General features: G+C 36.8%; 65 protein-coding genes, 1 tRNA gene, 1 other RNA gene and 1 pseudogene (2 of these 68 cut by a window edge). 34 read left to right on the forward strand and 34 right to left on the reverse strand.

Annotated features, from left to right (window positions below):
* The 3 genes in view from H7U01_RS04570 to H7U01_RS04580 are tightly spaced (at most 10 nt apart) and all read left to right on the forward strand, a layout consistent with a single transcriptional unit that may run on beyond the window.
* A protein-coding gene (locus H7U01_RS04570; protein WP_201041207.1) for a replication initiation protein crosses the window boundary here: on the forward strand, positions 1-427 show its end. 551 nt of this gene lie to the left of the window's left edge; only the last 427 of its 978 coding nucleotides appear in the window; the start codon falls outside the window, past its left edge; its stop codon occupies positions 425-427.
* 10 nt (positions 428-437) lie between these two features.
* A complete protein-coding gene (locus H7U01_RS04575) occupies positions 438-626 on the forward strand; it encodes a DUF3173 domain-containing protein (RefSeq protein ID WP_057491696.1) in 189 nt (62 codons plus the stop codon).
* A 1-nt stretch (position 627) separates the two neighbouring features.
* Positions 628-1,767: a site-specific integrase gene (locus H7U01_RS04580; protein ID WP_201041182.1), complete on the forward strand. Its 1,140-nt coding sequence runs from the start codon at positions 628-630 to the stop codon at positions 1,765-1,767.
* A gap of 73 nt (positions 1,768-1,840) precedes the next feature.
* Here the strand turns inward: H7U01_RS04580 and H7U01_RS04585 are convergent.
* The 3 genes from H7U01_RS04585 to H7U01_RS04595 form a co-directional block, all read right to left on the reverse strand.
* Positions 1,841-1,913: transfer RNA gene (locus H7U01_RS04585), tRNA-Lys, on the reverse strand.
* Positions 1,914-2,109: non-coding RNA, 6S RNA (ssrS, locus tag H7U01_RS04590), on the reverse strand.
* 86 nt (positions 2,110-2,195) lie between these two features.
* The gene (locus tag H7U01_RS04595) at positions 2,196-3,464 is read right to left on the reverse strand and encodes a replication-associated recombination protein A (RefSeq protein WP_201041183.1); all 1,269 of its coding nucleotides are present in this window, start codon (positions 3,462-3,464) and stop codon (positions 2,196-2,198) included.
* Positions 3,465-3,633: 169 nt separating this feature from the next.
* On the opposite strand from H7U01_RS04595, the gene rpmB reads away from it, so the two are divergent.
* The 9 genes from rpmB (at position 3,634) to nrdG (ending at position 10,540) form a co-directional block, all read left to right on the forward strand.
* Positions 3,634-3,822, forward strand: coding sequence for a 50S ribosomal protein L28 (gene rpmB, locus H7U01_RS04600; RefSeq protein ID WP_002885786.1), 189 nt, complete (start codon positions 3,634-3,636; stop codon positions 3,820-3,822).
* A 126-nt stretch (positions 3,823-3,948) separates the two neighbouring features.
* A complete protein-coding gene (locus H7U01_RS04605; RefSeq protein WP_002885737.1) occupies positions 3,949-4,215 on the forward strand; it encodes an IreB family regulatory phosphoprotein in 267 nt (88 codons plus the stop codon).
* A complete protein-coding gene (gene ruvX / locus H7U01_RS04610) occupies positions 4,215-4,634 on the forward strand; it encodes a Holliday junction resolvase RuvX (RefSeq protein WP_002887078.1) in 420 nt (139 codons plus the stop codon). Before H7U01_RS04605 ends, ruvX begins: the two co-directional genes overlap by 1 nt.
* 107 nt (positions 4,635-4,741) lie before the next feature.
* Positions 4,742-5,047, forward strand: a complete 306-nt coding sequence (locus tag H7U01_RS04615) for a DUF1292 domain-containing protein (protein ID WP_002887079.1) — start codon at positions 4,742-4,744, stop codon at positions 5,045-5,047.
* Between the two features lie 210 nt (positions 5,048-5,257).
* On the forward strand, positions 5,258-6,904 hold the full coding sequence (locus H7U01_RS04620) for a hypothetical protein (RefSeq protein WP_201041184.1): 1,647 nt from the start codon (positions 5,258-5,260) through the stop codon (positions 6,902-6,904).
* Between the two features lie 98 nt (positions 6,905-7,002).
* Positions 7,003-9,207 (forward strand): anaerobic ribonucleoside-triphosphate reductase, encoded by a 2,205-nt coding sequence (gene nrdD, locus H7U01_RS04625; protein ID WP_201041185.1) that lies wholly within the window; start codon positions 7,003-7,005, stop codon positions 9,205-9,207.
* An 89-nt stretch (positions 9,208-9,296) separates the two neighbouring features.
* Entirely contained in the window at positions 9,297-9,428 is a 132-nt protein-coding gene (locus H7U01_RS09985; RefSeq protein ID WP_002885877.1) for a hypothetical protein, read from the forward strand.
* 1 nt (position 9,429) lies between these two features.
* On the forward strand, positions 9,430-9,930 hold the full coding sequence (locus H7U01_RS04630; protein ID WP_201041186.1) for a GNAT family N-acetyltransferase: 501 nt from the start codon (positions 9,430-9,432) through the stop codon (positions 9,928-9,930).
* Positions 9,931-9,934: 4 nt separating this feature from the next.
* Positions 9,935-10,540: an anaerobic ribonucleoside-triphosphate reductase activating protein gene (gene nrdG, locus H7U01_RS04635; protein WP_201041187.1), complete on the forward strand. Its 606-nt coding sequence runs from the start codon at positions 9,935-9,937 to the stop codon at positions 10,538-10,540.
* Between the two features lie 15 nt (positions 10,541-10,555).
* Here nrdG and yaaA (H7U01_RS04640) read toward each other — a convergent pair whose 3' ends face one another.
* From yaaA (H7U01_RS04640) to H7U01_RS04670, 9 genes are all read right to left on the reverse strand, one after another.
* A complete protein-coding gene (gene yaaA / locus H7U01_RS04640) occupies positions 10,556-11,302 on the reverse strand; it encodes a peroxide stress protein YaaA (protein ID WP_201041188.1) in 747 nt (248 codons plus the stop codon).
* 86 nt (positions 11,303-11,388) lie between these two features.
* Positions 11,389-12,330 (reverse strand): YitT family protein, encoded by a 942-nt coding sequence (locus H7U01_RS04645; RefSeq protein WP_201041189.1) that lies wholly within the window; start codon positions 12,328-12,330, stop codon positions 11,389-11,391.
* Positions 12,323-14,074: an aspartate--tRNA ligase gene (gene aspS / locus H7U01_RS04650; RefSeq protein WP_201041190.1), complete on the reverse strand. Its 1,752-nt coding sequence runs from the start codon at positions 14,072-14,074 to the stop codon at positions 12,323-12,325. The genes H7U01_RS04645 and aspS overlap by 8 nt, the downstream gene beginning before the upstream one ends.
* Positions 14,075-14,183: 109 nt before the next feature.
* On the reverse strand, positions 14,184-14,606 hold the full coding sequence (locus tag H7U01_RS04655; RefSeq protein WP_002885776.1) for a hypothetical protein: 423 nt from the start codon (positions 14,604-14,606) through the stop codon (positions 14,184-14,186).
* Between the two features lie 7 nt (positions 14,607-14,613).
* Entirely contained in the window at positions 14,614-15,894 is a 1,281-nt protein-coding gene (gene hisS, locus H7U01_RS04660) for a histidine--tRNA ligase (RefSeq protein ID WP_139724360.1), read from the reverse strand.
* Positions 15,895-16,046: 152 nt separating this feature from the next.
* Entirely contained in the window at positions 16,047-16,694 is a 648-nt protein-coding gene (locus H7U01_RS09990; protein WP_260318080.1) for a PTS transporter subunit EIIC, read from the reverse strand.
* 24 nt (positions 16,695-16,718) lie between these two features.
* The gene (locus H7U01_RS09995) at positions 16,719-16,961 is read right to left on the reverse strand and encodes a hypothetical protein (protein WP_253183486.1); all 243 of its coding nucleotides are present in this window, start codon (positions 16,959-16,961) and stop codon (positions 16,719-16,721) included.
* 99 nt (positions 16,962-17,060) lie between these two features.
* Complete coding sequence (locus H7U01_RS10000) at positions 17,061-17,192, reverse strand: PTS transporter subunit EIIB (protein WP_064523604.1); 132 nt, start codon at positions 17,190-17,192, stop codon at positions 17,061-17,063.
* A 65-nt stretch (positions 17,193-17,257) separates the two neighbouring features.
* Positions 17,258-18,370, reverse strand: a complete 1,113-nt coding sequence (locus H7U01_RS04670) for a vitamin B12 independent methionine synthase (RefSeq protein ID WP_064523607.1) — start codon at positions 18,368-18,370, stop codon at positions 17,258-17,260.
* A 230-nt stretch (positions 18,371-18,600) separates the two neighbouring features.
* Between H7U01_RS04670 and rpmF the strand changes: the two genes are divergently transcribed.
* Together rpmF and rpmG are read left to right on the forward strand one after the other, a co-directional pair.
* A complete protein-coding gene (gene rpmF / locus H7U01_RS04675; protein ID WP_002892130.1) occupies positions 18,601-18,783 on the forward strand; it encodes a 50S ribosomal protein L32 in 183 nt (60 codons plus the stop codon).
* Between the two features lie 15 nt (positions 18,784-18,798).
* Positions 18,799-18,948, forward strand: a complete 150-nt coding sequence (gene rpmG, locus H7U01_RS04680; protein WP_002262412.1) for a 50S ribosomal protein L33 — start codon at positions 18,799-18,801, stop codon at positions 18,946-18,948.
* 78 nt (positions 18,949-19,026) lie between these two features.
* On the opposite strand, the pseudogene H7U01_RS10005 reads toward rpmG, so the two are convergent.
* Positions 19,027-19,212, reverse strand: a pseudogene (locus H7U01_RS10005) (FanG protein).
* Between the two features lie 28 nt (positions 19,213-19,240).
* On the opposite strand from H7U01_RS10005, the gene H7U01_RS04685 reads away from it, so the two are divergent.
* From H7U01_RS04685 to H7U01_RS04745, 13 genes are all read left to right on the forward strand, one after another.
* Positions 19,241-19,855 (forward strand): CadD family cadmium resistance transporter, encoded by a 615-nt coding sequence (locus H7U01_RS04685; protein ID WP_002911684.1) that lies wholly within the window; start codon positions 19,241-19,243, stop codon positions 19,853-19,855.
* 11 nt (positions 19,856-19,866) lie between these two features.
* Positions 19,867-20,205, forward strand: coding sequence for a Cd(II)/Zn(II)-sensing metalloregulatory transcriptional regulator CadX (gene cadX / locus H7U01_RS04690; protein ID WP_000711078.1), 339 nt, complete (start codon positions 19,867-19,869; stop codon positions 20,203-20,205).
* A gap of 43 nt (positions 20,206-20,248) precedes the next feature.
* The gene (locus tag H7U01_RS04695) at positions 20,249-21,664 is read left to right on the forward strand and encodes a helix-turn-helix domain-containing protein (RefSeq protein ID WP_084871074.1); all 1,416 of its coding nucleotides are present in this window, start codon (positions 20,249-20,251) and stop codon (positions 21,662-21,664) included.
* Between the two features lie 320 nt (positions 21,665-21,984).
* A complete protein-coding gene (locus H7U01_RS04700) occupies positions 21,985-22,434 on the forward strand; it encodes an RNA polymerase sigma factor (protein ID WP_201041191.1) in 450 nt (149 codons plus the stop codon).
* Between the two features lie 199 nt (positions 22,435-22,633).
* Positions 22,634-22,954: a hypothetical protein gene (locus tag H7U01_RS04705; RefSeq protein WP_037608226.1), complete on the forward strand. Its 321-nt coding sequence runs from the start codon at positions 22,634-22,636 to the stop codon at positions 22,952-22,954.
* Positions 22,954-24,054 (forward strand): type IV secretion system DNA-binding domain-containing protein, encoded by a 1,101-nt coding sequence (locus H7U01_RS04710; protein ID WP_084871076.1) that lies wholly within the window; start codon positions 22,954-22,956, stop codon positions 24,052-24,054. The genes H7U01_RS04705 and H7U01_RS04710 overlap by 1 nt, the downstream gene beginning before the upstream one ends.
* Positions 24,051-24,656: a hypothetical protein gene (locus H7U01_RS04715; RefSeq protein WP_201041192.1), complete on the forward strand. Its 606-nt coding sequence runs from the start codon at positions 24,051-24,053 to the stop codon at positions 24,654-24,656. The genes H7U01_RS04710 and H7U01_RS04715 overlap by 4 nt, the downstream gene beginning before the upstream one ends.
* Before the next feature lie 205 nt (positions 24,657-24,861).
* Positions 24,862-25,467: a replication protein gene (locus H7U01_RS04720; RefSeq protein WP_084871078.1), complete on the forward strand. Its 606-nt coding sequence runs from the start codon at positions 24,862-24,864 to the stop codon at positions 25,465-25,467.
* Complete coding sequence (locus tag H7U01_RS04725) at positions 25,460-25,708, forward strand: MerR family transcriptional regulator (protein WP_084871079.1); 249 nt, start codon at positions 25,460-25,462, stop codon at positions 25,706-25,708. Before H7U01_RS04720 ends, H7U01_RS04725 begins: the two co-directional genes overlap by 8 nt.
* Before the next feature lie 89 nt (positions 25,709-25,797).
* The gene (locus tag H7U01_RS04730) at positions 25,798-27,063 is read left to right on the forward strand and encodes a tyrosine-type recombinase/integrase (RefSeq protein ID WP_201041193.1); all 1,266 of its coding nucleotides are present in this window, start codon (positions 25,798-25,800) and stop codon (positions 27,061-27,063) included.
* A gap of 175 nt (positions 27,064-27,238) precedes the next feature.
* Positions 27,239-28,171 (forward strand): hypothetical protein, encoded by a 933-nt coding sequence (locus H7U01_RS04735; protein ID WP_064523610.1) that lies wholly within the window; start codon positions 27,239-27,241, stop codon positions 28,169-28,171.
* A gap of 1 nt (position 28,172) precedes the next feature.
* Positions 28,173-28,964 carry a hypothetical protein gene (locus H7U01_RS04740; protein ID WP_002885870.1) on the forward strand — a complete coding sequence of 264 codons (792 nt, stop codon included), beginning with the start codon at positions 28,173-28,175 and terminating at the stop codon, positions 28,962-28,964.
* On the forward strand, positions 28,939-29,439 hold the full coding sequence (locus H7U01_RS04745) for a hypothetical protein (RefSeq protein ID WP_002885759.1): 501 nt from the start codon (positions 28,939-28,941) through the stop codon (positions 29,437-29,439). The genes H7U01_RS04740 and H7U01_RS04745 overlap by 26 nt, the downstream gene beginning before the upstream one ends.
* A 235-nt stretch (positions 29,440-29,674) precedes the next feature.
* Here H7U01_RS04745 and H7U01_RS04750 read toward each other — a convergent pair whose 3' ends face one another.
* A complete protein-coding gene (locus tag H7U01_RS04750) occupies positions 29,675-30,283 on the reverse strand; it encodes an NUDIX hydrolase (RefSeq protein WP_002885639.1) in 609 nt (202 codons plus the stop codon).
* Positions 30,284-30,445: 162 nt separating this feature from the next.
* Between H7U01_RS04750 and H7U01_RS04755 the strand changes: the two genes are divergently transcribed.
* The 3 genes from H7U01_RS04755 to H7U01_RS04765 are packed head-to-tail and all read left to right on the forward strand — an operon-like array spanning position 30,446 to position 32,185.
* Positions 30,446-30,772, forward strand: a complete 327-nt coding sequence (locus H7U01_RS04755) for a PadR family transcriptional regulator (RefSeq protein ID WP_002885798.1) — start codon at positions 30,446-30,448, stop codon at positions 30,770-30,772.
* Positions 30,759-31,343 (forward strand): DUF1700 domain-containing protein, encoded by a 585-nt coding sequence (locus H7U01_RS04760; RefSeq protein ID WP_064523613.1) that lies wholly within the window; start codon positions 30,759-30,761, stop codon positions 31,341-31,343. Before H7U01_RS04755 ends, H7U01_RS04760 begins: the two co-directional genes overlap by 14 nt.
* Positions 31,340-32,185, forward strand: coding sequence for a DUF4097 family beta strand repeat-containing protein (locus tag H7U01_RS04765; RefSeq protein ID WP_002885726.1), 846 nt, complete (start codon positions 31,340-31,342; stop codon positions 32,183-32,185). The genes H7U01_RS04760 and H7U01_RS04765 overlap by 4 nt, the downstream gene beginning before the upstream one ends.
* A 38-nt stretch (positions 32,186-32,223) precedes the next feature.
* Here H7U01_RS04765 and H7U01_RS04770 read toward each other — a convergent pair whose 3' ends face one another.
* A complete protein-coding gene (locus tag H7U01_RS04770; protein ID WP_064523616.1) occupies positions 32,224-34,593 on the reverse strand; it encodes a YhgE/Pip domain-containing protein in 2,370 nt (789 codons plus the stop codon).
* 128 nt (positions 34,594-34,721) lie between these two features.
* Between H7U01_RS04770 and H7U01_RS04775 the strand changes: the two genes are divergently transcribed.
* A complete protein-coding gene (locus H7U01_RS04775) occupies positions 34,722-35,261 on the forward strand; it encodes a TetR/AcrR family transcriptional regulator (RefSeq protein ID WP_037599355.1) in 540 nt (179 codons plus the stop codon).
* Between the two features lie 74 nt (positions 35,262-35,335).
* Here the strand turns inward: H7U01_RS04775 and H7U01_RS04780 are convergent, their stop codons facing one another.
* Complete coding sequence (locus H7U01_RS04780; RefSeq protein WP_002892150.1) at positions 35,336-35,698, reverse strand: DUF1304 domain-containing protein; 363 nt, start codon at positions 35,696-35,698, stop codon at positions 35,336-35,338.
* Between the two features lie 115 nt (positions 35,699-35,813).
* Between H7U01_RS04780 and H7U01_RS04785 the strand changes: the two genes are divergently transcribed.
* A complete protein-coding gene (locus H7U01_RS04785; RefSeq protein ID WP_003095232.1) occupies positions 35,814-36,002 on the forward strand; it encodes a hypothetical protein in 189 nt (62 codons plus the stop codon).
* Positions 36,003-36,211: 209 nt separating this feature from the next.
* On the opposite strand, the gene rpsD is transcribed toward H7U01_RS04785, so the two are convergent.
* From rpsD to yfmF, 18 genes are all read right to left on the reverse strand, one after another.
* On the reverse strand, positions 36,212-36,823 hold the full coding sequence (gene rpsD / locus H7U01_RS04790) for a 30S ribosomal protein S4 (RefSeq protein WP_002885833.1): 612 nt from the start codon (positions 36,821-36,823) through the stop codon (positions 36,212-36,214).
* A 197-nt stretch (positions 36,824-37,020) separates the two neighbouring features.
* Positions 37,021-37,323: a Veg family protein gene (locus H7U01_RS04795; protein ID WP_002885699.1), complete on the reverse strand. Its 303-nt coding sequence runs from the start codon at positions 37,321-37,323 to the stop codon at positions 37,021-37,023.
* A gap of 25 nt (positions 37,324-37,348) precedes the next feature.
* The gene (gene dnaB / locus H7U01_RS04800; protein ID WP_064523620.1) at positions 37,349-38,710 is read right to left on the reverse strand and encodes a replicative DNA helicase; all 1,362 of its coding nucleotides are present in this window, start codon (positions 38,708-38,710) and stop codon (positions 37,349-37,351) included.
* A gap of 43 nt (positions 38,711-38,753) precedes the next feature.
* Positions 38,754-39,212, reverse strand: coding sequence for a 50S ribosomal protein L9 (gene rplI / locus H7U01_RS04805; RefSeq protein ID WP_201041194.1), 459 nt, complete (start codon positions 39,210-39,212; stop codon positions 38,754-38,756).
* A gap of 1 nt (position 39,213) precedes the next feature.
* Positions 39,214-41,178: a DHH family phosphoesterase gene (locus tag H7U01_RS04810; protein WP_201041195.1), complete on the reverse strand. Its 1,965-nt coding sequence runs from the start codon at positions 41,176-41,178 to the stop codon at positions 39,214-39,216.
* 73 nt (positions 41,179-41,251) lie between these two features.
* A complete protein-coding gene (gene mnmG, locus H7U01_RS04815; RefSeq protein ID WP_070577127.1) occupies positions 41,252-43,153 on the reverse strand; it encodes a tRNA uridine-5-carboxymethylaminomethyl(34) synthesis enzyme MnmG in 1,902 nt (633 codons plus the stop codon).
* Positions 43,154-43,332: 179 nt separating this feature from the next.
* Positions 43,333-43,947 carry a MarC family protein gene (locus H7U01_RS04820; protein WP_201041196.1) on the reverse strand — a complete coding sequence of 205 codons (615 nt, stop codon included), beginning with the start codon at positions 43,945-43,947 and terminating at the stop codon, positions 43,333-43,335.
* Positions 43,948-43,966: 19 nt separating this feature from the next.
* Entirely contained in the window at positions 43,967-45,088 is a 1,122-nt protein-coding gene (mnmA, locus tag H7U01_RS04825; protein WP_201041197.1) for a tRNA 2-thiouridine(34) synthase MnmA, read from the reverse strand.
* Positions 45,089-45,231: 143 nt separating this feature from the next.
* Positions 45,232-46,941 (reverse strand): hypothetical protein, encoded by a 1,710-nt coding sequence (locus H7U01_RS04830; RefSeq protein ID WP_201041208.1) that lies wholly within the window; start codon positions 46,939-46,941, stop codon positions 45,232-45,234.
* A 129-nt stretch (positions 46,942-47,070) separates the two neighbouring features.
* A complete protein-coding gene (locus tag H7U01_RS04835; RefSeq protein WP_201041198.1) occupies positions 47,071-47,769 on the reverse strand; it encodes a transglycosylase SLT domain-containing protein in 699 nt (232 codons plus the stop codon).
* Positions 47,770-47,952: 183 nt separating this feature from the next.
* A complete protein-coding gene (locus H7U01_RS04840; RefSeq protein WP_145517036.1) occupies positions 47,953-48,534 on the reverse strand; it encodes a LysM peptidoglycan-binding domain-containing protein in 582 nt (193 codons plus the stop codon).
* Between the two features lie 300 nt (positions 48,535-48,834).
* Complete coding sequence (locus tag H7U01_RS04845) at positions 48,835-49,629, reverse strand: energy-coupling factor transporter transmembrane component T family protein (RefSeq protein ID WP_037602393.1); 795 nt, start codon at positions 49,627-49,629, stop codon at positions 48,835-48,837.
* Positions 49,622-50,464, reverse strand: coding sequence for an energy-coupling factor transporter ATPase (locus H7U01_RS04850; RefSeq protein WP_201041199.1), 843 nt, complete (start codon positions 50,462-50,464; stop codon positions 49,622-49,624). Before H7U01_RS04850 ends, H7U01_RS04845 begins: the two co-directional genes overlap by 8 nt.
* Positions 50,440-51,270 carry an energy-coupling factor ABC transporter ATP-binding protein gene (locus tag H7U01_RS04855; protein ID WP_201041200.1) on the reverse strand — a complete coding sequence of 277 codons (831 nt, stop codon included), beginning with the start codon at positions 51,268-51,270 and terminating at the stop codon, positions 50,440-50,442. Before H7U01_RS04855 ends, H7U01_RS04850 begins: the two co-directional genes overlap by 25 nt.
* A gap of 12 nt (positions 51,271-51,282) precedes the next feature.
* Positions 51,283-51,825: a CDP-diacylglycerol--glycerol-3-phosphate 3-phosphatidyltransferase gene (gene pgsA / locus H7U01_RS04860; RefSeq protein WP_201041201.1), complete on the reverse strand. Its 543-nt coding sequence runs from the start codon at positions 51,823-51,825 to the stop codon at positions 51,283-51,285.
* A 12-nt stretch (positions 51,826-51,837) separates the two neighbouring features.
* Positions 51,838-52,695, reverse strand: coding sequence for a helix-turn-helix domain-containing protein (locus H7U01_RS04865; RefSeq protein WP_201041202.1), 858 nt, complete (start codon positions 52,693-52,695; stop codon positions 51,838-51,840).
* A 58-nt stretch (positions 52,696-52,753) separates the two neighbouring features.
* A complete protein-coding gene (yfmH, locus tag H7U01_RS04870) occupies positions 52,754-54,031 on the reverse strand; it encodes an EF-P 5-aminopentanol modification-associated protein YfmH (RefSeq protein WP_201041203.1) in 1,278 nt (425 codons plus the stop codon).
* Between the two features lies 1 nt (position 54,032).
* On the reverse strand, positions 54,033-55,283 hold the full coding sequence (yfmF, locus tag H7U01_RS04875) for an EF-P 5-aminopentanol modification-associated protein YfmF (protein WP_201041204.1): 1,251 nt from the start codon (positions 55,281-55,283) through the stop codon (positions 54,033-54,035).
* A 77-nt stretch (positions 55,284-55,360) separates the two neighbouring features.
* On the opposite strand from yfmF, the gene yaaA (H7U01_RS04880) reads away from it, so the two are divergent.
* Together yaaA (H7U01_RS04880) and recF are read left to right on the forward strand one after the other, a co-directional pair.
* A complete protein-coding gene (gene yaaA / locus H7U01_RS04880) occupies positions 55,361-55,738 on the forward strand; it encodes a S4 domain-containing protein YaaA (RefSeq protein WP_002892188.1) in 378 nt (125 codons plus the stop codon).
* A 2-nt stretch (positions 55,739-55,740) separates the two neighbouring features.
* Positions 55,741-56,505, forward strand: the 5' portion of a protein-coding gene (gene recF / locus H7U01_RS04885) for a DNA replication/repair protein RecF (RefSeq protein ID WP_060971642.1). Its footprint extends 336 nt past the window's final position; the window shows 765 of its 1,101 coding nt (coding positions 1-765); the start codon lies at positions 55,741-55,743; its stop codon lies beyond the right edge, outside the window.

Genomic DNA, 56,505 nt, shown 5'->3' on the forward strand with positions numbered 1-56,505 from the left:
TAGGTTATATGATAAGAATAAAGAAATCATTGCTCACAGGCGCCAAGAAAAGCTAGATTTAGATGATAAACCGTTTTGGTGGAGATTAGAGTTTCAACTCAGAACGAAAGCGATTGGTGAGGTGATGGTCCAAGATATTATGAATCGACTTAATAATTTCGGATTTTACCAGTTAGATAATATTCGAGTGGACCAAAGAGCTTTTACAATTATCTTTCTCAACAACCCTGAACTATTATCGTTGGCTTTCCCAAATTTAAAATTAGACAGTATCAAAAAGAAAAAAACTAGAGTCCGTAAACTGTTGAGAAAAGAAACTAACCAATTTGCCGAAGAACTAAAAGAAGTATTAATACAGAATCTTCCTAAATTAAATGCAGAGTTGAAACTGTTGGTAGGTGAGTTTCTGTTTTTAGAAGATAAATAGGAGGATGAGAATGCATAACAATTTGATTAGTAATAAAGAATTAATTGAAATGGGCTATCGCCCTCACACAGCAAATGACATTATTCATCAAGCTAGAGAATTACTTGTATCCCGAGGATATACATTTTATAATCGTAAGCGTCTGATGGTTGTTCCCAAGAGTATTGTAAACGAAATTCTAGGAACAGAGGTAGCATAATATGGCAAATATTCGTTATCGAAAGCGTGGCAATAAGGGGTTATGGGCTTACGAAATCCGCCACGCAAGAAAGACTATAGCTTATAACAGTGGTTTTAAGACCAAAAAGTTAGCTGAAACTGAGGCTGAGCCAATCCTTCAAGAACTCCGTTGTGGAAAACGAATTTCGAAAGATATTTCTCTGGCAGAACTTTACCAAGAATGGGTTGAGCTAAAAATATTACCCAGTAACAAATCAGAAGAAACAAAGAAAAAATACCTTCTTCGAAAAAAGACTATTATTAAATTATTTGGAGACAAAAAGGTCACACAAATTCGTGCTAGCGAGTATCAAAGGATTATGAATAGCTATGGAAAGACGGTTAGTCGAAACTTCCTAGGAAGATTAAATACCAGTATCCACCAAAGCATACAAATGGCTGTCGCAGACAAAATCTTAGTAGATGATTTCACTCAACATGTTGAGTTATTTTCATCCAAAAAACAGCAATCAGTCGAGGACAAGTATTTACATGCAGAAAAAGATTATCTTGATCTCATAAGTGCAGTCAAAGAAAAATTTGATTACCAAAGGTCAATCGTTCCTTATATTATCTATTTTCTTCTAAAGACAGGTATGAGATTTGGAGAATTAATTGCCCTAACGTGGGACGAAGTAGACTTTGAGAAAGGATTTTTAAAAACATATAGAAGGTTTAATACACTTTCTCATAAGTTTGTTCCACCCAAAAATAAAACATCTATTCGGATAGTCCCAATAGACGAGGAATGTATAAAAATCTTACAAGTTCTACATACACAACAGGAAAAAGCTAATAAAGAGCTTGGAATAAGAAATCATTCCAAAATGATTTTTCAGCATTTTGGATATATCCATTCAGTTCCTGATATTGCTAGTGTAAACAAAGCTTTAAACGTAATCTTGAATAAACTGGATATCTATCCGATAATCACGACTAAAGGTGCACGCCATACATATGGTAGCTATCTTTGGCATAAAGGATTTGATTTAGGTGTAATTGCGAAGATATTAGGTCATAAAGATATTTCAATGTTAGTAGAAGTATATGGTCATACCTTAGAAGAAAAAATTTATGAGGAATTTAATAACATAAAATATATCTGGAAAGAAACACCTTAAAAAATGTGGGACAAACTTCATTTAAACAAGCAAAAAAGCCTTGTAAACCAAGGCTTTTACTGTTGAAATTAGATGCCCCCTACAGGGCTCGAACCTGTGACCCATGGATTAAGAGTCCACTGCTCTACCAACTGAGCTAAGGAGGCTGGATGCTGTATTGGTACCGATGATCCACGGTTTGTATTGAACCCGCGACGTAAAAAAGCAGGTGGGCGACTCGCTACTAACTTCAGTTGCTTCTGGGTGAGCCAGCCTGCACACTGTTAATAGACCTCTGTCTCCCGATAATACAAAAATTAGTCGGTCAACACTTATATGTGGATTCGTATACCACAGCAATTTCTATGTTTTTATAATACCACTTTTGAAAATTATTGCAAGAGGAAAAATCAAATTTTTTGCAATCGTTTTCGTTGATTCCTCTCGTATTACCTAGATAACTTATCAATCCGTTCTTTATTAGCTCCAAGAGCTCTTTCATATTTCCCGGTTTCATTGGGTTGGAAATAATTCACACCTCTTAATTTATCTGGAAGGTATTGTTGCTTGACCCACTTTTCGGGATAAGCATGGGGATACTTGTAATCTTGTGCATTGCCCAGTTCCTTGCTTCCAGCATAGTGTCCATCTCTCAAATGACGAGGAATTGGTAAATTTCCTGATTTTCTAAGGTCTGCCAAGGCAGCATCCATAGCCATATAAGCAGAATTCGACTTAGGAGATAAAGCTAAGTCAACAACTACATTGGCTATCAAAATACGCGCCTCTGGGAAACCTACTTTCTGTGCAGCTTCCAAAGCTGTAACCGTGTGAACTTGCGCATCAGGATTAGCTAAACCAATATCCTCGTATGCAATCACAGTCAAGCGCCGCGCTAGACTAGGGAGATCTCCTGCTTCAACCAAACGCGCTGCATAATGAAGACTGGCATTAACATCAGAGCCTCGAATAGATTTTTGCAAAGCAGAGAGCACATCATAGTGTCCATCACCGTCTTTATCCATGGTGATATAGCTACGTTGTAAACTATTTTCCACTGTATCTAAAGTAATATGGCGAAGTCCATCTTCTGAAGTTGGCGTCGACATGACAGCTAGATCTAACGAATTATAAGCCGAACGTAGATCACCATTAGTAGCCGTAGCAATAAAATCTAGAGCATCATCATCTAACTGGACATCAAAGTCAAAACCACGCTCCTTGTCCTCTAAAACACCTAGGATAGCTTCCTTAATATCCTCGTTAGAGAGTGGTTCCAACTCAAATATTTGTACACGACTACGGATGGCTGGTGTTACAGAAAAAAACGGATTCTCCGTTGTAGCCCCAATCATGATAATATTACCATTCTCTAAGAGTGGTAATAAAAAGTCTTGTTTAGCTTTATCTAAACGATGAATCTCATCTAGGAGCAGAACTAAGCCACCTGAAAATTTAGCCTCTTCCGCAATTTCCTGCAGGCGTTTCTTGCTATCAACTGTAGCATTAAAGGTTCTAAAAGCAAATTTTGTTGTTCCTGCAATAGCACTAGCTATTGAGGTCTTCCCGATTCCTGGTGGCCCGTAGAGAATCATTGACGATAGCATATTCGCTTCTACCATACGGCGAATAATTTTACCTTCACCAACCAGATGCTTCTGACCAATCACCTCTGAAATTGTACGTGGACGCATGCGTAGAGCAAGATTATCTGGCATCTTCTCTCCTTTTTTAACTGATTTTTTCTTATTATAATAAGCATATACTATTTTGTTACAAAAAGAAATCATAAATAGTTCTTGTCAAACCTAAATTCTTATGATAGAATGTTTTGGTATGTGGTGCTAGCACATCCGTAATAAATTCTACCTAGGAGGAAAACACGAAATGGCTAAAGTATGTTACTTTACAGGACGTAAAACTGTTTCTGGAAACAACCGTTCACACGCTATGAACAAAACTAAACGTGCCGTTAAACCTAACCTTCAAAAAGTTACTATCCTTGTTGATGGTAAACCTAAAAAAGTTTGGGCTTCAGCTCGTGCGCTTAAATCTGGTAAAGTTGAACGCGTTTAATCTTATTGGATATTAAGAGAGATGACTTTAGTCGTCTCTTTTTTTATTCATCATCTTTCCCTTTTGGGTATACTTATGTTATAATAAAGAACTAACAGATAATTCTTATAGAAAGAAGGTGTCAGTATGGGATTTACAGATGAAACTGTTCGTTTCAACCTAGACGACGGTAGCAAAGATGAAATCAGTAATACTTTGACAAATGTCTACCGTTCGTTGGCTGAGAAAGGTTATAATCCTATCAACCAAATCGTCGGTTATGTTCTGAGCGGTGACCCTGCTTATGTTCCGCGTTATAATGACGCCCGTAACCAGATTCGTAAATACGAACGTGATGAAATCGTTGAAGAACTCGTTCGCTATTATCTTAAAGGAAATGGAATTGACCTCTAATGCGAGTAATGGGACTTGATGTTGGCTCAAAAACAGTAGGAGTTGCGATTAGTGACCCCCTCGGTTTTACAGCCCAAGGCGTTGAAATTATCAAAATTGACGAGGAGGCTGAAGAGTTTGGTTTCGACCGACTAGGCGAGCTCGTTAAAGAGTATAAGGTAGAAAAATTTGTTGTTGGTCTTCCTAAAAACATGAATAACACTGAAGGACCACGTGTTGAGGCAAGCAAAGCCTATGGTGACAAAATCAAGGAAATCTTTGGAATTCCTGTAGATTACCAAGACGAGCGCTTGACAACTGTTCAAGCCGAGCGTATGTTAGTTGAACAAGCAGATGTCAGCCGTGGAAAACGTAAAAAAGTTATTGATAAATTAGCTGCCCAACTTATTCTACAAAACTACCTCGATCGAATGTTTTAAGAAAGTGTAATAGAGACCTAATAGTCAAGTGACAATCTAGTAAACTGACAAGCAAATATACTAGATTTTCCTCACTATTCAGCGCTCTCTTCAAAAAGGAGAACAATATGTCACACAATCACGACCACAACCATGATCATGAAGTCATCACTTTAGTAGACGAACAAGGAAATGAAACACTTTTTGAAATCTTGTTGACTATTGATGGACGCGAAGAATTTGGTAAAAACTATGTTCTTTTAGTACCAGCTGGTGCTGAAGAAGATGCTAATGGAGAAATCGAAATACAAGCATACTCATTCACTGAAAATGAAGACGGTACTGAAGGCGACCTTCAACCAATCCCTGAAGATTCAGATGCTGAATGGGATATGATCGAAGAAGTTTTCAATAGCTTTATCGACGAAAACTAAAAATATTCAATGCCATAGGCAAAGAAATGGCTTGTTAAAAAGAGATTGGGATATTGTATCTCAGTCTCTTTTTTAGATATTTTTTATTAAATGTAAGAAATTAGAGGAAAATTGACTAAATGGTATTATCTGATATACTTTAAATAAGACAATTAGGAGGCAAGACCCTTCTATTTATAACTTTCCAAATGTCAACAAAGGAGTTTAATTGTGAGTCCATACAACGAAGACAATACTGTAGATTCAAGTGGCTACCAAGGTTATCATCGAAGCCACCATCGATCTCATACACAAGATAGTCAATCCGAAAAGATTGAAGTGACAATTCAAGGACATACCGAAGAATCAGATTCTTCTCAAATAGAGAAAAAAACTAAGATTTCACTTCCATGGAAGCATAAAGGTCATATCCTGATTTTCAGTTTGATCTTAAGTATTTTTAGTATAGCAGTTCCCTACTTTACAGACTTTGCCAATAATATACAGTCTCAAAACCTTTATATTGCAAAAATGTTTGCCAATGGTAGCTTACCTTACTCTGACTTTTTTGCGACAGGTGGATTCTTTTATTACCTCCTGGTTTCTCTGGCTTTCCGTTTAGGATCAACGCTTTGGCTAATTCCTATACAATTCCTCGCCTACTATCTTTCTGGTAGTTACCTTTACAAGACTGTCATGCACATGACAAGTAAGAAGGAAATTGCCACTCTAATTAGTATTATTTTCTATGTCACTAATGGGACACTTGGTTTTGGTGGGCTTTACCCTATCCAATTTGCTATGCCTTTTGTCCTAGGTGCAATCTTCTTCTTAACTCGTTACTTTGCGGGTCATAGTCGTGACGAAGCCTTTATTCTTTACGGCTTTGCTGGAACTGCCGGGGCCCTCTTTGAAGCTCGAACTCTTATTTTCTGGATATTGTCACTTGTGACAATCTTCGTTTACAACCTTGTCAACAAACACTTTGCTCGTGGTTTTTATCAAGTTCTTTGTATTGTTTTTGGTAATATTCTAGTATTGTATCTATGTCTTTACTTTATCCTTAATTTACAAATTACATCGGACTATATTAACCAAGTTTTGGTTTACAACTTTACACAACTCGCTGTAGAAAAAAATGACTTTCTACTTACATTAGCCTATCAAAGCTTTGCTGTTTTAGGCTCTGGGTTACTTATTGGTGCACTTACTACAAGCAACCACCTTCTTGGCGAGGCTAAAGATAAGAGCATCAAGTGGGTACTGCTCCTTAGTTTTATCTTTACAGTGGTTTACAGCTTGTTCTCTCAAAGCTTTGGACTTTACAGTATGCTCAATATCGTACCTTATGGTCTAGTCTTAACAGCACTTTCTTTAGATGATGCTATTAAAAAGAGAGCAGAGCGAACTTCTCACCGACGTCGTAATGGTAACCAGATTCACACACTTAAAGTTTTTGGTATCTTCCTTAGTCGTAATTACTTCTTACCTATTGCAGTCTTTGCATTCGCTTTTGCGATACCAATCATTATGTTCCTATTTAATTTAGGAAATAATACTGAACGTAGTACTGTTGCAAATTACCTCTCTAAAAATACCAAGAAAGATGAAACGATTTACGTTTACGATTCCTCAGCAAAGATTTATTTGGAAAGCAGTCGTAAAGCAGCCTCACAATTTGTTCTTCCAGAACTTAACACAGCTAAATCTAGTCATCAGAAAGCTCTTTCGGATACTATTATCCAAGATTCAGCACAATATATCGTTGTCCAACAGGATACACAACTACCTTCTGAGGTTAAATCTACACTTTCAAAAAACTATAAAAAGGCCCCTGTAAAAGGCGTTAAACGATACACTGTTTATGTCCTAAAATAGGTCAAAAAATCAATATATAGTGGTTGGAATAAAAATATACCACAATATATTGATTTTTTTTTGCCTAGTGCTATAATTAGTAACGAGGTGATTTTTAGATGATTACATTAGAAAAAGAAAAGGTTACAATCAACCCTGATATCAAAGTCATCAAACGTGATGGTCGTATGGTTGTCTTTGATTCAAGTAAAATATATGAAGCTATTCTCAAAGCGAGTGAAGCTATTACACCTATCACACCCTTAATTGAAGCAAAGTTGGAGGGAATTGCCAACCGTATTGTTGCTGAAATCAATGACCGCTTCACTCAAAATATCAAAATATATGAAATCCAAAGCATTGTAGAGCACGAGTTACTCGAAGCTAACGAATATACTATCGCTCAAGAATATATTAACTATCGTACCAAACGTGATTTTGAGCGTTCTCAGGCTACTGACATCAATTTCACCATCAGTAAACTTGTTAATAAAGATCTAGCTGTTGTTCATGAAAATGCTAATAAAGATAGCGACCTTTACAATACACAACGTGATTTAACCGCAGGAATTGTCGGAAAATCTGTAGGACTTAAGATGCTTCCTCCACACGTGGCAAATGCTCATCAAAAGGGAGATATCCATTTCCACGATTTAGACTATAGCCCCTACACACCTATGACCAACTGTTGTTTGATTGACTTCAAAGGCATGTTGGCAAATGGTTTTAAAATTGGTAACGCTGAAGTTGAAAGTCCTAAATCCATTCAAACTGCAACAGCACAAATTTCACAAATCATCGCAAATGTTGCCTCTAGTCAATATGGTGGCTGTACTGCAGACCGTATCGATGAATTTTTAGCTCCTTACGCAGAACTTAACTACAAAAAACACTTAGCTGATGCTAAAGAGTGGGTGGCTGAAGAAAAACGTGAAGATTATGCACGCGCTAAAACTCGTAAAGATATCTACGATGCTATGCAATCTCTTGAATATGAGATTAATACGCTTTTCACTTCAAATGGACAGACTCCCTTTACCTCTCTAGGTTTCGGTTTGGGAACAAGCTGGTTTGAGCGTGAAATCCAAAAGGCTATCCTACAAGTTCGTATTTTAGGACTTGGCTCCGAACACCGTACAGCTATTTTCCCTAAACTGATTTTTACCTTAAAACGTGGACTTAACTTAGAGCCTAGCTCACCTAACTACGATATTAAGCAACTAGCTCTTGAATGTGCAACAAAGCGTATGTACCCGGATGTCCTATCATATGACAAAGTCATTGAATTGACGGGTTCCTTCAAGGCTCCTATGGGATGTCGTTCCTTCCTACAGGGGTGGAAGGATGAAAATGGTGTTGAAGTTAATTCTGGACGAATGAATCTGGGGGTTGTAACCCTTAATCTTCCTCGAATTGCCCTAGAATCTAAGGGAGACCAAGATAAATTTTGGGAAATTTTTGAAGAAAGAATGGGAATTGCCAAAGATGCACTCGTCTATCGAGTTGAACGTGTCAAAGAAGCTACACCTGCTAATGCGCCTATACTTTATCAGTATGGGGCCTTTGGCCAACGTCTAGGTAAATTCGACAATGTAGATCAACTCTTCAAACATCGTCGTGCAACCGTATCACTTGGTTATATTGGGCTTTATGAAGTAGCATCTGTTTTTTATGGTAGTGACTGGGAGACAAATCTAGAAGCCAAGGCATTTACTTTAAATATCGTAAAAGCTATGAAAAATGCTTGTGAAGGTTGGTCTGACGAATATGATTATCATTTCTCTGTTTATTCAACACCATCAGAAAGTTTGACTGATCGCTTCTGTCGTTTGGATACTGAAAAATTCGGTGTCGTGACTGATATCACAGATAAAGAATATTACACCAACTCTTTCCACTACGATGTTCGTAAAAATCCAACACCATTTGAAAAATTAGAATTCGAAAAAGCTTACCCAGAAGCTGGCGCAACTGGTGGATTCATCCATTATTGTGAATATCCAGTCCTCCAGCAAAACCCTAAAGCACTCGAAGCTGTCTGGGACTTTGCTTATGACCGTGTCGGTTATCTTGGAACGAATACTCCAATAGATAAATGCTACAAGTGTGACTTTGAAGGGGACTTCACCCCAACAGAACGTGGATTCATGTGTCCTAACTGTGGCAACACAGATCCTAAAACAGTTGATGTTGTCAAACGTACTTGCGGTTATCTAGGAAATCCACAGGCACGCCCAATGGTTAAAGGACGCCACAAAGAAATATCAGCTCGAGTCAAACACATGAACGGTTCAACCATAAAATATGAAGGTAAACACCTTTAATAAGACCTAGAATACATTATAATAAACTAGAAGCAGCTGGATGATACCTTCCAACTGCTTTGCTTATTTCATTTTTAGAAAGGAATATTATGGGAAAATATCAATTAGATTATAAAGGTATGCAACAAGTGGAACGTTACCACGAAAAAAATGCAACCGTCAAAAATGATAAAAAAGCACGTGTCCAAGCCCTTTTGAAAAAAGCTGGAAAGAAGAAGTAATATGATTTTACGCCGTCCAAGTCAAACAGATAAAGAAGCTATCTTAGAGATGATGGCTGAATTTGAAAGGGAGCAAGCTGCTCATGATGGTGGATTTTGGAACGCCGACAATTTTGTTTATGAAGAGTGGCTAGAAGAAAATCTTCAAGCGGAAGCGGGACTCAATATTCCTGAAAACTGGGTTCCTGCTATCCAGCTGGTTAGTTTTGACGAAGCAGGCCAGGCTCTTGGCTTTCTCAACCTTCGTCTCCGATTAAATGACTACTTACTAGAAAAAGGGGGCCATATCGGCTACTCCATCCGTCCATCCGAACGAGGAAAGGGTTATGCGAAAGAATCTCTCCGTCAAGGCTTACAAATAGCTAAAGAAAAGAATATTCATCGTGTTCTAGTCACTTGTAGTATCAAGAATCCTGCTAGCCAAGCTGTTATATTAGCCAACGGTGGTCAGTTGGAGGACATTCACCATGAAACTGAGCGCTATTGGATAGATTTGGAGTAAAATCATGACATGGAATACACCAAAACCACAAGAATGGAAGTCCGAAGAACTTAGCCAAGGTCGCATTATTGACTACAAAGCTTTTAACTTCGTTGATGGTGAAGGCGTACGTAATTCGCTTTACGTCTCTGGTTGCATGTTTCATTGCAAGGGATGCTATAATGCTGCTACCTGGTCATTTAAGGCAGGAATTCCCTATACTAAAGAACTTGAAGAACAAATCATGAGGGATCTAGCTCAACCTTACGTACAAGGTCTCACGCTACTTGGTGGTGAACCCTTCCTAAACACAGGAATTCTCATTCCCTTAGTCAAACGCATTCGTAAGGAACTCCCGGAAAAAGATATCTGGTCTTGGACTGGGTATACTTGGGAGGAGTTGATGCTTGAAACCCCTGATAAACTAGAACTTCTTCAACTCGTTGATATTCTCGTTGACGGCCGCTTTGACATCACTAAAAAGAATCTTATGCTCCAGTTTCGAGGATCATCTAATCAACGTATTATTGATGTCAAAAAATCTCTTGATCAAGGAGCAGTCATTATTTGGGACAAGCTAAATGACGGTCAAACGAACTATGAACAAGTCGATCGTAAAGATATGCTATAAAAAAAGTCTGAGTTGTTAACTCAGACTTTTTTTAACGATTTTAACAAAAACTAGCTCATTGTTAGAGGATAAATCCTCACGATAGTTAAAATCATCAAAAGACAATTTTCGTAAAGTATTAATCGTTTGACAATTCTCCTCCATAACAGCTGTCAAAAAAGCCCCTCTTGCCTTTTTGGATATCGTAGAGTGAGTCTTAAGAACCCCATTGCGGTCTTCCATAAAGCTAACCGTCAATAACTGCTTACGAAGAGTTGGACTAAAAACATCCTCAAATTCACTTGAAAGTAAAGAAACAACTGGAGCTTGACTCTCCTCTAGAAATTGGTCATATTCAGCACGCCAATAGTTTTTTAAGGACTGACCATTAACCTTGATCTTCGTATGAAAATCATGACGATGTTCTTGAATCGGATAAAAAGCGGGAATAATCCCATAAAAGGAAGATGTGATGAATACTTGTTGGCCTAAGAAATCTTTTTCACATGTGGATAAGTCACTACGTTTGATGTGACGATACATCAGTCCATTAAAAAGCTCGACAGCCGGATAGTTCTTCGCTTCTCCAGACAAAATCGCAGCCCAGCGCTGCTTCTCTTTCTCAGCCTGCTCAGGCTTTATTTTATAAGTTGTGGACAATTCATCTGTGGATAATTTTGCCATTTCAGTTAGGATAGCCGCACTCTTTTCAGATAATTTTTGAGACGGAACTTCCTTACTGGCCTTCATTTCTTTTGCGGTTGGAATTAAAAATCTAATCATACTGATATTGTAAAGTCAAGCAAGCATTTCGTCAAGAATTCTATCCAACAAAAAAGAAGCTAACGTTCGTCAACTTCCTTTTTTTGTTAGTCATCTAAATCAACAAAACGACCTAGAATATGTACATTTTCTGCAATGGAGACAAAGGCTTTAGGGTCTGCTTTTCTCATATAATGCTTGAAGTCAGTATACTCTTCACGCGTAATAATCGCCAATAATACGGCTTTCTTTTCGTGATTATATGTTCCTTCCGCATCATTAATCAACGTTACTCCACGGTGGAGTTTCTTCTGGATCATTCGTACAACTGGATCTGGATTACTTGTAACAATCATAGCCTGCATTTTCTTTTGTTTTGTGAAAATCGCATCTGTAACTCGACTAGAAACAAAAATAGTCACCATTGAATAAAGAGCATATTTCCAACCAAAAAGAATGCCCGCAAAAACCATGATAATTCCATTGACAATCAAGGAGATATTACCAACATCACGGCCTGTTTTCTTACGAATAGTGAGGCTAACGATATCCGTCCCTCCACTAGAGATACGTGATTTTAAACCGAAACCAATCCCCGTTCCCATGACCAAACCACCAAAGATAGCATTGATCAAAGGATCCTCTGTCAAGATTACATGTGGCATCACCTGAATAAAAAGGGAGCTCATCGTTACTGTAATGAAGGTAAAGATAGTAAATTTATGGCCAATCTTATACCAAGCCAGAATCAAGAGAGGGATATTAATTGCATAGAAAGTCAATGATACTGGTATCTCAAAGCCTAAAGTTCTAACACTCAATGCCGATAAAACTTGTGCAAAACCTGTTGCTCCACTGGAGTAAACATGTCCAGGTTGAAAAAAGAAATTAACGGCGATTGACGATAAGAGCCCGTAAAGTAAAGAAGCTGAAACTTTTTCAGTATATTTTTCACGGGAAATACTACGTGCAGCCTGCAAAACGCCCATTTTCTTCGCAGACTTTTTCGCTACAAATTTAACATGTTTATGAAGAGGTGCTTTATTCATTTTCTAAATCTACATGAAGGGCAAGTTCTTCCAACTGTTTATCAGCCACAAGACTTGGAGCCTGAGTCATAGGATCTGATGCCTTATTATTTTTAGGGAAGGCAATCACTTCACGGATATTATCTTTACCTGCAAGAAGCATGACGAAGCGGTCAAGACCGATAGCCAAACCACCATGTGGTGGGAAACCATAGTCCATAGCTTCAAGAAGGAATCCAAATTGCTCATAGGCTGATTCTTCAGAGAAACCAAGGGCTTTCAACATACGTTCCTGTAGTTCTTTATGATTGATACGTAGACTACCCCCACCAAGCTCATAACCATTCAAGACAATATCATAAGCTACAGCACGTACCTTGGAAAGATCTCCTTCAAGCTCTGCTGCAGAATCTTCTGTTGGCAAAGTAAATGGGTGGTGAGCAGACATATAGCGTCCCTCTTCTTCAGACCACTCAAACATTGGCCAATCGACAACCCAAAGGAAGTTGAACTTAGTGTTGTCAATCATGTCAAGTTCTTTAGCAATTTGATTACGCAAAGCACCAAGTGTGTTATTAGCGATTTCAAGTGTATCTGCTACAAAAAGAACTAGATCATTCTCTTCAAGGTGTAAAGCATCTGTCAACTTATCTTCAATACTTGTCAAGAATTTAGCAACTGGACCTGCTAGAGCTCCGTCAGTCATCTTAACCCAAGCAAGACCTTTAGCGCCAAATTGTTTGGCAAACTCTGTCAACTTGTCAATACTTTTACGTGAGTATTTGTCTGCATTTCCTTTGACAACAATTGCCTTAACAGCTGGTGCCTCAGCAAACACTTTGAAGTCTACACCCTTGACAACCTCTGTCAAGTCTTGTAAAAGCATGTCAAAGCGTGTATCTGGCTTGTCAGAACCATAGTTATTCATGGCATCATCATAAGACATGCGTGGGAATGGTAATGTAACTTCAATCCCTTTAGTTTCTTTCATAACCTTAGCAATCAATCCCTCTGTAATATCTTGGATTTCTTGCTCATTAAGGAAAGAGGTTTCCAAGTCAACTTGTGTAAACTCAGGTTGACGGTCTCCACGCAAATCTTCATCACGGAAACACTTAACAATTTGATAATAACGGTCAAAACCAGCATTCATCAATAATTGTTTAGTGATTTGAGGACTTTGCGGAAGAGCATAAAAGTGACCTTGGCTAACACGGCTTGGAACCAAGTAATCACGAGCACCTTCTGGTGTAGATTTTGTCAACATTGGTGTTTCAACATCGATAAATTCCAAGTCATCAAGATAATTTCGGATGGCGTGAGTTACCTTTGCACGGAGCTTAAAGTTTTCCAACATCTCTGGACGACGAAGATCCAAGTAGCGGTAACGCATACGTGTATCATCACTAGCCTCAACACCATCTTTAATTTCAAATGGCGTTGTTTTGGCAGTATTAAGGACTTTAAGGTCTTCAACTTTAAGTTCGACAGCACCTGTAGGCAAGTTATCATTAGCTTGTTCACGCGCTTCAACAGTTCCTGTTACTTCAATAACAAATTCGCTACGCAAGCTTTCAGCTGTTTCAACAACATTAGCATCCGCATTTTCAGGGTTAACAACCAACTGCATCAAACCTTCACGGTCACGAAGATCGATGAAAATCAAACCTCCGAGGTTACGACGGCGAGATACCCAACCTTTCAAAGTAATAGTAGTTCCGATGTGTTCACTACGAACACGTCCGGCATACATAGAACGTTCCATAAATACACTTCTTTCGTTAATTTTTTAGTCTTAACTATTATAGCAAAAAGCCCATCAAAACCCCACCCATTTCAGGTTAGAATTTTAATAGACTTTCTTTTTTATAAAACTATTTGCCAAATTGTTTCAACAAATCACTAGTATCCACGTAATCCTCAGCAAACTCTTCAAAATCTTCAAAACGATAATCGGCTGTTTCTAAGTCAAGTAAACTATTCCAACGGAATCCGTAAACATCCTCAATGATAACACTAAGTTCATCAGTTTCCTCGTCTACCTGCCATCCCAAATAACGTTCCTGTGTTTCAAAACTCAAGACCACATCTTGACAATCTTGACGCCAAACTTGACCAAGTAATTGCTGACACATCGCATGATCACTTGCAGGCTCATCATTAAACCAAGTAATGTCATGTTTATCAAGAAAGGCAATCAACTGCCAAAACTGTTGTTGGAAACGAATGGGCATACTGCGATCAAAAGCCAAACTGAACTTTTCACTCCGTTTGAGCATATCAACTATACTAACCATATGCCCCCTACTTTTCTAACTGTTCGAGGACTGCTGCAAAGTTTTTAGTTAGCTCTTCGAAACTTACAGTAACTTCCTCACGAGTAGCATTATTTTTGACATTGACCTGACCTGACTCCACTTCACTCTCACCTAATGTGATAACCGTCTTGGCCTTGAAGGTATCTGCTGACTTAAATTGCGCCTTAATCTTACGTCCAAGGTAATCACGTTCAGCCTTAAATCCTTGATAGCGGATAGCTTGAACTAACTCAAGAGCTTTGCCATTGGCACCTGAACCAAGTACTGCAATGTAAACATCCAGACTTTCTTCCACCGGAAGCTCAATACCTTGTTTATCAAGAACCAAAAGTAAGCGTTCTAAACCAAGTCCAAAACCAAAACCAGCTGTTTCTGGACCACCGAAGTATTCAACCAAACTATCATAACGACCACCTGCACAGATTGTCAATTCAGACTTATCAATAGTGGTAATAAATTCAAAAATCGTGTGGTTGTAGTAATCAAGACCACGTACCATATTAGTATCAATCACATAAGGAATGTTAAGACTATCGAGCATGGCACGTACTTCGTCAAAGTGCGCTTGACTTTCTTCATCTAAATAATCAAGGATAGAGGGAGCATTTTCAACTGCAACCTTATCTTCTTTTTCTTTTGAATCGAGTACTCGCAAAGGATTTTCATCCAAACGGCGTTGACTATCTTTTGACAAACTTTCACGCATCGGTGTCAAGTAGTCAATCAAGGCCTGACGATAAGCCAGACGACTCTCAGTATTTCCAAGGCTATTCAAATGAAGGGTAACATCCCTAATGCCAAGCGTATTAAAGAGTTGGTAGGCCATAGCAATGGTTTCAACATCTGTTGCAGGATTTTTTGATCCAAAGCACTCTACACCTAGTTGGTGGAACTCGCGCAAGCGTCCTGCTTGAGGACGTTCATAACGGAACATTGATCCAATATAATAAACTTTAACAGGTTTTTGGACCTCTGGCGCAAAGAGTTTGTTTTCTACATAAGAGCGTACAACCGGTGCTGTTCCTTCTGGACGAAGTGTAATATGACGGTCTCCCTTATCATGAAAATCATACATTTCCTTAGTAACGATGTCAGTTGTATCACCTACTGAACGGGAAATGACCTCGTAATGTTCAAACATAGGTGTACGAATTTCACCATAATTGTATTTCTTAAATGTTTCACGTGCAACATTTTCTACGTACTGCCATTTGGCACTATCCGCAGGTAAAATATCCTGCGTTCCCTTAGGTTTTTGAAGTTTCATAATGATGATACAGGCCTCAAATAGACCTGCCCTCCTTTTCCGTTATTACAGATATAATCACTCTATTCTATCATAATTTATATAGCTTTTGGGAAATGGTGGAGGATTTTTCAACGTAAGAAAGAAACAGACCTCTTGGCCTGCCACAATCATTAATCTTCCTTATAAAGAATGAAGGTCACAATGAAAGATACCACAACAGAAATTACAAGACCTGCAATAGCTGTGTAAAAATATTTAAGTGTATCTTCACCGATATAGGCTGCAATCGTCAAGAGACCTGGGGAACCACCCGCAAAATTTCTCGCACCTAAAATACCAAGGAAGAAGCCACCTACTCCCCCTGCAACAATAGATCCTATAAGGGCTGCTTTATTTTGCAAAGTTACCCCATAAAGAGCCGGTTCCGTAATCCCACAAATCGCAGTAATTCCAGCAGATGAAGCCAGAGCTTTTTTATTGGTATCCTTAGTTTTGAAAGCAATAGCAAGGGCTGCTCCACCCTGAGCCACATTTGAAGCCAAAGCACCTGGACCTAAAATCAAAAGTGTTACTATTGCAGTGATCAAGGTCGTAATCATAGGCACCAAGAAAAATTTAACAGCCTTTGATGAAATTTTAATTGCAAAGCGCTCCACATAACTCATAAACCAAACTGCCAAAATAACAGGAATAACCGTTGATGAGTAAGAAGTTAATGTAAGAGGAATACTAAAGAAAGAGACGCCATGACCTGATTCCTTGGCAGTTGTCACAATCGGCGTAAAAGTTGGGTGTAATAAAATAGCACCAATCAACATCTCCAATTGAGCGTTTGTCTTAAACTATCGAGCTGCTGAAGCACCTAAAAATACAGGTAAAAAATAAAATTCAGCATCACCAATAAAATTAAGAACTTGATCGTTAACATCATCTACAGCTGCTACCTTAAAGACAACCAAAAGAGACAAAACGGCTTTGATCATCCCTGCTGCTGTAATTACCGGTAAGATTGGTGTGAAAATCCCAGAAATAAGGGCTAAGAGGAGTTCTGTCTTGTTTTTCCTATGATTCCTTAGACACTTCATCTAGGTCTAATAAGCCTTCCAAAGCACGGTATACATTTGGTGCATCACTCCAACAACAACTTGATACTGGCCACCACTCTTAGCCAAACTCACAATACCTTAGATAGTTTGAACAACTTTATCATCCGCTAAGGTAAAACATAAACGTTTAGCACAGTTTACAAGATTCTGAACTTTATCCTTTCCTCCTATAGCATCTAAAATCTTCTGTCCTGTCTCTTTATAGTTCATGACACTTCCTTTCTATACTCATAAAAAGAGAGAACAAGCTGAGCCTGTCCTCTACATTTTTTCTATTATGACCAAACTTTATCAGTAATTGTTTTAATCAATTGTAATTTATTCCACTCGTCTTGCTCAGTCAAGATATTGCCTTCTTCAGTTGATGCAAAACCACATTGAGTTGAGATACCAAGATTCTTAAGTGGTACAAGCTCAGCCGCTTCATGAATACGAGCGATGACAGCATCTACATCTTCCAAAGCTGGATTCTTAGAAGTAATCACACCAAGCACCAATTCAACATGATCACGGTTATTCCAAATCGTTGGAAGTGGTGCGAAGCTACCTGAACGCGCATCATCGTATTCCAAGAAGAAGATATCATAATTCAATTTCCCAAGATATTTAGCTACTGAATCATAGCCACCTTCAAAAAGATAAGTTGATTTAAAGTTTCCACGACAAATATGAGTAGCCAAAGTCAAATCTTCTGGAAGACCTTCCAAGGCTTTATTGATAGTGTATACATCATCCTCAGCAATTTTTACCAACTCAGCTGTTTTCTCAGGATTATTTTTTTCATTCTCAAACTGTTGAATCAAATAACCCCAAGTCGTATCATCCAACTGCACATAACGTGCACCCAAATCGTAGAAATGTTGGATGGTATCATGGTAAGCTTTTGCCAAATCATCAAGAAAATCTGTCCATGAATCATAGTAATCTGCATAAAGATCACTACGGTGGTCACGGTTAATGATGAGTGATGGACTTGGAATAGTTACTTTTGGAGTAATTCCTTCAGGAGTCACTGATTTAAGATATTCAAAGTCACGATAGAAAGGATGATTAGGATTTTCGGCAATCTTACCATTGATACGAACGTTGGTTGTACGTGTCTTAGCTCCATGGAATTTATATGAATCTTCTTGTTGGTAAGCTTCAAAACCAGTTAGGTTCCATAGGAAATCAAGGTGCCACCAAGAACGACCAAATTCACCATCAGAAACTACTTGAAGACCATTTTCTACCTCATGATGAACCAATTCCTTAACCAATTCATCTTGTACTTTCAACAATTCTTCTTGCGAGATTTCACCATTGGCAAATTTTTCACGTGCTTCTTTTAAAGCTTGTGGACGAAGGTAAGAGCCAACATGATCAAAATGATAATGGACTTTACTCATAGTTATTTACTCCTTTTATGCTTTCACTTAATGTAATAATAAGCCTATTCTAGCACTTGCTGTTATAGCTGTGAAATATATATTTGTTATCGCAAGATATAGTTTTTAACTATATTATTTCTTGGAAAGTTTTTTTGTCAAGCAACTTTACTTTACAAAAAAGATATGTTATTCTGTTATAGTTGATTTAAAATCAAGAACATAAATATTAATTCGGAGGAAATAAAGAAATGGCAGTACCTGCACGTCACACTTCAAAAGCGAAGAAAAACAAACGTCGTACACACTACAAATTGACTGCTCCATCAGTACAATTTGACGAAACAACTGGAGATTACTCACGTTCACACCGTGTATCACTTAAAGGATACTACAAAGGACGTAAAATCGCTAAAGCTAACGCAACTAAATAATAGAAGGGAGATACCATGCGCGTAAATATTACACTTGAACACAAAGAATCTGGTGAACGCTTGTACCTTACTTCAAAAAACAAACGTAACACTCCAGACCGTCTTCAATTGAAAAAATACTCACCAAAATTGCGTAAACACGTAATCTTTACTGAGGTTAAGTAAGGGTTTCAGTACACGTCAATAGACGTCAAAATATTGATTTTAAGCGATTTTTGATTTTTTGAAACTCATTATATCGCACTACAAATCAATAAAAACTCTACCTTTTACTCTACCTTTTTTAGATAAATATATCATCTGGATATTGAAGTTAAGCCCTGCTATCATTTCGATGGCAGGGCTTTTTAATATTTAGTACACTAACTTCTTATCTATATTTTGGTGGATTTTAAGTTGACATCTACAAAGTTTAATGTTAGAATACATTCAAAAATATATTTGAATGAGGTGTTTTATGATTCAAAATATTGTTACTTCAATAATCCTGTATTCTGGGACAGCCGTAGACTTACTTATTATCCTAATGTTATTTTTTGCCAAAAGAAAAAGCAGAAAGGACATCATTAACATCTATTTAGGACAATTTCTAGGCTCTGTTAGTCTAATATTCCTAAGTTTGCTTTTTGCATTTGTCTTAAATTATATTCCTAGTAAAGAGATTTTAGGTTTACTCGGTTTGATTCCAATTTTCCTAGGCCTCAAAGTTTTGCTTTTAGGAGATTCTGATGGAGAAGCTATTGCAAAAGATGGTTTGCGAAAAGACAACAAAAACCTGATTTTTCTAGTCGCTATGATTACTTTTGCAAGTTGTGGCGCTGACAATATTGGTGTCTTTGTCCCATATTTTACCACCTTAAATTTAGCGAATTTGATAGTGACTTTACTTACTTTTCTAGTCATGATTTATCTCTTGGTTTTTTCTGCCCAAAAATTGGCACAAGTCCCTTCTGTTGGAGAAACTTTGGAAAAATATAGCAGATGGTTTATTGCCGTTGTCTATTTAGGATTGGGGATGTATATCCTGATTGAAAACAACAGCTTTGACATGCTATGGGCTGTGTTAGGCTAGGAGAAAAAATTATGAAAAAAGATAGTATCTGTCAAGTGGATGTTATAAATCAACAAAATGTTACAACCGCAACGAACTACCTTGAAAAGGAAAAAGTCCAAAAATCACTTCGCATTTTATCAAAATTTACCGATAATAAACAGATAAATATCATCTTTTATCTCCTTGCCGTCGAAGAACTCTGTGTCTGCGATATAGCCTGTTTATTAAATCTCAGTATGGCATCTGCCTCCCACCATCTTCGTAAACTAGCCAATCAAAACATCTTGGACACTAGAAGAGAGGGGAAAATTATATATTATTTTATAAAAGATGAGGAAATCAGAGATTTTTTTAATCAACTAGGATAATAACTATTTTTATTACTTTTCCATGATTATAGGGAGATTATATATGAAATTTTTTGATGAAAATTACTCACAAGAAATACCTGCTCGTATCAAATGTTTAAGAAAAAAGTATAATTTAAAGCAAAGCGACCTAGGTAATGCAGGTCAAGTTAGCCAAGTTGAAAGTGGTAAGCGACCAATTACGAGTACGATGTTAGTTTATTTAAATACTCAAACCGCTTCGAGCTATACGTATATCGTTTTTGGAGAGTTAGATGAGTTTATTGAGAATCTGTTTCATTATTTTTTCGGTTCTATTTTATATAGAGATTTAGAGTCTGTAGATGAAAACCTATATTCTTTCATGAGTGATGATTTAATTTCAATCCAATCAAGTTGTCTAAGTATTGCCAAGACATTTGCAAATTTCAATATTCAGAGAAAAAGATTTATGATTTCTACTGAAACTGAAATGGATACTTTTCACAAGAAAGATGACATTGACATTACTGTTGGTGAAAAAAGTTATAACCTCGCTAGAAGTTTTAGAACCAGTACCATCAATGAATTGACTGTCATTGATTTTGAAGAAATGTTTGATATTCTTTGGTTGATGTTAGGGGATAATTTAATTAAATCATTTGAAGTTAATGTATGTGGTATCCTATTTGAATTAGACGGAAATGACATGCCCTCAACATTTAGGCAAGAAAACATTGATCCTCTCATCAATAAATGGTGGTATGATAATGTTTCGACAGAAATTATCCCTAATCTAATAAAAAAACTCAAAGAAAATCCACTATTCAATATCGGATTTCTGGTTGATGATATTCTAGAACGAATGTATAAAGAAAATATCCCAAAATCTTACCTTACGTCCGTTCCGTTAGTTAGTTCCAAAAAAGCAAGGTCAACTTTATCAATTAAGTCAAACGGAAGTCAAAAAATAGATAAATCAAAATTTGAACAGATAAATTATGACTTTATGAAGTTAGTAAGTCAAGGTAAAGATATCACAGACTTGTACCAAAAATATTCTGAAAAGGAGCTAACAAATATGGGTATTCGTATTCATAAATCCACTGATATAGAAAGGATTGAGGAAAAAACTTTTGATGAAATAATCAGCTGGGTTTCCAATCCTTATGCAACAAGACCAATTCAGGAAATATCCAGTATTCAAATAGAGCCCACAAGATTTTCACTAGAGGATAAGAAAAGAATTGAAGAAGCTGCAGCTCAAGGACTAAGCGAAATCGACCTTATTGATTTAGTTGACCTATATGATATTAATTTAGACAATACAAGCGTCAATCGCCATATTGTGGGGTTATTGACTAATAACACCCAAGTAACATACTATTTCCAAGAACAATTAAATAAGGAGTTGCTGTCAATGGCTCACGCTTTAGATAACGTACAACAGGCCTTTATTAAATTATTAAGTGAAGAGGAGATACGAAAATTTGCTCTTTAAAGACTAGGTGAATCGCCTAGTCTTTTTTTTGCGCTTCGTTTTACAAATTAGTCTATTGAAGTAAAAAAAGAAGTAAAAAATAAAAGAACATTACGCCTTATACTGAATATATCAAGAAAAACTCTTGATATAAATTTTAATAGTCCAAATTGATGGCCATCAAAGGACAGATTGAAACAAATATGATGACATGACGATAAAGGTCATGTCTTGCATAGAATTGTTTCGCTGTTTCTTTGTTGTGCCTTTTAGCATACTCAGCGTTCAATATTTGCTCATTTTGTTTCCTTCTGTCCAAGGACGGAAAGGAGCTCATCATTATGAGCAATAAAGTCAAAGAACGCCGTGAGCGTAAAATCGCAAAAGCTGCTGAAGCTAAAGACTGGAAAACCGTTGTTCATCTTCTACAACAAGAACAAAGTAACTCAGAACGGCGTGACCGATACCACCAAAAACGAAGTATGGAAGAAAGCATATCTCGTAATGATGGTAAACGACGTGAACGCTATGAAGTAGTTGCAAGCTCTGATTTGAATCCCGAAGAGGCTTTAATCCTAGAAGAGTTAAGACAAGCTATTCGTGAAGCTAAAGCATCCTTATCAGCAATTGACAGTAAAATTGTTGAAATGATAGCGGAACAAGGTTCAAGCTATAAAGAAACGGCTCGCTATATCACTGAACATTATAAGAAAATGAGTGATGTAACTGTTAAATCCCATTATTGTAAAGCGCTAAAAAAATTAGCTCCTTTATTAAAAGCTTACCGCTAATCCCTCAAATCCAGTGTCTCTGTCACTGGATTTTTTGTAAAAAAATTAAAAATTCAATAAATAACTTTGCGTTTAGCTGTCTCATTCTCCTTAGTAATGAGGAGGTGGTCAGATAACCTAAAAAACAAAGTCCAGCTCATGACCCAAACCGAGCCTGTCGCATTCACACTATCTCTTATTCATAAGGAGGATTTGCCCTATGGCGTTTAAAATGAAAACCACAAAAGGTGGTTATACAACTACGTTGGCTGATAAAATTATCAGTCAAAAACAACCGATTTACTCACTTAGTACCGAACTTGAACCACAACAACGGTTTGAAGAAGGAAAACCAACCGGAGAAATCGTAGCCTATAAAGCATGGTTTGTACAGGAAGGGCAAGACCCTTTCCAAGTAAAATTTGAAGATACGATTGAGCTTCCAGCTTTTCAATCCATGATTCAATTTGACACTCTACAAGCCTGCGAAGTAAAATATAACATTTACTTCCGAGCAAATGGTATCAAGGAGGTTCGGTAATGAGTTCACAATCTCGTGATGTGCTGAACCAATCTTACCTGCAATCTTACCTGCTCCAGAGCCTAAACATGGCTCTGGGGGCTTTAATGCAGGGAGAAACCAGCTACACCAATTCTTTTAATATTGTTATTCAAGAAGACGGGTTTATCTTTGTCCCTCGTCTGCCATGTGCCTATATCCTTGATGATGACTTGTACAAAAAAATCTATCTGATTGCCAATGCTTCACTTTATCCACAATACACACTCCTAAAACAAAACGCTACCTATTTTGTCCCTCTAGAAACGGATGACTTACACATTAAACGTGGTTTATTCTTCCCTTGGAAAAGAGGAATTTCAGAACGTTTAGCCATTCCTGATTTGGATAAGTTTTCAGCCAGATTACCACATGGGAAAATTCCTATCATGAAGCACTTTGAACTCAATTTAGACAAGGTCAATCACTGGGCTATTGCTGGAAATTCAGGTTCTGGGAAATCGTACGCCCTCACTTACTTTTTGAGTGTACTGAAGCATATGTCTGACTTAATTATCATTGATCCTAAATTCGATACACCAAGTCGTTGGGCAAGAGAAAATCAAATTGCAGTTATCCACCCTGTCGAAAATCGTTCAAAATCTGATTTTGTTTCACAGGTCAATGAACAATTAAGTCAGTGCGCAAACCTCATTCAGAAACGACAAGCTATTTTGTATGATAACCCCAATCATCAATTTACCCATCTAACCATTGTCATTGATGAAGTCCTAGCTCTATCAGAGGGAGTCAATAAGAATATCAAAGAAGCCTTTTTCTCCTTACTCTCACAGATTGCCTTGTTAGGGCGTGCTACCAAAATCCATTTGTTCTTAGTAAGCCAGCGTTTTGACCACAATACTATCCCAATTTCAGTGAGGGAACAGCTAAACGTATTGTTACAAATTGGAAATATCAATCAGAAAACTACTCAATTTTTATTTCCAGACTTAGACCCAGAGGGTATTGTCATTCCAACAGGACATGGGACAGGTCTCATTCAAGTTATTGACAATGAACATCCCTACCAAGTTCTCCCCTTACTCTGCCCAACCTACTACACTAAACGAGGTATCCTATGACCAATAAAACCTACTTTATGAGAAGTTTTAATCTCATACTATACTTATTTCTATTTGCTCCTATCTGTTCTGCATTTGGCTGGTTATTCAACTTTCTTTCAGTTCAATTAACCAACATCACATTTGTCAATCTAGATACGGTCAAAAGTACTACGGATATCATTGGTTCCGTTTGCCATAGAATTGCTCTTGTTTCTCTACTACTTGCTTTATTATTGGCTGGATCAGAGATAATACAACGGTTGAAAACAGATAGTTTTTGGAACTATATCCAATCTGTCTATCACACTTTCCTGTTGCGACACTTCCTGTTTCAGCGTGAACGAGTACAGAAGATAAGCAACCTTGAACACCAGACCGTTACCACTATCAATCCAATCCATAACGGATTTAACCGAGCTGTTCGCAAGTGTATTGTAGATATACGAAAAGATGCCATCACTATTTTTCTAAAAGTCCCTAGAGACCAACAGGGGCAAAAAATCCTAAAAGAGATGGAAGCACAATTAAAAGAAGAAATCGTCAGCCAACACGCAGACTATTATTTCTCCTCTCCTATTCGAGTTCGTAACCAATTGTGGTTCACTGGACAAAAACGTTAATACCTTGGGGCTGTGGCTTGCGTTAAGCAAAAGCCAGACAGCCCCTTTTTATATTCTTATCTATCATGACCTATTGGGGTTACTACGACCCCCAATAGGTCAATAATCAATAATCACAAAAAATTCAATTTTTTTCAAAAAACTTTGCATCTGACCTGCCATTTCTCCTTAGTAATAGAGCCCAAAAGAAATGAGGTAACTGCCTATGGCAAAAGAACAGCGCTCAACCAAATGGACGTTTCTCTTCTACGAGGAAAGCGCACCAGAGGACTACTTGACTATCTTAGAGGAACTTCATATCCCCTTTATTCTTAGTCCTTGGCATGATAAAGATGTTAATAAACAAACAGGAGAGTTCAAAAAGTCGCACAAACACGGTGCTTTCTTCTTTGATTCACTGAAAAGCTATTCTCAAGTATCAAATATCATCAGTGACAAACTGAACGGTCCAGCACATGTGGAGGTAGTTATGTCTCCCACTGGTTTATTTGACTACTTTACTCATGCGGAGAATCCAGATAAGACCCCCTATAACATTGAGGATATTGAAGTCGGTTGTGGCTTTAATTTGGAAAAATTCTTGATGGAGATGAACTCCTCGGATTTTATCCATGAAGTAGTCGATATTATCGAAGAGAACGACTTTAGCGAATTTGAAGAATTGGTCTGGTATGCCCGAGCAAACAATACCAATTTACTATCTCTAATCATTGAACGTACGTATTTCTTCGCCAAGTACCTAGATTCACGACGATATAATCCTAATCGACTCCATAATTCAAACACAGAGGAGAAAGAAAATAATGAATAACGAAAAATTAGAACAAATTGAACAATCATTGCAAACACTTATCAAACTCATTCAAATCAAAGAACAGAACATACCACCAAAGATAGTACAACAGCGAGAATTGCTAAAACAGCTAAATATCTCTCCAAACACACTAAAAACATGGGAACGAAAAGGATTAAAAAGATTAGAACCTCCAATTGAGGGAACACGAACTGTCTTCTATTTACTAGATGATGTTATTAACTTCTTACAATCCTAATATTGAAAATTTGTGCTAAAATAGTTTTATCTAAAAGAAAGAGTGGTAACTATTTTAGCCTACTTCAATATCCCTGAAGAAAGGCAAACATGGAAACTGAAACAATTATCCATAATGGCAAAAAGGTCATTAAAAAAATCAAAAAAGATAAATCCATTTCGTATACGCTCAAAGGAGCATTTCTCGGTAAAGATGTTAAAACTGGCAAACAAGTCACAACAACTATTACTGCAAAAACACTTAAGCAGCTTGATAGAGAAGTTATTCAAGCTCGCTTAGACTTTGAAAGAAATGGATTTACTCGAAAAGAGAATGTGTCTATTAATACGCTGGAATATTTAGCCGAAGCTTGGTTTCAAGCTTATCAAACTTGGGTTAGTTCACATAATACATTAAATAGGGTAAGGGGCTACCTAGATAATTATATTATCCCTAAATTCGGAGATTACAAACCAGATAAAATTGAATCTGCTGATATTCAGTTATGGTTAAATGACCTAGCAAAGAAATCAAAAAAATCAGTTGAATCAGGTGTAAAGCGTGCAAATAAAGGATGTGCAAAAGATTTCGGTGCTGTTATTCATAAGTTGAAAGATATTTTTGACTATGGCATTACTAACTATGGTCTGACTGCTAATCCTGTAAATGCTATCAAGATTCCACCAAAGCCAAAGTCTAGTGAGAAACGTATCATGGTTTTACATGATGATAGTCTTGCTAGGTGGCTTAACTATCTTGAAAGCTTAGATAACAGTAGAGCCAATCGACGGTTTAAGCTGATTTGTAATACACTCTTAGCTTCAGCCTTGCGCATAAATGAGTTATTAGCATTGATAATTGATGATTTGAACTTTGAAGAATACTCTATTAGTGTCAATAAAACATTACTTTGGAAAACAGCTAACAAAAAGACCGGAACAAAAGGGAAAGTTATCTGTAAAGCAACACCCAAAACTGATGCAGGCAATCGCTCTATTCCAGTTCCTTTGTCTATACTTGAGGCACTTCGAGATTTTCACAATGAAATGAACGAGTATCTCGAATTGCACAACAGACATAGAACAAAACTGATTTTCCCTACAATCTATGGGAACTATATGTGTGATAGAAACGAGAGAACAATTCTTAAGAAAAGGTTAGTAGGTCTTGGATTACCAAACTATGGTTTCCATTTATTCCGACATACTCATGCTTCAATGCTACTTAATGCTGGAACAAATTGGAAAGAACTCCAAGTCAGAATGGGACATAAATCCATTTCAACTACAATGGATACTTACGCTGAATTAGCACCACAACGAAAGTTAGAAGCTGTGGGGATTTATCTTGAAAAGATTGCTGAACTAACGCAATAACTACTCTACCATTCACTCTACCTTTTATTATGTAGCATTCTAAAAACATTGATGTACCAACGTTTCTAACAGCTAAAATAGAAATTATTTAACTCTTACTGAGGTAAAATAATTGAATTAAAAACCATGAAAATAAGATTTTCATGGTTTTTCTATTACTCAAAGAGGGGTTCCTATGACTAAAATAGAAACATTTAGATGGCGTATGTGGCATGTTTACCTCCTTATTTTTATAACCATTCTACTTACAGGTACATTCGTTCGCTATGGTTATAGAATTCAAACCGCTTATTCCTTAGACGATAGACTTTACGACTATGCTAACAAAAAAGTTACTGTAACATCCTTTCAAAACGTCAAAATTGGAAACTTTAACGTTTTAGGTGTTAAGTTTGGAAATGAAAAATCACTGGAGAGAAGTCAATTAGCCGTTGGTCGCACCTACCTAGCCTTCCAAGAATCTAGGTATAAACTATCTAAAAACAAGAAAGACTCTAAAAATTATGATATTATTCACTATTATCAGCTTGGTAAAGATACTGGAAAAGGACACACTATTAATGTACTAGGCCTTGCTAAAAAACTAGGATATAATAATCCCGGTTCCATGGATAATACCATGTACTCCGATGGTGGGGATGAGTTTGTGAAATTTTCATCCTATGACAACAAAAAAGTATTCTATGTCAATTTACGCACCCAGAAGGCAACCAGAACCAAACCATCAAAAGTCAGTCGATACCACGGATTTGCTAAACCTTACCGCTATCTCCTTTCAAAGGATAATCTTTCTATAGGTTATAAATATGATCCCCTCACTATCAACTCCATGCCCCTTATCTGGACCAAAGAAAGAAATTTTGCTGATTACAAAGATCAAGATGACAACAAATACAGTGACCAATCGCTCAAAAAAAGATTTAGCTTAATCATCGTAACAACTGACTCACTTAATCTGGATGATGCTGTTAAACTACAAAAAGAGTTAACACCAGATAAGGAGGATATCTATTGGTATTTTACAAGCACTAACACAACTACTGGACGCCTCGAAGAAGTTAAAAGTCAAAAAGATTACAACCTACTAGTTAAGGAGAGTCAGAACTAAGATGGTAAAAAATAGCTTCAAATACCTTAAAATTACTATGCCCTTGATTTTATTATTGACCATGATTGCTATCTTTTTCTATTACAATGCTCAAGAAAATATTAAAGGTTTTTATAAAACTCGTGGATTTCAAGGAAAGGTACAAATAACTGATATCGGATGGGCAGATAAAATTACTTATCGTATGAATAAAGAAGATGAGGTTAAACATTACCTGATTTTCCATATTGATTATCAAGAGACTATTAATAACAAAACAGCACATGTAAAGACTCAACTGCCTCTCCATATTCAAGATTTACTCTATCCTTACATTGCCAGCCCAACAGGAAGCGACTCAGATTTTAATCGCCAAAATAGTGAATATAAGATTTTACCTGATGAAAGGGAATATTGGGACGATTTTGTTAAAAAGTCTATTAAAATCAACCCTAGAAATCAGAAATTCATCAATGATATCTCTGAAGCTCTAAGTACCGAGAAAGATTTAAAAAATATTATTGTTCAAATAGAACCTGTACCATACACGACGCTCTATACTTATGAAAGGGGACATTCTAAAGCACTAGGTGGCTATTATGATTTTTCACTTAAAGATGCTCTACGAAGCAAAAAACTTACTGTTCAATTGAGTTTTCCTTCTGGTTCCACTACTAAAGAAATTGACTTACATTCTCAATTAGAACAGGTACTAAAAAAATCAGAATTACCAGATGGATGGTATATCTTAAATCAAAATAACGACTTTCCAAAAGAGGTACATATTGATGGCAATCAAATTAGAAGTAACTGAAGAAAGAACTCAGAACGAATTATCTGAGGAAGAATGGTCTTTCCCTATTTGGAGATGGGCGGCTTTCTCACTATTTGACACCCTAATCCTAGTTAGTCCCTTGACAAGAGAATTGATTTACCCTGGTGGGAGTGATTCTCGTTTTTACCTAGGTAAATCATTGGGTAACTTGATGCTAGATGATACACAACGCTTCATTTTTATTATTATCATCCTAACACTGTTGCTGCCTGCTCTCGCCTTAATCGTAGAAAGCCTATTATTTTCAAAAGGATATCCTCTACTTTCAATAATATGTAGCTGTTTAATTTTTGTTAGTGCAACAGTCTTATTTGTCTATAGTCTCAGTATTGTCCCAGATTTTTGGAGCTTTACTATTTATAGTTATATGCTTTACCTTCTCTTCAACATAGGTTACTCCCTAAGAAATATCAATAGAATCATCAATCTTAGGCAGAATAATACCAAAGCATAACTGCCTGTATCCACCTCCCCCCCTCTTTTAGCATAGGAATGACACAAATGAAACGAAAAAAATCATGTTCACTATGAAGTTATCCTCCTCGCTAAAAGCTTCGATACTAATTTTGAAAATAATTTCAGGAATACTCTAGTCTCCTATTTCAGAAATGAATTTCACTCCTTTGGTACCAAATTAACAATTTAAGTAATAGTAAAAAGATCAACATATTACCGTTGATCTTTTATTTTTACTCTAAACCTTTTAAAATATCTGTAAATCTATGTGTAAACATAGCTGTCATCCCCCATATATTCTCTGTCAAGTTCCTGTAAAAAGGAATATGACGTTCACTGTACCCAAAATTATATTTTTCTCTATTTTTTACCAAGAAAAATGGGAAACCTTTCGCATCACTCAAGGTAGAAGTGACTTTGTAATAAATAGGATCTTCTGTCAACAATGTGTCAACACAAACTGTAAACAACCGTTTCACCTCTTCATTTGGATGAATATACTCCCAATTTTCTATATTTATCTTTCCAACAAAGCAATGGATGGTTCTCCCCTGATGAATCAGATAATCAAGCTCTCCCCAAATGTCAATTTGATCAGGAACTAGGTTTAATTCTTCACAAGTTTCTCGTATAGCAGCTTCCTGAAAAGTCTCACCATTTTCGACACGCCCACCAGGAAAAGAGACCTCACCTGGTTGAGAAATATGCTCACTTCGTACTTGGTAAAGAATTTGATACTTATCAGTTTTTACATCATATATCAGGGGTAAAAGCACCGCATAGCGTCTTTTCTCCCCTAGCGGCTTCGGCTCGTAACGAGCTAGTTTATCTTTAATAGTCATAAGAACTCCTTGACTTCATATTATCATAAAAAAGGAGATAGCCCTATTATATAAAATTTTTATATATAAAATATTGACATATATTTCTAAAAGAGATACACTCTATATGTAAAATAATTATATATAGTTTTTATACATATCCTAGAAGCAAAGGGGCACACTATGTATTTTCCAACATCATCAATACTGATAGAGTTCTTAATATTAGCTATTATCGATAGAGAAGACTCTTATGGCTATGAGATTAGTCAAACAATAAAGCTTGCGGCTAATATCAAGGAGTCAACACTTTATCCTATTCTAAAAAAGCTTGAAAAAGCAGGCTATATGACCACCTATAGCCAAGAGTATCAAGGGCGTAAACGTAAATATTACAGTATTACGCAAGAGGGAAAAGAGCAACTTCAATTTCTTAATGAAGAATGGTTAACCTATAAAGAAACTCTGGACGATATTCTAGAAGGGAGATTAAGACATGACAAGGACTGAATATATAGCCAAATTAACAAAATATCTACGAAAATTACCACAACAGGACTACGAAGAAGCTATAGAATATTTCATGGAATATTTTGAAGAGGCTGGACCTGAGAATGAAGCTCGGGTTATTGCAGAACTGGGTACACCTAAGGAAGCCGCACATGAAGTCATTAGTCGTCTTCTAGAAGAAAAGATTGTTGAGGACAAGAGCAGCTTACGCAATAAAACAACTATCCTTTGGATTGCGATTCTAGCTGTTTTAGCCAGTCCAGTCGCCTTACCAATTCTACTATTCTTCTTAGCTATGATAATGACACTTCTTATGATTATTTTCGCAGTTTTAGTGACTGCCTTAGCTCTTACTTTTGCTTTACTCATTAGTGGTGCTTACACTTTCTTTACAAGCTTCTCTCTCTTAAGTGTTTCACTAGCTTCAACACTGTTTGGAGGAGGTCTAGGTCTATTGATGTTTGGAGGAGCACTCTTACTACTTTTGATTTCGTTTGAAATCTGTAAACTTATTGTAAAGCTAATTACCCTATTGATTAAATGGCTCATCAAGAAAGGAAGAAAATCATGAAAACTTGGAAAAAGATCATCCTCGGAGTATCTCTTATCTCTCTATTTTTAGGAGGAGGATTCGTAGCTTGGGGGTATAGCCAAGGTGGCTTGACAGATTTACAAAATCAAACTAAAAGTGAGCAAGATTATGTCAAAAAAGAAGTTGATGACTTCAATAAAATTGATATTAAAAGTAGTAGCTACAATGTACTTATTAAAACAGGCAACGTTGACAAGGCTACTCTTTCTTACTACCAAAAAGCAAAAACTCCAATTGACACATCTGTAAAGGATGGTCAATTGACTATCAATGATAACAACTCTGAATTAGATTCGACTTCTAACAAACATATTAACTTTTTCGGAATAAAAGATTTAGTGAGGCTTTCTACTCTCAACGAGGAAGTCAGAAAGAAAACCATTATCATTACACTCCCTAAAAAACAAACGATTGATTTTTTAAAGGTTGATTTAGCAACTGGAAATCTAGATTTAATCAATAGCACCATCAAAAAATCAGACATTAATCTAAATGTAGGAGACTTAACTTTTACTAAAATGATTGTCAGAAACCTAAAAGCTAACCTTGATGTTGGTAGTGTTGATAGCGATAACACCCTCTTTACTAACTCAGATTTATCTATTTCAATGGGAGAGTACTCTGGAGATAACCTGATTTTTAACGGTCACAATAAACTTGATGTTACATCTGGTGAGATTGAAATAGCTCTAAAAGATTATATGCTCAATGTTCAAGCCGATAGTCACTCAGGAGAGGTTGACATTACAAATAACCTTAAGATTTCAAAGGATAATACACTTACCATTACCTCAGATCTCGGTGATATAACTGTTGAATAACATAAAAAAGCCCGCTCACATTAGAGCTGGCTTTTAGTTTATTCATTTTCAAACTTTGGTTTATAAATAATAATACCTACAACTACAAAGATAAGTAAGAAAATGAATAGCATACGAACTTGATCTGAGATCTGTCCTGTCATTGAAATAGTTTGACGAAGACCTGATACGGAGTAGGACATTGGTAAGAATGGTTGGATGACCTTAAAGAACTTAGGACTAAGTTCAATTGGATAAGTCCCTGCACTAGACCCTAGTTGCAAAAGCAGCATAATCATGGAAGCAAATGCGCCATATCTATCATTCCAACCTACAAGGGCTGTAACCAGCGCCATTAAAGTACATGCTGCAAGGAGAATCATACCAAATGTAGCTAATGGATGATTTGGTTCAACTCCCACAAATCGAATGGCAATATAAAGCGCAATAGCAGCCATAGTTGTAATAATACCATTGATAAGTAACTTATTCTTAGCCCAATCAAAACGGCCCGTAAATTTTCTTCCTGTCAAGCTCTTAGCAAAGATAACATTAGTTGAAAGAGCGACAACCATAAGAGAAACAGAAATCATATATGGAGCCATTCCCACACCATTAGTGTCAACCTTATCCTTATCAGTTTTCTTCTCTTTGAGCGGAGCACTCACCATTTTTGCATTGTCTGAGTTTACAGAAACAAGAGAGAGTTGCTGATTAGCTTTGTTTAATGAATCAGATAATGTAGAAAGGTTAGTTGACAGACTTGTCAAACCATTTGTTAAGGTGTTTCCTCCAGTTGCTAATTGTTGAGCACCTGCATTGAGAGCACTTGTACCACTTTGAAGAGTAGAAAAACCAGTCATTAAACTACTACTGTTAGCATCTAGAGTTTGAGCGCCACTGGCAATTGTTGACACAGCACCAGTATAAGTTGACAAACCAGTTGAAAGTGCGCTTGCACCTGTTGCTAGAGTACTTTGAGCGGTTGACACACCTGAAGCCACTTGAATTGCTCCTGGTGATAATTGATTGACAAGTACCGAATTGACATTAGCAATATTAGCTTGCATTGATGATACTGTTGATGAAGCTACAGGAAGAAGAGCATTCGCCGAACTTGCAATGCCTGAAATAGATGTTTGTAGAGAAGCTAAACTACTTGAATCTCCGCTACTAGTTGTTGTCGTACCTGTCAAGCTAGATAAGGCCGTTGACATACTTGACACTTCTGATGCAATAGTTGAAGCGTAACTACTAGCCGTAGATCCTGCGTTACTAATTGCCGATGTAATCTCTGCTTGTTGATCTGCCGTTAAGCTTTGATAAGCAGCTGTTCCTTGTACCGCAGCCAAATCGTTCGCTTTGTCAGTGGCACTAGCTGTAGCTATAGAACTAGCCGCAGAAGAAATATTTGAAAGATAAGTCGCTATTGAACTTGTATCTACTGATGTTGTTGATGTTCCACTCGGTAATGATGTTTTACTTACCGCTGTATTGAGATTTTGAATTGCTGTATTTAAATCGGTTAAATTAGTTGACAAGGTTGACAACTGTGCTTGCTGTTCTTCAGATAAACTTGTTGCCGTAGCCATTTGACTGAGTGCAGTTGACAAAGAATCTGCACCAGTAACTAAGGTACTCATAGCATCTGCTCCTGATACAAATTGACCTGCAGCAGAATTAACAGCCTCAGAGTTAGCGTTTAACTGTGACAAAGCACCTGACAAAGTTGACACACCTGAAGTATAGGCAGATGCACCTGAACTCAAGGTATCAACACCTGTAGCCAATGTCTGTGTAGAACCAGCAAGAGTTCCTAAACCACTTGATAAAGTCTGACTCCCAGACTGAAGTGCACCTGCACCTGCATATAATTGACTAGCTCCATTCGCCGCAGTTCCCATACCACCCTGTAGTTGAGTCATACTCTTAAAGACAGCTCCAACATAAGTTGACGTAATATTTTTAGAAACGGTATCCTTTAACTTAGACATGGCAGAATCGCTCATTTTTGAAGAAACGAAGCTATGTCCTGCTGTTGTCTGATAAGAAATTTCAAGTTTCTTAGGATCATTTGTCAAAAGACTTGCTGCATTACTTGAGAGATTTTCTGGAAAAGTGATTACCATATAGTAATCACCATCATCAATTCCTTTTTTGGCTTCATTTTCAGTCACAAAATGATAGTCTAGATTTTTATTTTTAGACATATTGTCTACCATATCATGACCAATATTTAGAGTTTTATTCTGGAAACTAGCACTCTTATCTTTGTTCACTACGGCTACTGGCAGATGCTTTATATTTCCATAAGGATTCCACATAGAAGATAAAAAGATTAGATTATATAAAGCGGGTATCAATGAGACACCAATAATAGTTATCCAGAGCTTTGGACTTTTAAGAAGCGCCTTTAATTCTGCTAACATATTTCTCCTTTTTAGACATTGTGTTTATTTTTATGATATAATCAATTATAAACTCATTTACATGAAAATCAATGTTAAGCAATTAGTTTTTGGACACATAGTCTAAAAGTGTATAAAAGGAGATTTGTATGTCAAAAGATCAAAGGCGAGCTCAAACTAAAAAAGCTCTTTTAGATGCTTTAGTAATATGCTTAAAAGACCAAGATTTCAATGATATTACTACCATTCGTCTGGTTCAAACAGCTGGGATTAGCCGTTCGAGTTTTTATACCCACTACAAAGATAAGTATGAAATGATTGATAGTTATCAGAAAGAGCTTTTCCATAAACTAGAGTATATCTTCGATAAATACGAAGGAAAGAAAGAGGGAGCCTTCCTCGAAATCTTTGAATTTCTTACTCGTGAAAAACTCCTATCAGCTCTATTGTCTACCAATGGATCAAAAGAAATTCAAGATTTTCTGATACATAAACTTCAGCGTATGATAGCTGAGGACTTCATTGTCCCTACTGCTGAAGAAAGATCTCTAAAAGGATTTGAGAAAGATTATGCCAGTATTTATTTTGCGCACGCTATTTTTGGTGCTTGTCAAGCCTGGATAAATAAAGGAAAAAAAGAATCCCCCCGAGAAATGACAGATTTTCTTCTACGATTTATTCCACAATAAAACAACTTCAAAAGCATAAAAAGCTGCAAACCATTTCAACAGTTAAAGCAGCTTTTTCTTTTACAATAAAATTCTTAAAATAAGGAAATGATAAGTGAAAGTAAGGTCAAGATTGCGGGTCCACCTTGCGTTAAAATAATTTTCTTATTTGCAGTTATAGCACCATAAATAGCAGCAAAGAAAACATTGAGTACAAAAACAGTTACAAGTAGCTGACTACTTGTGAAAATCCCATACAAGAGGAATACAGCAATCAAACCATTGTAAATCCCTTGATTTTTAAATAAGTTTGTAACAGAATCACGTTGAAGTTCTTCTTTACTCATATTGAAAACACGACTAGTCGTGTCTGAATGTGTCGCAAAAGTTTCCAAATACATGATATAGAGATGCTCCAAAGCAACAATCCCAGCTAAGATTAGTGTAATAATAGACATAGTAGCCTCCTTCTTAAATAACTTTGACAGTATATCAAAAGTAAACTTTTAAAACAACATATATACTTCATACAATTTGAAATATGGTAAAATAAAGAATGAAAGAGAGGTTCTTATGACAAAGACAGAAGTAATCCAACGTCTCCAAAAAGATTTGGGAATTCCTAGATTTCAGGCTTATATAGAGGATAAAGATTACTCCGAAGAGGAGTACGACCAACTAAAAAAAGATTTTGAAAGCTACTTCACCAACTACGTTTCAAATGTTTCAGCAGATTTTGAAGGCGGATTGGATAATAAATAATTTATACCTCAAAATCATCTATCATCATGTTACGAATCCCCTAGTCACTTGTATCAGACTAGGGGTCTTTTTAATATTCGAAAACAAAAAGCCGTCTCATTCTATGAAATGGCTTTTGGGAACTTGTAACTGAACAAACCTAGAAATCAATGATTTAAGACAAATAAAAAGCCCATAACAACGGGCTTTTCGATACAATAATCTTAAAATTAAAGCATTTTGTTGTAGAATTCAACGACAAGAGCTTCGTTGATTTCTGGGTTGATTTCATCACGTTCTGGAAGACGTGTCAATGAACCTTCAAGTTTTTCAGCATCGAATGATACAAATGCTGGACGTCCGATAGTAGCTTCTACTGCTTCAAGGATAGCAGGAACTTTAGCTGATTTTTCACGAACTGAGATTACTTGACCAACTTCAACACGGTATGAAGGGATATCAACACGTTTACCGTCAACAAGGATGTGACCGTGGTTTACGAATTGGCGTGCTTGACGACGAGTAGTTGCAAGACCAAGACGGTAAACAACGTTGTCAAGACGACGTTCCAAAAGAACCATAAAGTTGAAACCAAGTGTTCCACCTTTAACTTTAGTAGCTTGTACGAACAAGTTACGGAATTGTTTTTCACCCAAACCGTATGAGAAACGAAGTTTTTGTTTCTCAGCCAATTGCAAACCGTATTCTGAAAGTTTTGAACGGTTGTTTGGACCGTGTTGACCTGGTACGTAGTTACGACGTGCCAATTCTTTACCTGTGCCTGTAAGTGAGAAACCAAGGCGACGTGATTGTTTCCATGATGGACCTGTATAACGTGACATTAATAATGTCCTCCTATAAAAAATATTTTTAGGAAATAACGTTTTAGATAAACCTGATTCGTTCAGAAAGACTTCGCCCAAACAGCAAAGGTTACTTTTCTAGCCGACTTCCTGTTGACGAGCTTCATTTTATCCTGCTATTATTTCACATACCTTAATAGTTTACCACGAAAAAAGGCCCAAGTAAAGGCTTTTTCTTATTTATTTTCGATTTCTGCTTGTTCCTCAGGACTCAAATAACGAATGAGAGTCTTCTCAGTCAAAATATCTGAATAAGTGTAAGATTCAACATAACTATTATTAATAGCTCCTGCTTGGGAACTGAAGTCTTGATATTCAACAATAAACAATGATGGATAAACTTCTGTCAATCGACCAATTTTATTCTTTTCACGTTTACGCCCATTCTCTAGGGTCAATTCTACTAGCTGACCTTCATGTGACTTAATAGCTTCCTTGATGTTTTTCATCTTAGCAACATCTGCAAATGCATCACTCATATATATATCTCCTTAAATCTGAAAATTATGATTCCTCAAACTGAGCAATCGATGAAAATTTATTGTATTCTTTTTGGAATAGTAACTTGACTGTTCCACGCGCACCAGCACGGTTTTTTTCTAGGATAACTTCGATGGTATTATCTTCAATCGCATTTTCTGGTTCTTCACCCTCTTTTCGGTAGTAATCATCACGATACAAGAAGGCGACAATATCGGCATCCTGCTCGATAGATCCTGACTCACGGATATCAGATAAGACTGGACGTTTGTCCTGACGTTGTTCAACCCCACGAGATAACTGACTCAAGGCAATTACAGGAACTTTGAGCTCCTTGGCCAGGATTTTTAACTGTCTTGAAATATCTGAAACCTCTTGTTGCCGATTTTCTGGTCGTGTACCTGTAATCAACTGCAAGTAGTCAATCACAATGAGACCAAGACCACCCTCTACTTCTTGTGACAATTTACGGGACCGTGCACGAATCTCAGTAATCTTTATACCAGGGGTATCATCTATGTAAATAGGCGCCTCAGCCAGTGCTCCTTGAGCAATCATAACATTATTCCAATCTTGCTCTGTCAATTGACCTGTACGTAAAGCATGAGAATCAATCATCCCTTCAGCTGCCAACATACGATCAACCAAGCTTTCTGCACCCATCTCCAATGAAAAGACTGCAACAGCTTTATTTTGCTTGGTGCCAACATTCTGAGCAATGTTCAACACAAAGGCTGTTTTACCAACTGCGGGGCGAGCTGCTAAAATAATTAATTGATCAGGGTGTAAACCTGTTGTAATCTTGTCAAGGTCACGGAAACCTGTTGGTAATCCAGTAACATCTGATGTTTGCTGGGAACGCATCTCCAAAGTATTAAAATTGACGTCAAGAACTTCAGATATTTTACGAAAACCACTGCGATTACTATGCTCTGAAACATCAACTAAGGCTTTCTCAGCATTCGCAATAATTTCATCAGATTCAGTTGCGCCCTCATATGCTTGGTTGATAGTCTCTGTCAACCTATTTATAATACGGCGCAGCATGGCTTTCTCAGCCACAATCTTAGCATAGTACTCAGCATTTGCTGATGTTGGGACACTATTGACCAAATCTACAAGATAAGAAATACCCCCTATATTTTGGAGGTCATCTTGGTCATCTAGAATGGTGCGTACTGTCGTGGCATCAATAGCATCATTTCGATCCGACAGCGTTACCATTGCTTTAAAAATGACACGATGGGAATACTTGTAAAAGTCGTCTGCGTCGATAAATTCTCGAACTGCAATCAACTTTTCCGGGTTAATGAGAATAGCCCCTAGAACAGACTGTTCCGCTACTAAATCATGAGGTTGTACTCGTAATTCTTGAGCCTCTGCCACAATTATTCCCTCCTTTACAAGATTTACTTATAGTGTCAACGAATCACTCAGCACTATTTTTGATGTTAAGTTTAATTTGTGCGCTCACTTCTTTATGAAGCTTTACAGGAACCTCAATCAGACCAATCGCACGAATAGGATGTTCAAGTTCAATATGACGTTTATCAACTTTTATACCAAATTGTTTTTGAAGTCCTTCTGCAATCTTTTTGGCTGTAATTGAACCAAAAGTACGTCCGTCTGGTCCGACCTTCTCAGTAAATTGAAGACGATTTTCTTCTTTTTCAAGTTGCTCTTTAACTTGCTTCGCTTCAGCCAACAACTCTGCTGCATGTTTTTCTTCATATTTTTGCTTGCCTTTCAACTCACCGATAGCTTGGTTTGTCGCTTCCTTAGCAAGATTCTTTTTAATCAAGAAGTTTTGAGCATAACCTGATGGTACTTCTTTAATTTCGCCTTTTTTACCTTTACCTTTAACGTCTTGTAAGAAAATAACTTTCATTTTAGTCCTCCTTGGGAGCCAACTCTCCCATAATAGTTTCAATCAATTTATTTTTTGCTTGAGCAACACTACAGTCTCGCAATTGGCAGGCAGCTAAGTTGAAATGGCCACCACCACCCATTTTCTCCATAATACGTTGTACATTAATCGTTTTATGACTTCGAGCAGAGATATTCACAGTAGAATCGCTTGTCCTAGCGATAACAAAAGTTGCTTCGATACCTGCCATGGCAAGCATCGTATCTGCTGCCTTAGAAATCACAACATTATTATAACATTTAGGATTATCACCTGAGGCAACAATGATATCATCTGTAATACGTTCACCTGCTAGAATTAACTCATTGATTCGTCGATATTCTTCAAAATCAGTAGCAGAGATTGTTTGGATTTCTCCACTATCACTTCCTAAACTACGTAGATAAGAGGCAACATCAAAGGTTCTACTAGTCACACGAGTTGAGAAATTTTTAGTATCCAGCATGATACCTGCCATAAGGATAGAGGCTTGTATTTTACTCAAACGTTCTGGGGCACCTTGGAATTGCAACAACTCCGTAACCAATTCACAGGCTGAGCTTGCCCCACTTTCAATAAAAGTCAAAACAGCATTTTCAGGAAAATCGTCATCTCGACGGTGATGATCTACCACAATAACTTCATTAAATCGGTCATAAAAATCCTTAGACAAAGTTAAATTGATTTTAGAATGGTCAACCATAATTAGTAATGAATGTTGGTTGACTAACTCTTCAGCCTCTGAAAGTGTAATAAGAGGTGATTGACCATCTTCTTTTAAGCGTTCGACCGCACGCTCAATATCTGCATTCATAGCCGTATCATCGTAAACAGCATAGCTTTTTCGAACAATTTGACTAGCAAAATGAGCCATACCGACAGTGGCCCCTAGAGCATCCATATCGAGATTCTTATGTCCGACAACAAACACTTTTTCGACTGTTTTCAACTTATCTGAGATTGCAGTCATCATAGCCCTTGTTCTTGTACGAGAACGTTTTACTGTTGAGACAGAACCTCCTCCAAAATAAAGAAGTTCCTTGTGATCATCGTTTTCCTTGACAACAGCTTGATCTCCACCGCGAACTAGTGCGATGTTCAGATTCTGCAAGGCAACCTGACCGATTTGATCATGCTTAAGCGTACCGAACGAAATTCCCATGCTCAAAGTCAGTGGTAAACCACGCTCTTGAGCCTGCTGACGAAAGTCATCCAAGACAGAAAACTTTTGATCCATGAATTCTGTCAAGACACTGTAATTGGTGAAAAAGTAAAAACGATCGCCTTCAATACGTCGATAATGAATATGCTTAGCCTTAGCAAACTCAGAAATAAACCCTGCCACGAATGTGTTGATTTTTGAAACATCGGCATCGGGTAAACTTCCTGTCACATCGTCGTAGTTATCAACTGAAATAATCCCGATAACAGGACGAGTCATATTTGGATCAGCATTTTCATCTTGATCATAAACATTGTCAATAAAATATGTCAACTTATTGTCAAAATCCACAAAAGCGGCATATTTATTGTCACCAACGGTTATCACATTCGAAGGTGAACCTTTTCGTTTCTGGGAAATAAAATCCGCAATCAACTGTTTATTGAAATTTCCATTTTCATCCGAAAGTACTAGCTTCGCATAGGGGTTGAACCATTCAATATGATCGTTCTCATCAAAAGTAATAACCCCAACAGGCATCTTTCCGAGAAGGGTCTTCAAAGAATCTTCAACATCCTGATTCAGTTCATCTAATTGCTCTATTTCTAAGGACTCATATGTTGTCTTTTGGTAATGCAATAAGGCAACAACTACTACCATAATAATAAAAAGCGCAAAAATGAGGGCAGACTCCGATTTTAGTACGCGAACAAAAATAGTAGCAATTCCAAAAAGAATTAACCCAATCATTATAAGATGAATCGTTGCAAAGTGAAATCTTTTCATATAAAACCTCTTAATCCAACAATTATAACATAAAAAAGCCTTAATTAAAAGGCTTTTAAACGTGTTACCACCGTTAATCTACTTTTCTGCGGGCCTTATTATTGCCTTCAAGATAAACCATCAGAATTGAGATATCTGCTGGATTGACCCCTGAAATACGACTCGCTTGACCAATGGTCTCAGGATTGATTTTCTTAAATTTTTGACGAGCTTCAGTAGCAATAGAATCAATAGCATCCCAATCAATATTTTTAGGAATTCTCTTTTCTTCCATACGCTTCATCTTAGCTACTTGATCCAAAGCTTTATTGATATAACCTTCGTACTTGATTTCAGTCTCAAGCAACTCTATAATCTTAGCGTCCAAATTTTCTGCAGCTGGACCCACAAACTGAGTAGCTGTGGCGTAATCAATCTCTGGTCTACGCATAAACTCTTTAGCTGTCATGGCATCTGTCAATGGCTTAAAGCCTAGAGCTTGAATTTTCTCATTCGTTTCTTTAATAGGTTTTAATTTTTCTTTTGACAAACGTGTCAACTCGCTGTCAAACTGATTTTTCTTAATTTCAAAGATATTCCAACGTTCATCGTCAACCAAACCAACTTCTCGACCAATAGGTGTCAAGCGCATGTCAGCATTATCATGACGTAATATGAGACGATACTCTGCGCGTGATGTCAATAAACGATATGGCTCCAAGGTTCCTTTCGTGACAAGATCGTCAATCATTACACCAATATAGGCATCACTACGTTTGAGAATAAGCTCAGGTTTACCTTGGACTTTCAGAGCTGCATTGATACCAGCAACTAGACCTTGACCTGCTGCTTCCTCGTATCCAGAAGTTCCGTTGGTCTGTCCTGCTGTAAAGAGACCTGAAATTAACTTCGTTTCAAGTGTTGCACGTAATTGATGAGGGAGCACGATATCATATTCAATCGCATAACCAGTTCGCATCATCTCTGCCTTCTCGAGACCTTTAATTGAGTGAATCAACTCTTTTTGAACATCTTCTGGAAGACTAGTTGACAGGCCTTGCACATAGACTTCTTCAGTCTCTCTTCCTTCAGGTTCAAGGAAAAGTTGATGGCGATTCTTATCGGCAAATCGGACAATTTTATCTTCGATTGATGGACAATAACGAGGTCCTACACCCTTGACAATACCTGAAAACATTGGTGCACGGTGTAAATTATTATTGATAATATCGTGGCTCTCTTGATTCGTATAAGTTAGCCAACAAGGTATTTGATCCTGAAGATAATCTTCATCTTTCGACAAGAATGAAAAATGATTTGGTTTTTCATCACCTGGTTGAATTTCAGTTTCTTCGTAATTAATTGATGATGCCTTAACACGAGGAGGGGTACCCGTTTTAAATCTTCCTATTTCAAGGCCAAGATCCCTCAAGTTATCTGCCAATGTAACAGATGCAAGGCTATTATTAGGACCTGAAGAATATTTGAGCTCACCTAGGATAATTTCACCACGCAAAGCCGTTCCTGTTGTTACAATAACCGCTTTTGCTCCGTATTTTTGATTTGTGGCTGTTCTTACACCAACTACCTTACCATCTTCAACAAGAATTTCATCAACCATTGACTGACGGAGAGTTAAGTTTTCCTGACGCTCAACTGTATGCTTCATCGTCATAGCATACAAGGCTTTATCTGCTTGTGCACGTAAAGCTCTGACAGCAGGTCCCTTACCAGTATTCAACATTTTCATTTGAATATAAGTTTTATCAATATTTTTACCCATCTCTCCGCCGAGGGCATCAATCTCACGGACAACAATACCCTTGGCCGATCCTCCAATAGAAGGATTACATGGCATGAATGCCAGCATCTCTAGGTTAATAGTCGCTAATAAAACCTTACATCCCATGCGGGCTGCAGCTAGTGAGGCTTCTACACCAGCGTGACCAGCACCAACAACAATTACATCAAAATTTTCATCAAACTCGTAAGACATTTTTTAGATTTATGCAGTGATTTACAATCAACTGCCCCATCCTTTCTTTGTTTTTTTCCTACAAAAATAGCCAAAACTCCAGAAAACTGTACGCAAAAACGCACAATTCTCATGAGCTTTGACCATCATGACTATTGTTAAAGTTATTTTATCAAATCAAATCGTTTTGTCAATGCAAATCACTGTTTGAGCAAGGTCTGCACACTGACGATAATCATCTGTATTCCTATCGAGAATAGTAAAAGTCCCATCATTTTCGTTATAATTTTCATCAAATTTTTTCCCAAGAAGCCTGCAATTTGTTTTGCACTTCTTAGTAGGAGATAAGTGATTACACATAGTAGAGCAAAAGCAACTACGGTTATTAGTTGATTCCGCAAACCTCCATTAGCCAAGCTTAAGGCAGTTGTAATTGTTCCTGGTCCTGCAAAAAGCGACATTGCAAGAGGAGAAATAGCAATAGACATTGGATCTGAGTTTACTGCTTGCTGCTCCATTCCTTTATAGCTAGGTGAATGATTACCATTAATCATATGATAACCGATAACGGCCACTAATATTCCACCAGCAATTCTGAAAGAAACAATTGTAATTCCAAATACTTTAAAAATGAAATCTCCTGAAAAGATAAAAACAGTTACAATAACAAAGGCAATCAAAAGACTCCTAAAAGCAATTTTTCGTGAAATTTTTTGACTATCATCTGCTACTAAAGCCATGTAAGCAGGAAGATTTGAAATTGGATTCATTATAGCGAAAAATGCCATAAATGCATAAAACAATTGGGAACTCATCGTTATTACTTACCTCCAGTTAGATATACTGACAAACTTTTCCGTCTTTATACGCTTGGTCAATAATACCGCCGCCCAAACATTCCTGACCATCATAGAAAACAACAGCTTGACCAGGTGTAATAGCACGCTGAGGTTCAGCAAAAATAACCTCTGCTTTATCACCCTTAACCTTTACAGTAACTTTACTATCAGGTTGACGATAACGGAATTTTGCTGTGCATTCCATTTCAAATTCTTCTGGCATTTCTCGAGTAAAGTGAATCATTGAAGCGTCAAGTGAAGTTGACATCAACGACTCATGGTGGAAACCTTGACCCACGTAAAGAATATTTTTAGAAAGATCTTTCCCTACTACAAACCAAGGAGCATTATCTCCACCTTTTTGACCACCAATACCCATACCACCACGTTGACCAATGGTGTAATACATGAGTCCGTTATGTTCCCCCATATCACGACCATCGACAGTCATCATACGACCTTTTTGAGCTGGCAAGTATTGGCTAAGAAACTCTTTAAAGTTTTTCTCACCAATAAAACAAATTCCTGTCGAATCTTTTTTCTTGGCTGTTGCAAGACCTGCACGTTCAGCAATCTCACGAACTTCTGGCTTTTGTAGATGTCCTAAGGGAAACATCGTTTTCTGCAACTGCTCTTGCGAAAGTTGACTAAGGAAGTAGGTTTGATCTTTATTATTATCTGCACCACGCAACATATGGACAATGCCGTCTTCATCGCGAACAACTTGAGCGTAATGTCCTGTAGCCACATAATCTGCTCCCAATGTCATCGCATAATCTAAGAATGCCTTAAACTTGATTTCCTTATTACACATAACGTCTGGATTAGGGGTACGGCCTGCACGGTACTCTGCTAAGAAATACTCAAATACACGATCCCAGTACTCTTTTTCAAAGTTGACAGAGTAATAGGGGATACCAATCTGATCAGCTACTGCTGCTACATCTTTATAATCTTCGGTTGCTGTACACACACCAAATTCATCTGTGTCATCCCAGTTTTTCATGAAAACACCAATTACATCATAACCTTGCTCTTTTAAAAGTAAGGCTGTTACTGATGAATCAACGCCACCACTCATACCGACAACAACACGTATTTTTGAATTATCAGTCATAGATAACTCCTCCCATCAAATAAAATTAACATAGACTTGAAGGGTCTAGTTATTCAAATATCGATTTGAAGGTCGATTTTGAAGCGTAAAAGCACGCAAGCTTAATTATATCATGATTAAAGAATAATGCAAAAAGGTTACCACTAGGCAACCTTTTTTATACTTATTTTTGTGTAAAGCCACTGTAAACCTATTACTCCCAGAACTATTATTGGAATCACTAACGCTACAAATAGCCATCCTGGCTCCTGATAACTTAACACAAGTTTATTCTGTCCTTTTTGTGATGAAACGGTCGGTGTACCAATCGTTGACAAATTATAGTCATCCTTGTCTAGTTCTTTACCATTTAGTGTCAAGATGGAATCTTTATAAACAACTATTGGTAGATTCAGTTTCTCACCTTCAGCAGCTTGCCAAGTTAATACAAGATAACCATCTTCGAGTATCTTCTCTGCCTTCTGATTCGTAACGATATTTTTATAATAAAGATCGTAAGTATTCTGCTCACCTATTTTCCCATAAATCGGTACGTAATCTGGTGTGGGTTTGACAACTAAATTTAAAAACTGTGACAAGTCACTGTCATTCATGGTAAGACTTATCGTCTGGTAATCTCCTTCAACGTAAGTATGTTTAACAATGGAAATAAGTTCACCATCTTGTGCCGCAGTTTTTACACGATCGGTAGTATCCATCATATTCTGAATAAGACCAACGCCCGCAAAGGCAAAGAGTAAAACAGCAATACTTTTTCGCCAGTTTACAAATCGCGTGACCGTTAACCCTGTAATTGCTAAAAGTAAAATAGTCGCAGGAACAAAAAATCTAAATGGAAATTGAATCAATTCAGCAAATGTATTTCCATTTTCTACTAGATACTGCCATGGAAAAAGACCTGTCGATAAGAAGAAAAAGATAAAATAAATAAAATGCAGTATTTTTTTCCATTTAGCAAATTTCTTCCAATTCAAAACAGCGTAAATAAACTGTAAAATGAGTAACACCATTAAGGAAATTGGGGTATATAGCCAGTATCTTGCCGTTCCATCTATCCCATTCTTACCTATTTCTCTATTTATAAATGGATCTAAAAGGTGATTAGTCCCTCTCAAATATAAGAGTACTAACCAGACATTGACAGTCAGTAAGAGGAACAGAATGACTGCTATAACGACTTGCACGAAGGTTTCCTTTTTCTTTGCGACAGGAGACTTTACAAAAGTGTAAAGATAAAAAGGAAGATACATCATCACTAGCATCAAAGCACTAAGTACGTGAACCTGAAAAATCAATGCCATTGATAAGGCAAGTCTAATTGGTTCTACTTTTTGATAAAAGACATAGTGAATCGCTGGAATAAAACAAAAAGGTAGTAAAGCTGCTCCCCAACTAGAGAACCCCTGACGCATCGTCCAGTATTGAATAGAGAATGTTGTCGCATAGAGTAAACCTAGTGACAAGGCAATATTTGTCTTAACTTTACACTGCTTGAGCAAAGCATACATTGAGGACTCAGCCAGTATATGTAGTAATACCCTTGACACAATCTGATAACGAAACCAAGTGCCACTTATTAAAATAAGCCCTCCTTGTAAATAAGCAAAAAAAGGACCGTAAAGAGCATTGACAATGCGGCCTGACTGTTGGAATCCATATAAAGATAAAAAGTAAGAAAGGTTACCATTTTTTAGTTGCATAGCAGCTTCATAGAACCTGTTATAGTGAAAGATGGAATCTGAACCTAAAATGACTTTTCTTGTAAATAGTTGTGGTGTAACCAATAACACAGCAAAAGCTATAATAATAAGAGAAAACCACAACTTTTCTCTTGATTTAAAAATTTGTTTCATTGCTATACCTTTCATTCCTATTATAACAAAAAGGCCATACCCTACCTAATAATAACAAAAAGCTCTATAAAACATATTACCCACATCCAAATTAAAAAGCTGAGAGTATGCTCCCAACTTATATTAATATTAGTAATTCCAAGCTGACAAACCTTGTGCGTTATAGGCATTCAAGGCTGATTGAATTTGATCCTCAACCGTTGCAGTAGAGCCCCATCCAGGCATTGTCTGAAAAAGACCTGATGCACCTGAACCATTTGCTGCAGTATGATCACCATTTGACTCACGCGCAATAATTGACTCCCAAGTTGACTGAGGAACACCAGTAGCAGCTGCCATCTGTGCCGCTGCATAAGAACCAACTTCTCCTGCAGTGTTACCATTTGAGAGAACAACTGACCCACTACCACTTGCAGCAACCGAAGGAGCTGTCCCAGTATTTTGAGTCGACGTAGTATCAGTACTTGTTGTAGCAGTGCTTGTAGTAGCAGTATCTGACTGAGACTTTTCAGCTGCTTCTACCGCTTCTCCTGTTGTTTCTGACTGAGGCTTACTTTCTTCAACCTTTTCTTTATTAGCCTTATTATCTTTACTTGAGCTAATTTCTGTTGATTTTACTAAATCTGCTGTCGATTCTGACATTGTTGATGCTGTTGAAGGCGCTGGAGTAACAGAATCTGAAAATGCATTAACCAACCCTTTATTAATTAGTGTAGACAGTGATACTGCCAAAATGACAATAAAACTTGTTACAATTGCTACTGGTACCGCCAATGATTTCTTCGCTACAAATTTAATACGGCGTCCCTTATAACTTTTTTTAAACATAAATCCCTCCTAGTTAATTCTAGTTACATTCATCATAACCTAGTAATATTACTGCCGATTATTTGTATTATGTCTAATGTTACAATGATTTATCAATTTAATAAAAAAATGCCAAAAATCTGGCATTTTTCCCTTATTTGTATGAGGTTTTACTAGTTTTCCTCATAAGTCAGTAATAATGATTTAGTACCAACCATTAGCATTCCAGAAAGCAAGAGCTGCAGTCCATGAACCATAACGGCTTGCTACATAATTATCTGCTACTTTCTCTTGATTTTCAGGAGACAAGTCTCCATTCAAATATGATGATGCTAATTGGTAACGTCCATAATATTGCCCATTTTGAGCTGTATAGCTACCACTTGACTCACGTTGTGCAATTTCTTCTTTGGCAGCTGCCTCTGAAGAAGAAAGATTTGTATTGGTTGCTTGAGTATCTTCACTTTGTGTAGACTCTGTTGATTGTGTTGATTCAGCAGTTGCTTCTGTTGCTTCTGTTGTAACTGAAGGTTCTGTAGTTTCTTCAGTAGTTTCATTAATTGTTAAGTTTTGACCAATAGAAATCTTATTGGCATCTTGAATACCGTTTTTTGAAACGATTTCATCTACAGTCGTACCATTCTTCTTAGCAATAGCTGAAAGGGTATCGCCTTTTTGAACTGTGTAAGTTTCTGCATTAGCTAAGGCTGTTGCTCCAAGTGTTGCTACTGTAACAAGTCCAAAAAGACCTAATTTTTTAGTGTTAGATGTATTCTTTTTTTGCATGATGATGCTCCTTTATCTATTTATAGTCCAATTCATATTAGTCAAAGATATTAAGTTATTTTATTGTTTATGACTAATAGGTAAATCAACGGGCTTATTCTATATAGGGATTTTTCAATCCAGATTAAGCTGAAGAACTATAACCATGTATCTATGATACCTTGGAAATATAACATCCCCTTGTTAGGGATATTAAAAATATTACAAGTAGATTGGGATTAGACGAAAAAAGAACGCCTACGTGGGCGTCCATCTAAAACTTCTAGGTCTTAAGACCTAGTTTTTATTTATCTCAACAAATTAACTCTTAAGATAAAAAAGCATTAATCCTAAAGCTAAAATAGCAATAATTGATAAGGTATCTCGACCATTCCATGAAAGTCGACGATATTTTGTACGTCCTTCACCACCTTGATAGCCTCGTGCTTCCATAGCAATCGCCAGAGCATCTGCTCGTTTAAAGCTTGATGCAAACAAAGGTATTAAAATAGGTATTATTGAGCGTACCTTTTGAATAATATTTCCTTCACCAAAGTCAACACCACGCGCCTTTTGAGCATTCATAATACGAGTTGTATCATCCATCAAAGTTGGTACAAAACGTAGACTCAAAGATAGCATTAAACCAATTTCATGTGCTGGCACTTTGAAAACAGTAAGAGGTTTCAAAAGTGATTCAACTGCATCAGATAAACTTAAAGGTGTTGTCGTTAGAGTAAGTAGGGTGGAAAAACTAATAATGAGGATAAATCTAAGGAATATCATCCAACCTTGATTTAAACCGACTTCTGTAATCTTAAAAAAGCCGATAGACCAAAGTACACTCCCTTTTGTATTGAAGAAAACTTGAAATAGGGTAGAAAATAAAATAATCCAAATCATCGGTTTAATTCCACCTAAAAAGAAACCAAGTTTTATTTTAGACAAGAAAACCAAGAAAAGTGTAAATAAAGTTATTACAGCATAAGTTAAGGGATTATTAGCCCAAAAGATAATAACAATATAAATCAGCATGGCTAATAATTTACTTCTAGGGTCTAATCGGTGTATAAAAGAGTCCCCAACAATATAACGTCCAATAATTAACTTATCCATGCGACACCACCTCTACGAATTCCTCGATTGTAATAGGGAGAGTTTCAAATCGATAACCTTTTTCTTGTAGCTGTAGTGCAAACTCTGTAATTTTAGGAACACCTAATTGTTTTTCTTTAAGAAAAGTAACCTTTTGAAAAACATCTTTAGGAGCTCCCGAAAATACCAGTTGCCCTTTTTCCATAACATTCACAGCTGTCGCATAATCGGCAACATCATCCATCAAGTGAGTGACTAAAACAATCGTCATTCCAGAAAGATGTAACTCCTTAAAGAGAGACATCAATTCCTTCCGTCCCTGTGGATCTAGACCGGCAGTCGGTTCATCCAGCACTAGAATATCTGGTTGCATAGCTAGAATCCCTGCAATGGCAACACGTCGCATTTGCCCTCCTGATAAATCAAAAGGATTCTGTCCATGAAATTCTTCCGGGAGTCCAACTAATTTTAGACTTTCAATAGCACGTTGTTCTGCTTCTTCCTTAGAAACTCCGAAATTTTGAGGTCCAAAGGCAACATCTTCTAAAACAGTCTCTGCAAATAACTGACTTTCTGGAAATTGAAAAACTAAACCTACTTTCTTACGAATTGGTTTTATGTCCTTGTTCTTTGATTGACTGGTTATGATAGTATCATCAACTTGAACCTGACCACTAGTTGGTAAATAGAGGCCATTCAAGAGCTGCATAATAGTAGATTTACCACTTCCGGTATGTCCAATAAAGGCTGTATATGAACCATCTTTTATCGTCGTTGTCAATTCAAAAAGGGCACGCCCCTCAAAAGGAGTACCCGCTTGATAGATATAACTTACATTTTCGAGAGAGATTCCCATAATTGTTCTACCAATTCCTTTTCTGTCAGATAGTCTTCACACTCTATCAGACCTTTATTTCTTAGCTTTTGAGTTAATAATGCACTAAAAGGGATATCCAAACCTAAGTCAACCAACTCTGTGCCTCTACTAAATAGTTCACGAGGACTTGAAACAGACTCCACTTTACCTTTTTTCAAAACCAAAACACGGTCGCTCAAAGCGACCTCATCGAGATCATGAGTAATTGATAAAACAGTCATTCCGTATTCTTTACGAATAGCTTTAATAGATTGAATCAATTCCTGGCGACCTTCTGGGTCCAGCATGCTAGTTGCCTCATCCAAAATCAAAATTGATGGTCTCATAGCTACAATACCTGCGATAGCCACACGTTGTTTTTGACCTCCAGATAATCTAGCTGGCTCTCTATCCTTAAATTCTGACATTCCTACAAATTCCAGAGCCTCTTGAACTCTTGAAGCCATTTCTTCATAGGGAACACCTTTATTTTCAAGACCAAAAGCAACATCGTCTTCAACAGTTGCCCCAACAAATTGATTATCTGGATTTTGAAAGACCATGCCAATCTTATCACGAATATCCCAGACATTCTCTTCTGTTAATTCTTGACCATCAACGATAATCTGCCCAAACTCTGCCACTAATAGTCCGTCAATAAGACGTGCTGTCGTGGATTTTCCAGAACCATTATGCCCTACAATGGATAGCCACTCCCCACGTTTCACGTGAAACGATACATCATCAAGAATATAGGATGGTTGATCTTGATGATATTTAAACTTTAAATTTTTTATTTTAATCATTTGTTTATCGTACTACTTGAAAGTATCCTTAAATAAGAAACCTGCACCTTTGAAATAATCATAGCCTGAGTAAATTGTAAAGAACAAAGCGATATAAAGCATAATTGTTCCAATAAAATGCAAATGACACAATAATAGAATGATAGATAACATCTGAGTCACTGTCTTAATCTTACCAGGCATAGCTGCAGCGAGAACTGTACCACCGTTTTCCACTAATAAAAGACGAAGACCTGTTACTGCAAGCTCACGACAGATAATAACCGAAACTACCCAGGACGGCGCTTGATTAATACCTACTAGCATAATAAAAGCTGACATTACCAACATTTTATCCGCTAATGGATCTGCAAATTTCCCGAAATTAGTAACAACATGCCATTTTCGTGCCAAATAGCCATCCAAATAATCTGTAATACTGGCAATAGCAAAGACAACCGCCGCAGCAATATGCATGATATTACTTGACGCAAGTGATGTCATTAATAAAAAGATAGGAATCAAAATAATTCTAGCAAGTGTCAATAAGTTAGGTAAATTTTCTTTTTTAAACATTTCTTCTCGATTCTATTGGATTCTTAATGTTAGGTAGCTAGGTGTATTTTTATCTAATTGCGATAAATCAAGTGACTCCCCATTTACCTTTAGAGTTACTTTTGAAGATTGAGCAATAATAATTTGAGTTGGTTTCGTTTTATCAGAAAAATCTAAAGAGTATTTTGAATTTTTCGTTTTTGAAAGGAGGTAACTCTCTGAAGTCTCTGAATTATCTACTGAAAACCAGGTGTCATCATTATTTTCTGATAACTCTACATCTAAAACTACTGAAGAATTCACATTGGAGAAATCAACCATTAGCTGATTTCCTTGAGTTGTCGTTGTTACATTTGCCCCTGAAACGGTAACCTCAGAAATGCTTCGTGACGATTTAGCCTTACTAGCCGTTGATAGATGATTAACTGTAGAGATAGTATTCGGTTTTATCACCTGAGGTTGATTAGAAAGATGTCTAATAATAATATAACCTACTGAACAAATGATAAGTAACGAAACCGCACTAAGAATTAGTAAAGGTAGATAGTTAGACTTTCTTTTTTCTTCACGTTTATGCTTTAAAAAGCGTGACATAGGAGCTTTGGTAGCTAAGCTTTCTTCCTTACGTTCAACTGTTTTCTTTTCTTTTTTTAGTTTTTGCTCGTTCTGTCTCTGCTCCTCAAACAGACGCTTTCCATCTAAACCAACCGAAGTGGCATACTTTTCAAGCGCTTCTTGCTGAATGTCCTCTGGCAAAGCTTTAAGTTGATCCATTTCCATAGCCAGAAGAAACTGAGCTTCTACTCCAGAAATTTTTTCTACATCATATAAACTTAATTCTTTCTTTATACGTGCTGCACGTAATTGCTCACCTAGAGAGTGTAACTTCATTTTTCCCCTTTCTAATATTCTTCTTTGTTTTCGTGTCTCTATTATAGCAAATAATCACTTATTTAGGGAAGACAACAAAATCGGTAATCTCTATATTTGAGAGATAGTGATTCAAAAAATCCTTCAAATCCTTGGAAGTAATGCTCATCAGTTCCTGACCAAAATCAAAGTATGTTTTATCATTCTCAAAATAAGCTAAATACTGACTTCCTAAATTCTGGATATTGTCTAGACTACGTAAAAATTCACCATACAAAGCTTTCTTTTGCAAATCCAATGCCTCATCCGTCAACAGTCTTTTTTTATCTGCCGACGTCATCACTTGACGAATTAAACTTGACATACGGATAGGTTCTGCAGTGTCCATAGTCATAATGACAAATGAATATCGATTAGATACCTCGTATTCAATTGACACAGACTCATCTATTTTTCCTTCAGCATACCAATTTTGATAATAAGGAGACGTCCAGCCAAACAGTAAATTAAACAATAACTGTACCAGTATGTTTTCTCTCATAGGATTATCAGTAAAAGGAACACTCTTAAAACCAATGGCTAACTTTGAGATGAAAATCTCCATTTGAAGACTATCTAATTTTTGGATATCTGACTCAATGGGGTTCTTTTCTTTTTCAACTATTCTCTCAGGTAGTGTAAACCCGCTTTGTTTTTCATTGACAAAAGTGTAAATATCTTCAACATCAAAATCACCTACCAAAACGAGATGACAGTTTGCTGGTTTGTAAAAGCAGTCAAAATTATCTTTCAAATCCTTTACAGTAATTTTTTCAATGCTATCAACACTTCCAGCAATGTCTTGCCCTAATATAGTATTGGGATACAAACTTTGTAAACAACCCAGATATACTCTATAATCAGGATCATCCTGATACATATTTATTTCTTGTTCAATAATTCTTTTTTCATGGTTGACAGTATCTTTGGAACTTGTAAACTTTGATGTAAACTTTAATAAAAGTTCTAAAGACTCCTCAAAGTGGTCAAGGGTAGAGAAATAATATGTTGTCTTATCCAAGGTTGTAAAAGCATTGACATCAGCTCCAAGCTTGACAAAATCCAATGTCACATCCCTTCCCTGCTCATCCTCAAATAGCTTGTGTTCCAGAAAATGAGCAATACCTGCAGGGTAAGATTGTAACTCACCATCAATATAAAAGTGATTATCTAGCGCCCCAAAATTCGTTGACAGAAAGGCGGCTTTTTCTAAAAATCCTTTTTTCTTAATAATTGATAAAGACATACCATTATCTAAAATTGCTGAATAAACTTCTTCATCAATTTTTTGATAATAACGTTTCTTCAAAGCAGCCATTCTAAGACACTCCTTCTAAAAAGAACAAACTCTGTAGCTTAACTTGACGCGCTACACGGCAAACATCTTTTTTAGTAACCTTCTCAATCTCATCTAACCAATTCTCTAATGAAAGACTTTTATCGCCAAAAATCACCTTATTAAAACGTTGTTCCACCAATGTTAAGGCATGATCTTCAGAGAGTAGGGCATTCATTCGTATGATTTTTTTGGTTTGATTCAGGAGAGAACTTGAAAAACGTCCTAATTTAATGTAATTCAATTCTCTACTAATTCCTCGCATAGCCTGATTTCTATTAGATTTTTCAATTCCAGCGTAAACTTCTAGTAAACCTGTAAAGACATCAAATTGACTACTAATTGAATAAGCCAATCCTTCCTTTTCTCGAAGCGTTGTAAATAAAGCAGAGTGGGCAAATTCACCAAACATGGCATTGAATACAATTAAAGCAAAGTAATCTTTATCTCCATATTGACATGAAAATTGGTACCCTAATTGTAGAATAGATTGACTACTCTGTCTAGGTTCTATCTTTTCTTTCACCACATTGACATAAGGTTGACTATAGCTAAACTGTAAATCAACTTGACGTCCCTCCAAAGGAAAACGATGTAAACCTTGGAGTACTTGATAATCATCAAATTCTCCAACCATAAAGATATCAATACGATCTCTTGTCAACATACTTTGAAATTCTTGATAAGCTGTAAACGAAGTCTCGGCTTCAACAAGTTCTACTTGACCATATTTGGGAACTTTCAAGCCCTCATTTACAAAATAAAGCTCTCTTCCCTTAACTTCACTGTAATAGTAATTATTCTCTGTGTCAACATCAAGGTAAGTCTTTAAATTTTGTTTCTCTATATTAAATACTTTATTTTGGTATTGAGCTACTCTTGACAGCGGCTTGTAAAGACACTCTTTCAAAAATCCTAGAACTTCCCAAAATAATCCATTATTCGTAGGGATAAAGGCATCTTTCAGATATGTCAACTCTATGTCAACACTATGTGTCAACCCTTTAGTTAACACTCTAGTTGACAACTGTGTTCCATAAAGAGAAACTAATCTCTCTTTAAAAGACTGTACTGTTGGATACGTCTGATTGGCTGTAGCCAACATTTGTGAAACCAGAGCTCGTTTAGCAATTTTTTGTTTATTCAAAGAACCTGTCATTCGAAAAACAATACGATTAGTTTTATATTTTTGTGTTGGAATGAAGTGTACATAGACACCATCAGCAATTTTCATTGATAACCTCTAAAAAGTTTATGCTTCCAATTATACCATTTTTATGCTATCTTATCTCAAGAGAAAGTTGAGGTACTATGGAATATAAATTATTTGATGAATACATCACACTGCAGGCACTTTTAAAAGAATTAAGTATCATTCATAGTGGCGGAGCTATTAAAGGTTTTTTAGCTAACAATACCGTTTTATTCAATGGTGAGGATGAAAAACGTCGTGGAAAAAAACTTCGTTATGGGGATGTTATTACTATTCCGTCTGAGGAACTTGAAATAACGATTATAGCTCCTACAACAAATGAAATTGAAGAGCATCAAAAAGAAGTCGCTGAAAAAGCACGTGTTGCTGCCATTGTAAAAAAAATGAATCAGGATAATAAAAAGAAACAAAAGGCACATCCGTCAAAAGAAGGCAATAAAACTAAACGAAAACCCGTTCGTTTCCCAGGAACCTAACTATGTGGCTCGAAAATATTGATATTCAACACTTTAGAAATTATACTGAAGCCTCTGTGAGCTTCTCACCTCATCTCAATATTTTTCTTGGTCGCAATGCTCAAGGAAAAACAAATATTCTTGAGGCCATCTATTTTCTAGCATTGACACGTAGTCATCGGACCCGTTCAGATAAGGAACTGATTCAATTTCAGCAAAATACTCTCAAACTGAATGGCATCGTGCATCGTCATAGTGGAAAGCTACCTCTGGAAATCAGTTTATCTAATAAAGGCCGCATAACAAAGGTCAACCACCTCAAACAAGCTAAATTATCCGATTATATCGGTCACATGACAGTGGTACTCTTTGCTCCTGAGGATTTACAACTTGTAAAGGGATCTCCAAGCCTAAGACGTAAATTTATAGATATTGATTTAGGACAGATTAAGCCTGTTTACCTTTCAGACCTATCAAGTTATAATCATGTACTCAAGCAACGTAATGCCTATCTCAAATCTACTGACAATGTAGACATTAATTTTCTCTCAGTGTTAGATGAACAGCTTTCCGATTTTGGAGCACGCGTTATCGAACATAGACTAGAATTTATCAAGCAATTAGAGGAAGAGGCAGATAGACATCATAGTAATCTCTCAAATCAGATAGAGCGCCTTAAAATCTCCTACGAATCTAATATCCCATTCGGGAATAACAAAGTTATTCGTGAATCATTTTTAACCACGTTAAAGCAAAATCACAAAAGGGATATCTTCAAAAAGAACACT

The organism is Streptococcus sp. 21.1, from assembly GCF_016648635.1.
Classification (GTDB): domain Bacteria; phylum Bacillota; class Bacilli; order Lactobacillales; family Streptococcaceae; genus Streptococcus.

Coding starts and splice junctions, on each gene's coding strand:
- H7U01_RS04575 (WP_057491696.1), top strand. CDS start 438: ATGCATAACAATTTGATTAGTAATAAAGAATTAATTGAAATGGGCTAT.
- H7U01_RS04740 (WP_002885870.1), top strand. CDS start 28,173: ATGGTAAAAAATAGCTTCAAATACCTTAAAATTACTATGCCCTTGATT.
- H7U01_RS04655 (WP_002885776.1), bottom strand. CDS start 14,606: ATGGTTAGTATAGTTGATATGCTCAAACGGAGTGAAAAGTTCAGTTTG.
- yfmH (WP_201041203.1), bottom strand. CDS start 54,031: ATGGCTGCTTTGAAGAAACGTTATTATCAAAAAATTGATGAAGAAGTT.
- H7U01_RS04710 (WP_084871076.1), top strand. CDS start 22,954: ATGAGTTCACAATCTCGTGATGTGCTGAACCAATCTTACCTGCAATCT.
- ruvX (WP_002887078.1), top strand. CDS start 4,215: ATGCGAGTAATGGGACTTGATGTTGGCTCAAAAACAGTAGGAGTTGCG.
- aspS (WP_201041190.1), bottom strand. CDS start 14,074: ATGGAACGTTCTATGTATGCCGGACGTGTTCGTAGTGAACACATCGGA.
- H7U01_RS04795 (WP_002885699.1), bottom strand. CDS start 37,323: ATGAGTGATGCATTTGCAGATGTTGCTAAGATGAAAAACATCAAGGAA.
- H7U01_RS04765 (WP_002885726.1), top strand. CDS start 31,340: ATGAAAACTTGGAAAAAGATCATCCTCGGAGTATCTCTTATCTCTCTA.
- H7U01_RS04820 (WP_201041196.1), bottom strand. CDS start 43,947: ATGAGTTCCCAATTGTTTTATGCATTTATGGCATTTTTCGCTATAATG.
- rpmB (WP_002885786.1), top strand. CDS start 3,634: ATGGCTAAAGTATGTTACTTTACAGGACGTAAAACTGTTTCTGGAAAC.
- H7U01_RS04810 (WP_201041195.1), bottom strand. CDS start 41,178: ATGAAAAGATTTCACTTTGCAACGATTCATCTTATAATGATTGGGTTA.
- mnmG (WP_070577127.1), bottom strand. CDS start 43,153: ATGTCTTACGAGTTTGATGAAAATTTTGATGTAATTGTTGTTGGTGCT.
- H7U01_RS04685 (WP_002911684.1), top strand. CDS start 19,241: ATGATTCAAAATATTGTTACTTCAATAATCCTGTATTCTGGGACAGCC.
- H7U01_RS04720 (WP_084871078.1), top strand. CDS start 24,862: ATGGCAAAAGAACAGCGCTCAACCAAATGGACGTTTCTCTTCTACGAG.
- nrdD (WP_201041185.1), top strand. CDS start 7,003: ATGATTACATTAGAAAAAGAAAAGGTTACAATCAACCCTGATATCAAA.
- yaaA (WP_201041188.1), bottom strand. CDS start 11,302: ATGATTAGATTTTTAATTCCAACCGCAAAAGAAATGAAGGCCAGTAAG.
- H7U01_RS04775 (WP_037599355.1), top strand. CDS start 34,722: ATGTCAAAAGATCAAAGGCGAGCTCAAACTAAAAAAGCTCTTTTAGAT.
- mnmA (WP_201041197.1), bottom strand. CDS start 45,088: ATGACTGATAATTCAAAAATACGTGTTGTTGTCGGTATGAGTGGTGGC.
- H7U01_RS04835 (WP_201041198.1), bottom strand. CDS start 47,769: ATGTTTAAAAAAAGTTATAAGGGACGCCGTATTAAATTTGTAGCGAAG.
- rpmG (WP_002262412.1), top strand. CDS start 18,799: ATGCGCGTAAATATTACACTTGAACACAAAGAATCTGGTGAACGCTTG.
- rpsD (WP_002885833.1), bottom strand. CDS start 36,823: ATGTCACGTTATACAGGTCCATCATGGAAACAATCACGTCGCCTTGGT.
- H7U01_RS04750 (WP_002885639.1), bottom strand. CDS start 30,283: ATGACTATTAAAGATAAACTAGCTCGTTACGAGCCGAAGCCGCTAGGG.
- H7U01_RS04725 (WP_084871079.1), top strand. CDS start 25,460: ATGAATAACGAAAAATTAGAACAAATTGAACAATCATTGCAAACACTT.
- rplI (WP_201041194.1), bottom strand. CDS start 39,212: ATGAAAGTTATTTTCTTACAAGACGTTAAAGGTAAAGGTAAAAAAGGC.
- H7U01_RS04785 (WP_003095232.1), top strand. CDS start 35,814: ATGACAAAGACAGAAGTAATCCAACGTCTCCAAAAAGATTTGGGAATT.
- H7U01_RS04645 (WP_201041189.1), bottom strand. CDS start 12,330: ATGAATAAAGCACCTCTTCATAAACATGTTAAATTTGTAGCGAAAAAG.
- H7U01_RS04735 (WP_064523610.1), top strand. CDS start 27,239: ATGACTAAAATAGAAACATTTAGATGGCGTATGTGGCATGTTTACCTC.
- H7U01_RS09995 (WP_253183486.1), bottom strand. CDS start 16,961: ATGAAGTGTCTAAGGAATCATAGGAAAAACAAGACAGAACTCCTCTTA.
- H7U01_RS09990 (WP_260318080.1), bottom strand. CDS start 16,694: ATGTTGATTGGTGCTATTTTATTACACCCAACTTTTACGCCGATTGTG.
- H7U01_RS04850 (WP_201041199.1), bottom strand. CDS start 50,464: ATGGGAATCTCTCTCGAAAATGTAAGTTATATCTATCAAGCGGGTACT.
- H7U01_RS10000 (WP_064523604.1), bottom strand. CDS start 17,192: ATGAACTATAAAGAGACAGGACAGAAGATTTTAGATGCTATAGGAGGA.
- H7U01_RS04705 (WP_037608226.1), top strand. CDS start 22,634: ATGGCGTTTAAAATGAAAACCACAAAAGGTGGTTATACAACTACGTTG.
- H7U01_RS04730 (WP_201041193.1), top strand. CDS start 25,798: ATGGAAACTGAAACAATTATCCATAATGGCAAAAAGGTCATTAAAAAA.
- yaaA (WP_002892188.1), top strand. CDS start 55,361: ATGGAATATAAATTATTTGATGAATACATCACACTGCAGGCACTTTTA.
- H7U01_RS04865 (WP_201041202.1), bottom strand. CDS start 52,695: ATGAAGTTACACTCTCTAGGTGAGCAATTACGTGCAGCACGTATAAAG.
- rpmF (WP_002892130.1), top strand. CDS start 18,601: ATGGCAGTACCTGCACGTCACACTTCAAAAGCGAAGAAAAACAAACGT.
- cadX (WP_000711078.1), top strand. CDS start 19,867: ATGAAAAAAGATAGTATCTGTCAAGTGGATGTTATAAATCAACAAAAT.
- H7U01_RS04745 (WP_002885759.1), top strand. CDS start 28,939: ATGGCAATCAAATTAGAAGTAACTGAAGAAAGAACTCAGAACGAATTA.
- H7U01_RS04670 (WP_064523607.1), bottom strand. CDS start 18,370: ATGAGTAAAGTCCATTATCATTTTGATCATGTTGGCTCTTACCTTCGT.
- H7U01_RS09985 (WP_002885877.1), top strand. CDS start 9,297: ATGGGAAAATATCAATTAGATTATAAAGGTATGCAACAAGTGGAACGT.
- hisS (WP_139724360.1), bottom strand. CDS start 15,894: ATGAAACTTCAAAAACCTAAGGGAACGCAGGATATTTTACCTGCGGAT.
- H7U01_RS04605 (WP_002885737.1), top strand. CDS start 3,949: ATGGGATTTACAGATGAAACTGTTCGTTTCAACCTAGACGACGGTAGC.
- H7U01_RS04770 (WP_064523616.1), bottom strand. CDS start 34,593: ATGTTAGCAGAATTAAAGGCGCTTCTTAAAAGTCCAAAGCTCTGGATA.
- H7U01_RS04780 (WP_002892150.1), bottom strand. CDS start 35,698: ATGTCTATTATTACACTAATCTTAGCTGGGATTGTTGCTTTGGAGCAT.
- H7U01_RS04755 (WP_002885798.1), top strand. CDS start 30,446: ATGTATTTTCCAACATCATCAATACTGATAGAGTTCTTAATATTAGCT.
- yfmF (WP_201041204.1), bottom strand. CDS start 55,283: ATGAAAATTGCTGATGGTGTCTATGTACACTTCATTCCAACACAAAAA.
- H7U01_RS04615 (WP_002887079.1), top strand. CDS start 4,742: ATGTCACACAATCACGACCACAACCATGATCATGAAGTCATCACTTTA.
- H7U01_RS04595 (WP_201041183.1), bottom strand. CDS start 3,464: ATGCCAGATAATCTTGCTCTACGCATGCGTCCACGTACAATTTCAGAG.
- H7U01_RS04845 (WP_037602393.1), bottom strand. CDS start 49,629: ATGGATAAGTTAATTATTGGACGTTATATTGTTGGGGACTCTTTTATA.
- pgsA (WP_201041201.1), bottom strand. CDS start 51,825: ATGTTTAAAAAAGAAAATTTACCTAACTTATTGACACTTGCTAGAATT.
- H7U01_RS04715 (WP_201041192.1), top strand. CDS start 24,051: ATGACCAATAAAACCTACTTTATGAGAAGTTTTAATCTCATACTATAC.
- H7U01_RS04695 (WP_084871074.1), top strand. CDS start 20,249: ATGAAATTTTTTGATGAAAATTACTCACAAGAAATACCTGCTCGTATC.
- H7U01_RS04855 (WP_201041200.1), bottom strand. CDS start 51,270: ATGATTAAAATAAAAAATTTAAAGTTTAAATATCATCAAGATCAACCA.
- H7U01_RS04760 (WP_064523613.1), top strand. CDS start 30,759: ATGACAAGGACTGAATATATAGCCAAATTAACAAAATATCTACGAAAA.
- H7U01_RS04580 (WP_201041182.1), top strand. CDS start 628: ATGGCAAATATTCGTTATCGAAAGCGTGGCAATAAGGGGTTATGGGCT.
- H7U01_RS04840 (WP_145517036.1), bottom strand. CDS start 48,534: ATGCAAAAAAAGAATACATCTAACACTAAAAAATTAGGTCTTTTTGGA.
- H7U01_RS04830 (WP_201041208.1), bottom strand. CDS start 46,941: ATGAAACAAATTTTTAAATCAAGAGAAAAGTTGTGGTTTTCTCTTATT.
- nrdG (WP_201041187.1), top strand. CDS start 9,935: ATGACATGGAATACACCAAAACCACAAGAATGGAAGTCCGAAGAACTT.
- H7U01_RS04630 (WP_201041186.1), top strand. CDS start 9,430: ATGATTTTACGCCGTCCAAGTCAAACAGATAAAGAAGCTATCTTAGAG.
- H7U01_RS04700 (WP_201041191.1), top strand. CDS start 21,985: ATGAGCAATAAAGTCAAAGAACGCCGTGAGCGTAAAATCGCAAAAGCT.